Raw genomic sequence first — 43,864 nt, forward strand, 5'->3', positions numbered from 1 at the left:
AAAAAGCGGAAGCAACCGAAGTTGCTTCCGCTTTTCATATCGCTGGTTTCCCGTGCTGCAATTAGTCGGTGACGTAGGGCAGCAGCGCCACGTGACGGGCACGCTTGATGGCCTCGGTCAGCTGACGCTGATGCATAGCGCAGGTGCCGGTGGTGCGGCGGGGCAGGATCTTGGAGCGCTCGGACAGGAAACGCTTGAGCTTGGCAGCGTCCTTGTAGTCGATGTGCTCCACCTTGTCCACGCAGAAGGCGCAGACCTTGCGGCGCTTGCGGTTGCCGCGGGGCTTCACATTATCCATAGCCATAATGGCAGACCTCCTTACTTATGATGGGCCCTATTTAGAAGGGCAGATCGCCGTCGTCATCGGCCAGCTCAGCGAACTGGTCGGCGCCGGCAGGAATCCCGTAATCCACGGGAGCGGGGGCGGCGGGACGGCTGAAGCTGCCGCCGCTCTCGCCGTCCCGCTTGGAGTCGCCGAAATACACGTTGTCGGCAACCACCTCAGCAGAGCGGCGCTTGCCGCCGTCCCGATCCGTCCAATCACGAATCTGAAGGCGGCCCTCCACCACGGCCATACGGCCCTTGGCGAAGTACTTGGATACGAATTCAGCAGTGTTGCGCCAAGCCACGACATCAATGAAGTCGGTGGTCTTTTCGCCACTGTCACGACTCTTGAAATCACGATCCACAGCCAGAGAGAAGGACGCCACTGCGGTGCCGCTCTGGGTGTGTCTCAGCTCAGGGTCACGGGTCAGACGGCCCATGAGGATGATTCGGTTGAGCATGTGCAACCCTCCTCAGGCTTCCTTGCTGACGATGATGGAGCGCATGATGCCGGTGTTGATGCGCATCAGACGGTCCAGCTCAGCGGGGAATGCGGGATCGGCGGTGAAGCTCATCAGGACGTAGTAGCCCTCAGCCAGATCGTCGATCAGGTAAGCCAGCTTGCGCTTGCCCCACTCATCCACCTCAGTCACAGTACCGCGGCTCTCAGCCAGGGTCTTGAACTTAGCCACCAGAGCGGCAGTCTCCTCCTCGCCCAGGTTGGGGTTGATGATGTAGAGCACCTCGTAGTTACCAGTCACTTTTGCCATAACTTTTGCACCTCCTTACGGACATATGGCCCCCGGATTTGCCGGAGGCAAGGATGTTGCCCGTCCTCTTGGACAGACTCATTAATTATATCGTATTTCTTCCGTTTGTCAAGTCTTTTTTCTCCACATTTTCCGGTTTTCTCGCTTCTCTACTCGGTTAGCTCGTTGTTTCGGTGAAGAAATGTACTTTTTTTGGCAAATAAACACGGGTCGATTTTTGTTTTGTTCAGTCGAATTTCCGGGTGAACAATTTGTGAACAAACTTTGAACTCGTTGGGCTGCAACGGATTCACCGTCCTTTTGTTCGGTGAACATTTTTTGTTCACCTATGTTTGTTCACTTTCTATAATTTGAACTTTTTATTCTTGTGTAGTATTTTTTCACAGTTTTCTTTGACGTGTTTTTGTTTTTGTAGTAAAATTTACCCGTTCGTCGGAAAATTTCCTTTCACGAGAATGCGGTTGCCCTGGGTTGGGTCATAATCCAGTGTCAGCAAATCCGAGGCCACTGCGGCAGCGGCCTTGGCCTTGTCCGCATTGGGGGCAGGCAACAGGGTGATCTGGGGTGGGAACAGTCCCGGGTCATCCAGGGAGCAGATAACGGCCAAGTCCTCTGGCGGGAACTGGCCGCACACCTCCACCCCCAGCAGGTCCCCCACCACCACACCTTTCCGGCCCTGGTGGGCCTCCAGGAAGGCAGACAGGGACTGGGTGCCGTCGTGGAAGAACACGTCCTGTGGGGCAAAGCCCTGGGAGAGCAGGGTCATGAGCTGACCGCTGCGCACCGGCTCGGCAACCAGGAACAGGTCTTCCCGGCCCAACCGGGTCTTGGCCTCCCCCATGAGGGACGGATAGTCCGGCAAAATCTTATAATAGAGAGGGTCGTCGTTGTCACAGTCCACGAAGATCATGGGCGTGACACAGGGAGGGTTCACATGGGCCACCGCCCGGCACCCGCCGTCCAGCACAAAGATGACGCTGGGCGACACCGCCAGAATCTTCCGCCAGTCCTCCACCAGGTCCCCCAGGCGTAAAATCACCGAGGGAATGCCCAGCTCCAGCAGTTGGGCCTCCAGCTGCATGGCCAGGTCGGTGAGGTGCAGCCGCCGCCCCACCGATTCCCCGTGGAGACGGGTGACCAAAATCGCCGCCCGGTTCTTCTTTCCCCGGGTGGTGCGGGTGGTGGGATAATTGAGCTGTTTGGCCGTATCAATAATACGCAGCCGGGTGGCACTGCTGATCTTCCCCTGCCCTGTGTGGTTGAGGGCATAGGACACCGTGGCCAGTGAACAGCCGCAGATCTTGGCAATCTGGCGCATGGACACTTTTTTCTCTCCCATAACACTTCCCCCTCCGGTCATATCAATGACCATCATATCAGAAAACCGCTAGGTTGAAAAGCACCATACCTTTCAAAAAGGAGCGAATCTCACCATGGAATTTCAAGCAAGACTCAATGCGATCATCAAGGAGCGTTACCGCAAGCCCCTGGCCAAGTGCACCAAGGGTCAGGTCTACCACGCTCTTCTCCAGCTCACCCAAGAGCTGTCCGCCCAGCGCCCTGCCCCGGACACCGGCCGCAAGCTGTACTACTTCTCGGCTGAGTTCCTCATCGGCAAGCTGCTGAGCAACAACCTGCTGGCCCTGGGTATCTTTGACCAGGTGTCCGCCCTGCTGGAGAAAAACGGCTTTACTTTGGCCGAGATCGAGGAGCAGGAGCCCGAGCCCTCCCTGGGCAACGGCGGTCTGGGCCGTCTGGCCGCTTGCTTTTTGGACTCCCTGGCCGCTCTGGGCCTGCCCGGCGACGGCGTGGGTCTGAACTACCACTACGGCCTGTTCCACCAGTACCTGCGCAATAACAAGCAGGAAGAGCAGCCCGATCCCTGGATTGAGGAGCAGGGCTGGCTCATCCCCACCGACGTCTCCTTCCCCGTCCAGTTCGGCAACCAGACCCTCAACGCTGTGATGTGGGACATCGCCGTGCCCGGCGCCAACACCGAGACTGCCAACCGCCTGCACCTGTTTGACGTGGAGAAGCCCGCCGCCGCTCCCGAGGACGGCATCGACTTTGACAAGGGCGACATCGCCCACCACCTCACCTCCTTCCTCTACCCCGACGACAGCGACGAGGCCGGACGGCTGCTGCGTGTGTATCAGCAGTACTTCATGGTGTCCGCCGGCGCTCAGCTGATTTTGAAGGAGCTGGACGAGAAGGGCATCTCCCCCTGGAACCTGTGCGAGCACGTGGCCATTCAGATCAACGACACCCACCCCTCTATGGTGCTGCCCGAGCTGACCCGCCTGCTGCTGGAGCGTGGCCTGTCCATGAACGACGCCCTTCACCAGGTGGCCCACGCCTGTGCCTACACCAACCACACCATCCTGGCCGAGGCCCTGGAGAAGTGGCCCATGAGCTACATCGAGCGGGTGGCTCCCCAGCTGGTGCCCATCATCCGGGAGATGGACCGCCGGGCCAAGTCCGTGTTCCCCGACCCCCGCATGGCCATCATCGACGACAAAGACGTGGTGCACATGGCCCACATGGACATCCACTACACCTACTCCACCAACGGCGTGGCCGCCCTGCACACCGAGATCCTCAAGACTTCGGAGCTCAAGCCCTTCGCCGACGTGTACAGCTACAAGTTCAACAACAAGACCAACGGCGTCACCTTCCGCCGCTGGCTGGAGGTGTGCAACCCCCGTCTGGCCTCCCTCATTGACGACTGCATCGGCGACGAGTGGCGTCGGGACGCCAGCCAGCTGGAGAACTTCGCCACCTTCGTCCGGGACCCCAAGGTGCTCAGCGCCATGCTGGACATCAAGGACTACAACAAGCAGCAGCTGGCCAAGGTCCTCAAGCAGCGCCAGAACGTGGAGGTGGACCCCCAGTCCATCTTTGACATCCAGGTCAAGCGCCTCCACGAGTACAAGCGCCAGCAGATGAACGCCCTGTACGTCATCAAGAAGTACCTGGACATCAAAAACGGCATCCTGCCCACCCGTCCCATCACCGTGATTTTCGGCGCCAAGGCCGCCCCCGCCTATGTCATGGCCAAGCATATCATCCACCTCATCCTCTGCCTGCGCCAGCTCATTGAGTCCGATCCCCAGGTGCGCCCCTGGCTGCGTGTGGTGATGGTGGAGAACTACAACGTCAGCTGGGCCGAGAAACTCATCCCCGCCTGCGACATCTCCGAGCAGATCTCCCTGGCCTCCAAGGAGGCCTCCGGCACCGGCAACATGAAGTTCATGGCCAACGGCGCTGTCACCCTGGGCACCATGGACGGTGCCAACGTGGAGATCGCCCAGCTGGTGGGCCGGGAGAACATCTACACCTTCGGCGCCTCCAGCGACCGGGTCATCCAGATGTACGCCCAGCACAGCTATCACCCCCAGGAGTTCTACAACCGTCCCTGGGTCAAGGAAGTGGTGGACTTCATCGTCTCCCCCACCCTGGTGGCTCTGGGCGACGAGACCTGCCTGCGGGCTCTGTGGAATGACATAAAGACCAAGGACTGGTTCATGGCCCTGCTGGACGTGGAGGAGTACACCGCTGTGCGCAGCCGCCTGCTCAGCGACTACGAGGACCGCACCGAGTGGTCCAAGAAGATGCTCATCAACACCGCCAAGAGCGGCTTCTTCTCCAGCGACCGTACCATCGCCCAGTACAACCACGACATCTGGCACCTGAACTGAGCTGACGCTCGGCAAAGAAGTCCACGGACTTCTTTGCCAGGGGTTCGCATGACGGATGGGGCTCGATTTCTGACAAAAAAGTCACCCCATCCGCCATGAGAAGTGTCATTTCCCATGCACATGTCCTGGAACATGACGTTATTTCAATTGATTCCGCCACCTGCGGGTGGCGGAACTCTGCGAGGCCCCTGATCAGGCAAGCTTTCTGCATAAAAAATCCCGCTCCAATTCAGGAGCGGGATTTTTTCGGTTTGGGATGTTTTTAGCCCTTGAGGCTCTCGGCCCAGGCGGCGTACCGCTCCACCTTGGCGGCGCAGTCGGCCTGGCTCTCGCCACGGGCCAGGATGTACACCTTCACCTTGGGCTCGGTGCCGGAGGGACGGACGATGACGGAGGTGCCGTCCACCAGCTCGTAGCGCAGCACGTTGGAGCCGGACAGCTCCATGGTGGTGCGGTCGCCGGTGGCGGCGTCCACCACGCTGCCGTCCTTGTAGTCCTTCCACTGGGCCACGGCGGTGCCGCCCACTTCCTTGGGGGGATTGGCACGCAGGTCGGCCATGAGCTGGGCCATCTTCTTCAGGCCGTCCAGACCGGGCATCACCAGGTTCATGGTGCGCTCGCCGAAGTGGCCGTACTTCTCATACAGACCCTGGAGGGCATCGTACAGGGTCATGCCCTGGCCGGCATACCAGGCGGCCATCTCGGTGAGGGCCACGGAGGCGGTGACGGCGTCCTTGTCCCGGACGAAGCTGCCCAGCATGTAGCCGAAGGACTCCTCGTAGGACATGATGACGTTGCCCTCGCCGGAGCTCTCCAGCTGGTCCTTCTTCTCGGCCAGGAACTTGAAGCCGGTGAAGGTATCAAAGCACTTCAGGCCGTTGTCCTCGGCCACCTTGCGGGCCATCTCGGTGGTCACCAGGCTCTTGAGGGCCACGGGGTTGGCGGGCATCTTGCCGGTGCGGGTCTTGGCACCGATGAGGTAGTCCAGCAGCAGCACGCCAGTCTGGTTGCCGCTGATGACCACGAAGTCGTCGTCCTTGGTGCGCACCATGATGCCCACACGGTCGGCGTCGGGGTCAGAGCCCAGAATGAAGTCGGCGCCCTCCCGCTTGGCAATGTCCACGGCCAGGGCGAAGCCCTCGGGATTCTCGGGATTGGGGGAGACCACAGTGGGGAAATCCCCGTCGATGATCATCTGCTGGGGCACGCAGATCACGTGCTTCATACCCAGACGGCGCAGAGCCTCGGGAATCAGCTTGTAGCCGGTGCCGTGGAAGGGGGTGTACACCATCTTGAAGGTGTCGGCCACAGCGTCCACTGCTCGCTGGTCGTTGACCTGCTCCATGACGTTGGCCAGGAACTTCTCGTCGGTCTCGGTGCCCATCAGAGTGATGCGGCCCTCGTCCAGAGCCTTCTTGTAGTCCATGGTCTTGACGCAGTCGAACACGTCCAGCTCCTGCATCTTGGCGGCCACCTTGTCGGCGGGGCCGGGAGGCAGCTGAGCGCCGTCAGACCAGTACACCTTGTAGCCGTTGTACTCCTTGGGGTTGTGGCTGGCGGTGATGTTGATGCCGGCGATGCAGCCGTACTCCCGGATGGCGAAGGACAGCTCGGGGGTGGGGCGCAGGGAGTCGAACAGGCGCACGGGGATGCCATTGGCAGCCATGACGCAGGCGGCCTCATGGGCGAAGAGCTCGGAGTTGTTGCGGCAGTCGTAGCACACGGCCACACCCTTGGCGGCGGCCTCGGGGCCCTCCTCCAAAATCACCTGGGCAAAAGCCTGGGTGGCGTGGCGCACCACATGTACATTCATCCGGTACAGGCCCACACCCATGGTGCCGCGGAGACCGGCGGTGCCAAAGCTGAGCTGGGAGAAAAAGCGGGATTCCATTTCCTTCTCGTCCCCGGCAATGGCGGTCAGCTCCGCCTTCTCCTCCTGGGACAGGGCCGGACTCTCCATCCAGCGCTGATATTGTGCCTTGTAATCCATGGTACAGTTCCTCCTTATATTCTCAATGTTGTTTAGAATGCAAAGTTGCCATCCACAAACACGGGAATCTCCTTCCCGTCCTGAGTGGTGCCCACAATGGACAGATCCTTGGTGCCCACCATGAAGTCCACGTGGTTCATGGACTGGTTGAGGCCCACAGCCTTCTGACCTGCCTCGTCCAGGTCCTCGCCGCCCTTGACGCAGTTGGGATAGGCGGAGCCAAAGGCCAGGTGGCAGGAGGCGTTCTCATCAAACAGGGTGTTGTAGAACAGGATGCCGCTGTTGCGGATGGGGGAGTCATAGGGCACCAGGGCCACCTCACCCAGATAGGAAGAGCCCTCGTCCATGCCCACAGAGTGGCGCAGGTACTCCTCGCCCTCCTCGGCGTGGACATTCACGATCTTGCCGTTTTCAAAGTCCATATAGAAATTCTTCACCAGGTTGCCGTTGAGGGCCAGAGGCATGGCGGCGTATACCCTGCCATTGACGCCGTCCCAGCGTGGGGCGGTGAAAATCTCCTCGGTGGGCATGTTGGCCACGAACTCCACGCCACGGGGGGTGTCCTCGCTGCCGCCCATCCACACGTGGTTGTCGGGGAGGGTGATGGTCAGGTCGGTACCCAGGGAGTTGGTGTAGTGCAAGGTCTTAAAGTTGTACTCGTTGAGCAGCTTGGCTCTCCGGGCCGTGGCGTCCACGTGGTCGCGCCAACGCTCCACGGCCTTGCCGTCCCCCGTGATGCGGCACACCGAGAAGATGGCCTCCCACAGAGCGTCAATGGCCTCCTCCCCCTTCTTGTCGGGGAACACCTTCTCCGCCCAAGCCTTGGTGGGGTGGGCTCCGATGGACCACTGGAACCGGTTGGCGCTGAGGGAGTCGTGCCACACCCGGGTGTTCTCTCCCTGTACCCGCTGCCAGGTCTGGATTCGGGTGGAGTCCACGCCCCGGAGCATCTCGGGGTCAGAGCCGATGATGGACAGAGCAGTGCAGCCCTCCTGCACCAGCCACTCGTACTTCTCCTTGAGGTAGTGGGGGAACTCCTCAAACACCTGGCTGTCCGCCTTCAGGTACCGCTCCCGGACGATGAAGTCGTCCCGCCAGTCCATGATCACGTCCTTGGCCCCACGGTCCAGGGCCACCTGGGCACACAGACGGGCCAGAGGCGCACACTCCACCGGGGCAGCCAGATTGACCATCTGGCCGGGCTGGATATTCAAGCCCACTTCTACCAAAAGATGGGCGTATTCTTCCAATTTTTCCTTAAAATTTGGAACCATAGGATAGGTTCTCCTTTCGCTGTGCATTTCCCCCAGAACGGGGATTTCAAAATACCTTAATATTATAACATCACATCAAAAAAAATACAAATCGGAAATTGCATTTTTTAGCGTGATGAAGTATAATCTTTTCTATCTTAACGTCTGGAGGAGCTGCGCCATGCTGAACACTGTGATTCCCGCAGGGTATTCCCCCTGTTTAAACCTATACGATACCCAAAAGGCCATCGGTCTTTTAAAGCGTCTGTTTGAGGACAATTTAGGCGGCGCCCTCCATCTGCGCCGGGTCTCCGCCCCCCTGTTTGTGGAGGCCTCCACCGGCCTCAACGACGACCTCAACGGCGTAGAGCGGGCGGTGTCCTTTGACATCCCCGACGCAGGCCGGGACGCCCAGGTGGTGCACTCTCTGGCCAAGTGGAAGCGTCTGGCCCTCCACCGCTATCAGTTCTCCGTGGGCGAGGGGCTGTACACCGACATGAACGCCATCCGCCGGGACGAGGACCTGGACAACATCCACTCCGTGTATGTGGACCAGTGGGACTGGGAGAAGGTGCTGGCCCCCCGGGACCGCAACGAGACCTACTTAAAGAACACCGTCACCACCATTGTGGCGGCCCTGGCAGACACCCAGTCCACCCTCCGGGCGGTCTATCCCCAGCTCACCCCCCTGCCCACCATCCAGCGGGAGGTGTCCTTTGTCACCGCCCAGGAGCTGGAGGACCTGTGGCCGGAGCTGTCCCCCAAGGAGCGGGAGAGCGCCTGGGTGAAGGACCACCCCACCACCTTCCTCATGGGCATTGGCGCCCCCCTGAAATCCGGCAAGCCCCATGACGGCCGTGCCCCCGACTACGACGACTGGAACCTAAACGGCGACCTGCTGGTTTGGAACTCGGTGCTGGAAAGCGCCTTTGAGATCTCCTCCATGGGCATCCGGGTCAGCCCCGAGTCCCTGGACCGCCAGCTCACCCTGGCCGGGTGCGACGACCGCCGGGAGCTGCCCTTCCACAAGATGCTCCTGGAGGGCAAGCTGCCCCTGACCATCGGCGGCGGCATCGGCCAGAGCCGGGTGTCCATGTACCTGCTGGGCAAGGCCCACATCGGCGAGGTCCAGGCCTCCGTGTGGGACCAGCAGACCCTGGAGGCCTGCCGGGACGCCGGGGTCATCCTGCTGTAAGAGGGAGGCGCTACCCATGAAAAAACTTGGTTTTGGCTGTATGCGCTTTCCCCTTCTGGATGCCGAGGACAACACCTCCATCGACTTCCCCCAGGTGTGCCAAATGGTGGACCTCTTCTTGGAGCGGGGCTTTACCTACTTTGACACCGCCTACTTCTACCACGGAGGCACCAGTGAGGAGACGGTGAACCGCTGCTTGGTGCAGCGGCACCCCCGGGACTCCTTCACCCTGGCCACCAAGCTGCCCCTGGCCAAGCTGAAAGAGGCCACACCCCAGGAGCAGGCCGACATGTTCCAGCTCCAGCTCAAGCGCTGCGGCGTGGAGTTTTTCGACTACTATTTGCTCCACTGCATTGACGACGAGAACTACGAGATCGCCCAGCGGCTGGACAGCTTCGCCTTTGTCCAGCAGAAGAAGGCGGAGAGGTACATCCGTCAGGCGGGCTTCTCCTTCCACGGCACCCCGGAACTGCTGGAGGAAGTGCTCACCCAGCACCCTGAGGTGGACTTTGTGCAATTGCAAATCAACTATCTGGACTGGGAGAACCCCAAGGTGCAGTCCCGCCGCTGCTACGAGGTAGCAGTGGCCCACCACAAGCCTGTGGTGGTGATGGAGCCGGTGAAGGGGGGCAAGCTGGCCAATCCCTCCCCCGCTGTGCGGGAGAGGTTCGCCGCCCTGGACCCCAACGCCTCCCCCTCCTCCTTTGCCATCCGCTTTGCCGCCTCTCTGGAGCACGTGTTTATGGTGCTCTCCGGCATGTCCTCCCTGGAGCAGGTGGCGGACAACACCGGGTATATGGCGGATTTCCGCCCCGTCACTCCCCAGGAGGTGGCGGTGCTGGAGCAGGCCGCCCAGCAAATTCAGGCAGACGGCACCATCCCCTGCACCGCCTGTTCCTACTGCACCGACGGCTGCCCCCAGCGCATTCCCATCCCCGCCCTGTTTGCCCTGTATAACCGGACTCTGGGCCAGCCCGGGCTTCCCCATAAGAAGGAGTACCGGGAGCTGTGCGCCCAGGGCGCACCCGCCTCGGCCTGTGTGGCCTGCGGCCAGTGCGAGGGAGCCTGTCCCCAGCACCTGGAGGTGGTGAACCAGCTCCAGCGTGTGGCCAACGTATTTGAACATTGACCCCAACGGGCCGCAAGTGCTTCTTGCGGCCCGTTTGTTTTCCACCTGTCCCGAAAAACAGGCCGCCTATTCCCAATTGGTAGACAACACCGCGGATTTTCCGTATACTCAAAGTACCAAGAGAAGGGAGGGAACGACATGAAAGTGGAAGTGCACATCGACCCCCAGCTGACCCAGACCCAGGTGGTCATCCACGCCCCCGCCCGCTCCCCCCAGGTGGAACAGCTGGTGCGCCAGTTGGAAGAGCTGACCGCCCCCTCCACCTTCACCGTCTTCCGGGACGGCGAGGCCCGGCTCCTTCCCCTCTCGGACATCCTCCGCTTTTACGCCGACGGCAAAGGGGTGTCCTGCCAGACCACCACGGGGACCTACACGGTGCGGGAGCGGCTGTATGAGCTGGAGGAAGCCCTGGCCGGGACCCGGCTGGTGCGGGTGTCCCACTCGGAGGTGGTGAACTTAAACCACGTCACCGCCCTGGACCTGTCCCTCACCGGCACCATCAAAATGACCCTGGCGGGCGGGACCATCGTGTATGTATCCCGGCGGTATGTGAAGAAGATCAAGCAAGCGCTGGACCTGTGAAAGGAGGGTGAACCATGCTCTTTGACGACAAAAAACAGGCGTTGTGCCGCATTGCCGTGGGGGCTGTGGCAGGGGTGGCCGTTCATGTCCTGTTGGGCTATGTATTGGGGACCCTGGGTTTCTTTGGGGACCGATTGGCCGCCGTGTTCTCCTCCCCCACCTGCTCTTTCCCCGCCCCCTTTGCAGGCTGGGGAATTCTGCTTTCCTATCTGCTCTTTGCCCTCCTGGGGGCGGAGATCGGGGTGTCCACCCTTCCCTTTGCCGATCATGGCCGCACCTTGGTTCTTCGCACCCTGGCCCACTTTGCCCTCATGGCCGCCACCGTGGCCCTGTGGGGCGGTCTGAACTTTGGCGGGGCGGGGGCTGCCTTCTGCCTGATCCTCCTGGCGTCCATCTATGTGCTGGTGTGGCTAGGCCGCTGGGTGGGCTGGTATGTGGAGGTGGCCGCCATTCGGGCCAAGCTGGGGCTGGCCCCCGGTCCCTCTCTCCTTCATTGGCGAGAAAGTCTTCCCTATCTGGTGTTTGCCTTGGGGCTGTGCTTGGGGCTGCCCGCTCTGCTGCGTCTGGTAGACCCCCAGGACGTGCCCGTCCTCTCCGGGGTGTATTTTCCCTTCCTGCTGCTGCCCATCGGCACCTTCTGCTCGGGGGTGTCCCTGGGGCATCGGCACGGCTTCTCTCCCCTGTATCCGGCGGCCTGCGCCCTGCTGTCTGTGGCGGCGGTGTTTCTGCTGTTCAACGGCTCCGCCCTCTTCCACGGGGGTATCTCCCTGGTGTGCGCCCTGGTGGGAAACGGGGTGGGAACTCTGCTGAAAAAGCGGGCCACACGGGAAAAGAACCCCTAGCTCCCCCCTCTTTTTTCCCTCAGCCCTTGCAAAATCTTCAGAAAATGGTATAATAGCCGCACGGCGGCTGTTATCAATTGCCGTTTTTCTTGCCCCTGACGGGACAACCGAAAAACCTGGCGTTGTACCATCAACGCCTTTGACACAACTCTTTGTGTTCGGATAGATCATTTGAGAATTGAGGGAAGTAGTATGGATCGCATCACCATTGCCTCCGTCTTTGCCGACAGCGAGAAGCTCTCCGGCCAGACGGTCACCGTCATGGGTTGGGCCCGCACCATCCGTGACATGAAAACCTTTGGATTTGTGGAGCTCAACGACGGCTCCTGCTTCAAGAATCTCCAGATCGTGCTGGACGCCAACGTCCTGGACAACTATAAGGAGATCACCGGCCAGAACGTGGGCGCTGCCCTCATCGTCACCGGCACGGTGGTGCTCACCCCCGAGGCCAAGCAGCCCCTGGAGATCAAGGCCGCCTCTGTGGCGGTGGAGGGCGTGTCCGCCCCCGACTACCCCCTGCAAAAGAAGCGCCACACCGTGGAGTATCTGCGCACCATTCAACACCTGCGTCCCCGCACCAACCTGTTTTCTGCGGCCTTCCGGGTGCGCTCTGTGGCTGCCCACGCCATCCACTGCTTCTTCCAGGACCGTGGCTTTGTGTACGTCCACACCCCCATCATCACCGCCTCCGACTGTGAGGGCGCCGGTGAGATGTTCCAGGTGACCACCCTGGACGTGAACAACCCGCCCCGCCTGCCCGACGGCAGCGTGGACTGGTCCCAGGACTTCTTCGGCAAGAAGGCCAACCTCACCGTGTCCGGCCAGCTCAACGCCGAGAACTTCGCCATGGCCTTCGGCTCTGTGTACACCTTCGGCCCCACCTTCCGGGCTGAGAACTCCAACACCCAACGCCACGCCGCCGAGTTCTGGATGATCGAGCCGGAGATCGCCTTTGCCGACCTCAACGACGACATGGACCTGGCCGAGGACATGATTCGCTATATCATCCGCACCGTGTTGGAGAAGTGCCCCGACGAGATCAACTTCTTCAACTCCTTCGTGGACAAGGGCCTGAAGGAGCGTCTGGAGCTGGTGGCGGGCTCCGAGTTTGGCCGTGTGACCTACACCGACGCCATCGAGATTTTGAAGAAGAACAACGACAAGTTCGACTTCAAGGTGGAGTGGGGCTGCGACTTGCAGACCGAGCACGAGCGGTACCTCACCGAGCAGGTGTACAAGAAGCCCGTGTTCGTCACCGACTACCCCAAGGACATCAAGGCCTTCTATATGCGCCTCAACGACGACGGCAAGACTGTGGCCGCTGCCGACTGCCTGGTGCCCGGCATCGGCGAGATCATCGGCGGCTCTCAGCGTGAGGAGCGCATCGAGGTGCTGGAGGAGCGGATGCACCAGCTGGGCTTGGACCCCAAGGACTACTGGTGGTACCTGGACCTGCGCCGTTACGGCTCCTGCCGCCACGCCGGTTTCGGCCTGGGCTTCGAGCGCATGGTGATGTACCTGACCGGCATCAGCAACATCCGGGACGTGGAGTTGCATCCCCGTACCGTGGGCAACGCTGAGTTTTAATTTAGATATGCACAAGGCACCCCCCGGACTGTGGAAGTCCGGGGGGTGCCTTGTTATGTCCTCCAGTTTGCCAAAGGCAATGTACCGTACTGATCTCTAAAATTGTTCAGCAGCCTATGCTCCCTTGCGTCTGCATCTATACAAACCTCATAGGTCAACATCAACCTTTCGGCGTGTTCAACTTGCCAGATTGCTCTGCCGCCTTTGTGGTTGACAGCTTCATCCCATCCATATTTTATGTACTGTCGGAGCCGTTGACGCAGCCCCCTTTTCCCACTGGCTTTTCCAATGTATAACACGGTTTTGTTTCCACACCTTCTGTATTTTTCTTGGAGAATATTCTCCCCATACAATGGTGCGTGCTGGTTAGGCGCAGTGGGTTGGAATTGTATGTCCATTCCCTGGGGAACACATACAAAATAGATGCCCGGTTGATCTGGAATATCTGCACATTCGGTATCGTGGAGCATCTCCAAAGTCCATGTGACCCCCATTGAGACATTTTCTATTTGTTTATTCAATCGTTCTTCCTCCAGCATCCAACTTCATTTTTCTTATTGGGAATTTCCGCTACGCCTACATTCTGTTCTGTTCTTGTCCGGATTCCCACCGTTCTAGGTCATTCGGGTTCCAGGGGCTTCATCAGCGTACAAAAGCCTCCCTCGGGGAGGGAGGTGGCGTCGCCGTAGCGGTGACGGAGGGAGCCTTGGGGTGCACCGCAGTCCATCCGCCTCCCTTGTGTAAAGGGAGGTGGCACGGCGTAGCCGTGACGGAGGGATTGACGGCTCCAGGGTAACGGGTCAACCCCTCAGACTCGTCGGTGCAGACTATGTGTCTCTCGCCTCGCCCCTGAGAGGCGGGGCAAGTCTCGCTCACGCCGTCGCACCTCCTCTCCCCACCGAACCCGCTTGCGCTGGGCTTCGGCGGGGCCCCGTAACGGGCAGACAGCTCCCCTTACACAGGGGAGCCTTTGGGCACGGCGCATCTGCCGTCAACGGGCGTAGGGGCCGTGGCTTGCCCGGCCCGTGGCTCCCCTGGCCTTGCCCTGGGGGATTCGGGAGGGGCAAGCCCCTCCCCTACCCACAGCAACACCGGAAATCCGGCAAAGCCCTCACGGCCTGCATTTTTCATTCTTCATTTATCATTATTCATTGCCCTTCATGTTCCAGTCCGGGATAAATTGCTCCCCCACCGCCTCCAGCTCCTGCACATAGCCCTGAATGCCCAGGGCGTCCATGTAGTTGCGGGCGGCTCTCAGCTCAGAGGGGCGAATGGTGCGCTGCAATTCCGGGAACTGCTCCAGATGCCCACATGGGGTGTACTGGGCCATGAGAGAAAACAGCACCTCCCCGGGGGCAAACTGCTCCGACACCCAGTCCATCACCCGCTTGGCCTCGGCAAGTCGTCCGGGGAGAATCAAATGGCGGATGACCACGCCCTTTTTCAATAGCCCATCCTCCAACTGCACGGGGCCCGTCTGGCGGAACATTTCCACAATGGCGGCCTTTGCGGTGGAAGGATAGTCCGGGGCGGCGGAGTACTTCTCCGCCAACTCCTCCGTCACATATTTCAGGTCGGGCAGGTACACGTCCACCTTCCCCTCCAGGCTTTTGAGAATTTCCACCCGCTCGTAGCCGCCGCAGTTGAACACCACGGGCAGATTACCGGGCATGGGACGGGCAAGCACCTTTTGCAGCACGTGGATGTACTGGGTGGGGGTGACCAGCTCAATGTTGTGGGCCCCCTCCCCCGCCAGCTTTTCAAAGAGGGCGTACAGCTCGTCCTCTGTCACTTCCTTGCCCTGGTTTTCGTGGCTGATGGGCCCGTTCTGGCAGAACACACAGCCCAGGGTGCAGCCGGAGAAGAACACCGTCCCCGCGCCTTGGGTGCCGGAAATACAGGGCTCCTCCCAGTGGTGCAGCTCCGCCCGGGCCACCTTCACCACGCTGGGCAGGCGGCACCAGCCCTTTCCCACCTCCGGGGTACGCTCCGCCCCGCACTGCCGGGGGCACAAATTGCAGATCATCTCGGAATCTCCTCCTTCACCACGTCCATCACCCCGGCAAAGGCGTTGGGCACAGCGTAAATGTCGGCAAGTTCCTGCCAGGTGCACCACACCCAGCCCTTTGGCAGCTGCTCCTCCTCCAGGCGCACCACCTGGGCGGTGAGGTGCCACTCCACATGAGAAAAGATGTGCCGGGCCACCCCGCCAAAGCGGCCCTGGGGCATGTCTCCCGTCCACTCCGGGGGCAGCCGCCCCTCCAGCTCATTGGGGAACTCCCATAGCCCCGCCAACAGCCCCTTGGGGGGACGCTGGCGCAGGGCCACGCGATGCTCGTGCACCAGCAGCCACACCGTCCGCTCCTCGATGCGCCGGGGGCGCTTGGGCGCCTTCACCGGGATGCGGCTCCAGCTGTCCTGGGCACAGGCCACGCAGAAGTCCCGGGCGGGGCACCGCTGGCACTGAGGCGCTCCGTTGGGCAGGCACACCGTGGCCCCCAGCTCCATCATGGCCTGGGTGAACTTGTCCGGGGCGTGGAGGGGGATAATGGGGCTGAGCTGGTCGGCGATGGCACGCTTGGTGGCCTGGGCGGTGATGTCCCGCTCATCTCCGTTGATGCGGGTGACCACCCGGAGGACGTTTCCGTCCACCGCCGGGACGGGCTGTTTGAAGGCGATGGAACAGATGGCCCCGGCGGTGTAGTCCCCCACCCCCTTCAAGGCCCGCACCTGTTCATACTGGGAGGGGAAGACGCCGCCATACTCCTCCATGATCTGCCGGGCGGCGGCCTGGAGGTTGCGGGCTCGGCTGTAGTATCCCAGCCCCTGCCACAGCTTCATGAGCCGCCCCTCTGGTACCTGGGCCAGAGCGGCCACGTCGGGCAGTTCCGCCATAAATCGGGCGTAGTAGTCCAGCACCGCCGCCACACGGGTCTGCTGGAGCATGATTTCCGACACCCACACGTGGTACGGGGTGGGGTCCTCTCTCCAGGGCAGGGTGCGGGCGTTGTCTCGGTACCACTCCAGAAGGGGGATGGGCAGTTGTTCGATGGGCAGCATGGGGTTACCTCCAGGTCAAAAATCTTTTCTAGTATATCACACTTCCCCGTCTCCCCTCAAGCGTCGGCACAGCTGGACAAATTGGGAAAAAATCACCGCTCCCTCCTGCCCCATCCGCTCGGGGTGGAATTGCACCGTCCACAGGGGCAGGGTGCGGTGCTCCATGGCCTCCACCACCTCCCCCTCAGACCAGGCGGTGGCCACCAGTCCCCGGCCCAGCTTGCCCAGGCCCTGGTGGTGATTGGAGTTGACGGTCCCCACCGCCCCATACCATGCGTCCATGCGGGAGCCCTTCCGGGTGCGCACCGGGTGGAGGCAATCCCCCTGGGGCTGTTGGTGGAAGGGGGCCAGGGTCTTGTCCAGGTTTTGTACCAGGTTGCCCCCCGCCCACACGTTGACTACCTGGTGGCCCCGGCAGATGCCCAATACCGGGCGGCGGGCGGCGGTGAAGGCGTCCAGCAGGGCCAGCTCTCGCCGGTCCCGGGGCAGGTCCATGTCCCGGGACCCCCGGTTCAACGAGTGGAAACAAGATGGGTGGATATCGCCGCCCCCGGCCAGAATGAGGCCGTCATAGCGCAGGTCCGGCTGGGGCAGATACACGGCGCTGCCCTGGCCCCCGGCCCGCTCCACCGCCTCCAGATAGTTGGAGGCATCCCCGCCCCCGGTGGAAATCAAAATGGAAACCTTCACGTTTTCTTCCCCCTCCTTGCCCATAACCAACCAAACACTGAAAGCCCCTGCATAAGCAGCACGGCCACATAGAGCAGCGTGCCCACCGCCACGCACACCACGCAGGTGGTGCCCAGCCACACCCCGGCCCCCAGCAGCCATTGAAACAGCAGCCGACACCACAGCCCCACCAGCACCGCCGACAGCACCGGGCGGACAAACCAGGCGTACAGCCGCAGGCGGAGCCCGGTGGCGTGGAGCACCGAGGCCAGGTTCATCCCCATCCCCACCAGGGAGGAGAGGACGAAGCCCACCACAAAGCCCCGCAGCCCCCAGGTGGACACCGTGCCATAGGTAAAAGCCAGCTGCACCACGTCGCTGGCAATGGCGTTTCTGGCCCCCCTGCCCTGAAGTCCCAGGCCGTTGAGGGCGCCCCCCAACACCGACTGCACACAGGTCATCAGGGTGCCCACTGCCAGCGGCAGGATGTACTCCCCCACCCGCTGCTGCTGGAACAAGAGCTGACCCACAGTGGGGCCCATCACCACCAGCAGCGCCATACAGGGGGCCATGAGCAGCATGGTCACTGACATGATGCGGTTTAAAAATCCCGCCGCCACACGGGCGTCCCCGTGGGCGGTGCGCCGGGACAGGTCGGGCACCATGGTCAAGCACAGCGCCCCGATAAACCCAGTGGGCAAGGCCAACAGGGGCATGGTCATGCCGCACAGGACACCGAAGGCGGACATGGCCGCCCCGGACTCCATGCCCCCCTCCACCAGCTTGGCGGGGATGAGCACCGCATTGGCCGAGCCCAAGATGGTGCCCAGCACGGAGGTGAGGCCCACAGGGATGGCGATGGACCACAGGCCCTTTGCCACCGACGGGTCCCGGGCCAGACCCCGGGGGCGTGTGCGCTGAAAGAGCACCACCAGGGACACGGCGGAAAACACCTCGCAGATAACCATACCCAGCACAATGAGGCCCACAGTGCGCTCCTGGTTTTGGGGCAGCAGCCACACCAGCAGGCCCAGCACTGCCCCGGCCCGCACCAGCTGCTCCATGGTCTCCACGGTGGCGGGGATGCGCACCCGCCCGGTACCGTAAAAACAGTGCTTATGCAGGTTCTCCACCCCGGTGAGGAGGACGCAGGGCACCAACAACACAATGCCCAGCCGGGTGCGGGCATCCCCCAGCAGATACACGGAAATGGGGTCCGAGCACCACACGATCACCGCCCCCAGGGGGACGGCCAGGAGGAAGAAGCGGCGCAGGCCCGCCCCCAACACCTGGGTCACCCCCGCCTCGTCTCCCAGGGCGTGGCACCGGGCGGCACGGGTGGACACCGCCACCGTCAGGCCCACCGCCGTCACCGACATAAACATGGAGTACACCGGCATCACCAGCTGATACAGCCCCATGGTCTCCGCCCCAATGAGCCGGGAGAGCATCATCCGGTATAAAAAGCCCACCACCTGGGCAAACAGCCCGGTGGCGGTGAGCAGCAGCGTCCCCGACCACATGGCGCTCAAAACAAATCCCCCCTTCTCATAGCGTTTCCATTCTATGAGAAAGGGGGATTTTTCATGTGAACTTTTTTCCATTTCGCCGCATAGGATAGCGAAAAGGGGGTAGATGCATGGACCAGCCCACCAGACCAGACCGGAGTGCCGATTCCGACTTTTCCTTTCTGATGGCGGTGCTGGTGGCCGCCCTGTTGGCAGTGCACACCCTATACCGGGCCGAAGCAGGACAAACCACCGGGTTTTATCCCTTGCGCTGCGGCGAGACCGCCCTCACCCTGGGCAGCTCCGGGTTCTTTCTCACCCAGACCCTCAAGGCCCTAAACGAGACAGACCCCGCCAACGCCCCAGAGCTATGTGCCGCCCAGTGGGAGGTGATGGCGGCGGGGCTTCTTTTGATTGCCGCCTTCCTTCAGTTTGAGCTGGTGCAATACCGCAGGCGCACCGGGCAGCTGCCTGACATTTTTACAGCTTCTTGAGCCGACCCGCTGCCCGGAGGATGGAGGCCACCGTCTTGCTGTCCTCCAGGCGGCCGTCAATGGCCATCTCCACTGCCTCAGACAGGGGCATCTTCACCCGCTCCAGGAACTCATCCTCGTCAGGGTGCATCTGGCCAAAGGTGAGGCCACGGGCCAGGTACACGTGCTGGAGCTCGTCGCAGAAACCGGGGGTGGGCAGCATCTCACCCATGGGAATCCACTCCCGGGCCTCGGCGCCGATCTCCTCGCTGAGCTCCCGCTTGGCCGCCTCAAAGTGGTCCTCGCCGTACTCCAGCTTGCCGGCGGGCACCTCCAGGAGCACCTTGGCATAGGGGTAGCGGTACTGGCGCACCAGGTAGATGTTGTCCTCATCGTCAATGGGCACCATGACCACGGCGCCGGGGTGGCGGATGACCTCCCGCCAGGAGGTACGGCCGTTGACCAGCTCCACCGTATCGTAGTGGACCTTCAGAAGGCCGCCGTCATACACCAGCTTGCTGGTGAGTGTTTTTTCCATGAGTTCCATACCACAAGACCTCCTTGTCTCATTTCCCTGAGTATAGCACACTTTTCTCCCCATTGCCATAGGAGGAAAAAACTTGTATAATGACTTTATCACACTAGAGAAACGACGAGGTGTTTTCCATGGAACTCTCCCATGTTCATATCTGTCTGTCCACCCTCTCCGTCTACCGGGACCTACTGGACCAGCCGGTGACGGTGGCTCTGTCCAAGCTGTCCCAAGCTCTGGAGGCGGGGGACGGCCTGACCGCCGCCCAGTGCTACAGCCAGCTCTTCTATGAGATGCAGCGCTCCAGCAGTCCCAGCCTGGGCCACTGGCTCTATGAGGCTCTGCGCTGGTCCCAGGGGCCCTACCCCACCGCCATAGCAAAGGGGGAGTGCCCGGAGCACCTGGAATATGCCGCCCAGCTGGACATTGACACGCTGCGGGCCGTCAGCGCCATTCCCAGTCAGCAGTGGCTGGACGCTGTAGCCCAGGCCACTCCGGCCCAACTGCGCCCCTGGCTTTCCAAGCTGCTCCCCTGGCCCGACGAGGCCACCCTCTCCCTGTACCTGGCCCCCCTGCGCCAGGCCTACCTCCAGGAGGGTGTGGGCCCCCTGGCCCGGCACAAGGCCTTTGTGTGGGAGGACGGTACCCTCGTCCCGGTGCCCCACCCGGACTGTCCCACCAGCGAGCAGCTCATGGGCTACGAGCACCACCGCAATCAGGTGGTGCAGAACACCCGGGCGCTGCTGGCGGGAAAGTACGTCAACAACGTGCTGCTCTACGGCGAGAGCGGCACCGGAAAGTCTGCCACCGTCAAGCACCTGCTCACCCTGCCGGGGATGGAGCAGCTGCGCCTCATCGAGGCAGACAAGGAGAACCTGTCCGGCCTGCCCGCCCTCATCCGCTCTCTGGAGGGGCAGCCCTTGAAGTTTATCATCTTCATTGACGACCTCACCTTTGACCGGGACGACCCCACCTACTCGGTGCTGAAAACCATTTTGGAGGGCGGCGTGGAGCGTCGGCCCCAGAACGTGGCCATCTACGCCACCTCCAACCGCCGCCATCTGGTGCGGCAGACCATTTCGGAGCGGGCGGGGGACGAGATGGACCGCAACGAGACCATCCGGGAGAAAACCTCTCTGGCCGACCGCTTCGGCCTGCGCATCCTGTACCAGGGCCTGAGCCGGGGCGAGTTCTTGGACCTGGTAGACCTATTTGCCGCCCAGCACGGGTGCACCCTGCCCCAGGAGCAGCTCCACCAGCAGGCCATCGCCTGGGAGCGGCACCATGGGTCCACCACACCCCGGACGGCACTGCAATTTGTGCTGTCCCTGTGAGGAAAAGACCTCCACAACCGGGAAGCCGGTTGTGGAGGTCTTTTATCATCCGATGGTGTCCCGAATCTGGGCCATCACCTGGTCCGTCTCGTATTTCAGCTCGGCGGCGGACATGCGCTGGGCCCCGTGGCCCAGAATGATCATCTGCTCCAGGCCGTCGGAGGTGGCCACCCGCACCCGGTTGTCCCGGCTGAGCTGGTAGGTAGTACGCTCAATGTACATGTCGGCGGTCTCCGCCTCCTTGGTGTACACCACGTACAGGTCCCCCAGCTGTTCCACCGCTCCTTTGCCGCCCTTGACCTTGTAGGCGTCAAAGACCACGATGACCTGGCAGCCCCGCCAGCTCTGGTAGTTGCGCAGCAGGTCAATGAGCTTGGCTCGTGCCCCGTCCAAATCCTCTCGGGCCAGGGCGGACAGGTCTTCCCAGGCGTGGATGATGTTGTACCCATCCACCAGCAGGTAGTCCTTCCCCGTCCGCTGTTTCAGCCCCTTCCAGGGCCGCTCCTTGGGCTTGGTGGTGGCCTTTACCGAGTGGAAGGCCCGGGGCTTCACCGCCCCATAGGTGCGGGCGAAGATCTCCTCCAGCTCCTTGTCCAGGGCCACCTGGGAGGCGTAGCCCCGCTGGAACTGGGGGGCAGGCTGGGCCTTGCGGGCCCGCTCCTCCTCTGGCAGCCAGCCGCTGTCCACATGCATGTGGGATCGCACCTCATTCCAGGGCACGTGCACCCCCGCCCCGTGGTCACAGAACACCGAGCCCGAGGGGTTGTCCACATCCCGGTCTGGGTCGTAGCCCCGCTCCTCCACCACTTGCTGGGTGTTGTGGCAGGGGCGGTATCCGTCCAGGCGGCAGGAGAACCGGCCTCGGCCCTGGGTATAGGCGGCCACCTGGCTCCAGTAGTCCCCCACCTCGGACACAGGCAGGGACCCGGTGAGCACCGCCGTCTCCCCTCGCATCTGGGGGCCCTCAAACTCGCCGCACATGCGCTGCACGTCGGTCATGGCCCGGCCCACGCTCTCCCCCGGCACCTCCAGGCGGAAGGTGTACCAGGGCTCCAGCAGGATGGTCTCCCCCATCATCAGACCCTGGCGGATGGCCCGGTAGGTGGCCTGGCGAAAGTCGCCTCCCTCGGTGTGCTTCAAGTGGCCCTTGCCCGTCAGCAGGGTCAGCTTCAAATCGGTGATGGGAGACCCGGTGAGCACGCCCACATGCTGACGCTCCACCAGGTGGGTGAGAATGAGCCGCTGCCAGTTGCCGTCCAGCACGTCCTCGGAGCACACGGTGTCAATTTGCAGCCCCGCCCCCCGCTCCAGGGGCTCCAGGAGCAGGTGCACCTCGGCGTAGTGGCGCAGGGGCTCAAAGTGGCCCACACCTTCCACAGGCTTGGCCAAGGTCTCCAGGTAGACGATGCTGCCGGGGCCGAAGGTGACATCCAGCATGAAGCGGCGGCGCAGCTCCCGCTCCAGAACCTCCCGGTGCACCTGGCCCATGAGCTTCACCCGCACCTGCTCTGTGTTTGGCTCCCACTCCACTTGCAGCTGGGGGTCCTCCTCCTCCAGGCGGCGCAGCCGCTCCAGCAAGGTGGAGGCGTCCACCCCCTCCGGGGGAATCACCTGATAGGAGAGCACCGGCTCCAGCCGGGGGCCGGTCCAGTTCTCCTCTGCCCCCAGGCCCTCCCCCGCCGTGGTGTGGGTGAGCCCGGTCACGGCGCACACCGTCCCGGCGGGGGCCACGTCCACCGCGGTGAATTTGGCCCCGGAGTAGAGGCGAATCTGGTTGACCTTCTCCTCCCAGTTGGGTCCGTGGAGCACCTCTCGCACCCGCATCTGGCCTCCGGTGACTTTCAGCCAGGTAAGCCGCTCACCCCGCTCGTCCCGGGTGATTTTAAAGACCCGGGCCCCGAAGTCTTGGGGCCACTCCGGTTCCAGAGTATAGGCCTCAATGCCGTCCAGCAGCTCCTCCACCCCCTCCACTTGGAGGGCGGAGCCGAAGTACACCGGGAACAGCTGCCGCTGCACCACCAGAGCCGCCAGCTCCTCCTGGGTAAATTCCTCCCCGGACAGGTACCGCTCCATGAGCTCCTCGCTGCACAGAGCTGCCCCTTCCCCTCGGGCCTCCGGGTCTGTCATATCCACAAAGCCGTGGCCCAGCCGCCCCTCCAGCTGTTTGAGGATGGCGGCTTTGCCCTGGTTGGGCTGGTCCATCTTGTTGACAAAGAGAAAGACGGGCACCCCCGCCTCCTCCAGCAGCTGCCACAGGGTTTCGGTGTGGCCCTGGACCCCGTCGGCGGCACTGACCACCAGGATGGCGCAGTCCAGCACTTGCAGAGCCCGCTCCGTCTCGGCGGAGAAGTCCACGTGCCCCGGGGTATCCACCAGGGTCAGCTCCAAGTCCCCCCGGCGCAAGATGGCCTGTTTGGCGTAGATGGTGATGCCCCGCTCCCGCTCCAGCTCCTGGGTGTCCAGAAAGGCGTCCCCGTGGTCCACCCGGCCCAGGTGACGTATATTGCCCGTCAAATAGAGCATGGCCTCGGTGAGGGTGGTTTTCCCGGCGTCCACGTGGGCCATGATTCCAGTTGTCAATCGTTTCATGTTGGGTATTCCCCCTGCGTTTGGTTCTCCATTCAGAGTACCCGATTTTTCCCCCTCTTGCAAGGAAAAAATTGCCCTGGGCTTTGCGCCCAGGGCAATTTTTGAGGCTAGGGGGAATTAGGCGTTCTTCTTGCGGAAGATAGCCAGCACAGCCAGACCGGCCGCGCACACCACAGCGGTGAACAGGTAGGCAGCCACATTCATGGTATCACCAGTCTGGGGCACCTTGCCGTCATCGGGCTGGGTGGTGGGAGCGGGAGTCTGAGAGGGCTGCTGGGTGGGCATCTCGCCCTCAGCAGTCAGGTTCTCCATGGCGGTGAGCAGGTTCATCACTGCGGTATCCACCTTGGCCTGATCGTCCTCGGTGAGGCTCTCGTCGGCCATCACGGCCTGAGCAGCAGCCAGAGCGGAGCGGAAGGCGCCCACGCTGGCCTCGTTGTAGCCATTGAGGTCCATGGCCTCGGCCTTGGCAATCAGCTCTTCCAGGATGGACTTGTCAGCCTTGAAGCGCTGGGCCAGGATGGCGTTGAGCAGGTCCTCAGCCACGGGCTGGATGTCCTCGTCCATGGCGTCGCCATCTTCCATGACCTTCTTGGCGGCGTCCAGAGCGTCAACCAGCATCTGCCAGTTGTCAGCCACATACTTGTCCTCGTCGGGCAGCATGCTCTCAGCCTTGGCGATGAGCTGCTCCAGCATGGTCTTGTCGCCCTGGGTGAGACCCAGACCCCAGATGCCTTCCAGCAGAGCGTCCCAAGCGGCGTTGATCTCGTCCTGAGTGGCGTTGGGGTTGTCCAGAACGGTCTTGGCGTTGTCCACAGCGGCCTCAAAGGCGGCCTTGGCGGAGTCGGTGACACCCTCGGTGGACAGGGTCAGAGCGTACTCATAGGTCTTCTGCAGCAGGTCCTTGTTGCCGGGCTGAGCCTCGCCAGCGGGCACCAGAGCGTCCACGGCGGCCTCATAGGCGGCCTTGGCCTCCAGGAACTTCACGGGGTCCACACGCTGGTCGTTGCTGGTAGCGGCCAGATCCTGAGCAACCAGCTCGTCAATGGCCTGCTTGGCAGCGGTGACAGCGGCGTAGCTCTCAGCGGTGTAGTCCTCAGCCACGATGTTCTCGTAGCCAGCCACAGCCAGCTGAGCCAGCTCACGGTTCCGGGTGGAGTACACCAGACCGGCCTGAGCCTCTTCCACAGCGGCCTTCAGCTGGTCGGCCTTCTCCTGGGACAGGTTGCCGGCGTCGGCCAGAGCAGCCTCCAGGTCCTCCATGGCGGAGGAGTAGGTCATGAAGCTAAAGGTGGTGTAGACGTTGTTGTCGTTGGTGACCTTGTTGTCCACCAGACCCTGCAGCTCGTCCACGTTGCTGGCCTTGAGCACAGCATTGTTCACGGCGCTGTTCAGGGAGCCCAGAGCGGAGTCCACCATGGACTGGGTGACGTTGTCGTTTTCATACATGGCCTGAGCCACAGCCTTGGCAGCCTCGTAGGCAGCAACGCTGTCATCGGTCCAGGTGTCGGTGGGCTGAGTGGCATCCAGAGCGGCCTTCAGCTCGTCCTTATTCACCTGACCCACAGCCTGGGTGGAGGTGACGATCTCGGCGATCTCGGGGATGGTGTCGGTCCAAGACACGGTGATGCTCTCCAGAGTCTTGCCGGTGTCCAGCTTGAACTCGTTGATGGCCTGGTTCAGAGTGCCCAGCTCCACAGCAGCGTCCTCGCCCACATACTGAGCGGTGACGGTGGCGTTGGAGATGGCGCCCAGCTGCACCAGACGGATGGAGGTCAGGCCGGTGGGCTCAGAGATGCGGTAGGTGAAGGAGCTGTTGGTAGCGCTGGACTTGTAGGTGGTGGTGTAATCACCGTCCAGAGCGTTGGAGGGGATCATGCCCTTCTGCTCCACGTCAGCGCTGACGATGTCACGGTTGCTCTCGGGGGAGATGTACTCGCCGCCGTTGATCTGAATCTCGCTGAAGCCCAGCCATCTGTGGCTGTAGGTGCTCAGAGGAGTGACACGGATGTAGCGGCCATCCACGTCCAGACCGGTGGCCTCGGCGTACATGTAGCCGGGGTTCTTGCTGTCGTGATACAGGGTCTTGTCCTGCATGTCCTTGGCCACGGAGTTGTCCCACACGTTCTCGAAGTCGCCGTCGCCGATGACCAGGACCTCGGTCCAGTCCTCGCCGTTGGCGGAAACCTCAAACTTCACGTGACGGGGGTAGTTGAGCTGAGTCTCCACGATGTAGTAGCGCAGAGAGGAGAAGTGGATGGTCTGGCCCAGATCGAAGGTGATGGTCTTGCCAACGTCCTGGGTACCAGTGATCATGCCCAGAGTGGACAGGTCGCCGTCGAACACGTTCTTCACGGTACCGTTGTTTCTCATATCGGAGGAAGTGTCCTGAATGGCGAAGTTACTCTCCACGGTCTTCTCGCCCACGAACTCGTAGGAAACCACGAACTCGGTGAGGTTGAGCACCACGCCGTCAGCAGAGGAGACAGCGCGCACATAGCGGGCGTCGGTGGCGGACTTGGCGGTGTAAGCGGTCCAGGTCACACCGTTCATGGAGGTCTCCAGAGTCACGCCCTGGGGCAGCTCGGAGGTGGTCACGCCGGTGACAGCCTTGATGTTGCCCAGGTCCACACCCACGTAATCGCCGGTGTTCAGGGTGGCGGTGCCGCTGGTGAGGTTCACCTGGCCCTCGGAGGCGTTGGAGAGGATGTTGGTCTCCACATTGGTGTACAGGTTCTCGGTGGAACCGGTCTGCTTGATCACCTCAGTGACGGTGAACTCACTGAACTGGCCCCAAGAGCCCTGCTGCACCAGGTTGCGGATGCGGATGTACTGAGCCTGAACGCCGTCCAGGTCGATGTCCAGCACGTCGGTGCCGCTGGCCTTGCCCTCGTAGCGCTCATAGCCAGGCACAGCGGTCCACTCCTGGCCGTCCACGGAGGTCTCGATGGTGTACACCTTCAGCTTGTCGGAGCTGTCGCCGTTGCCCACCACAATGTGAGCGCTGTCCAGCTTGGCAACCTTGCCCAGGTTGTAACCCAGGAAGTCGTCCACCATGAAGTCATCGCCAGTGGTGTTGCCGGACCCATCGGGATCGTACCACACATAGGTGCCGTCGTTGCCGTCGTACAGGTTGGCCTCGTTGCCCTGATAGACAGTCCAGCGCTCGGTGCGCATGATGTTGTACTCAATGGGCTTGCTGGAGGTGTCGGCGGAGAATTCCACGTTGAACTCGCCCACACGCCACCAAATCTTCTTGAAGGCATCGTTCTGCACACGCACAGCGGTGGTGGTGATGTCCTCATCAGAGAAATCGAAGGTCTGGACCTTGTCGCCGTTGACCTCAGCGATGGTCTGCCACTGGCCCTGGTCATCCAGGTACTGGATGGAGCCGTCGGTGATCACGTCGCCGGCAGCGGAGCCGCCCTGAGCGAAGGTGACGCTGGTCAGCTTCATGGGCTCAGTGAGGGTGTACTGGATGTAGGAGCCGGCGGGCAGGCCGTCCTTGTCGGTGCCGCTGGCCACAGACAGCCACACCTCGCTGGCGCTGGCGCCGCCGTTGGCACCATCGTTGAGCACGTCCCAAGCGGTGCCGTTCATCCGATCCCGGTTGGTGGAATAGGTACCCTCAGTGACCTCAGGCTCGCTGTCCTGAGCGTTGATCTGGAACTCTCTGAGATCCAACCAGCAAGCACCGCTGTTGGCCTGAGTGGTGATCAGGCGCACGCCCATAGCCTGGAAATCCTGGGGCAGTGCATCCTCATCCAGGGAGATTTCGAAGGGCTGATTTCTCGGCACATCGAATTGATTCTCTCCCTCACGCAGCTCAATATCAACCCACTCTTTTCCATCGGTGGTATACTGGAGTTTGGAATGCTCAAAGTGATCGGCCTGACCCTGCATGGTAATGCGGATGTTGTTCACATCGATGACCTTGTTATACAGCAGTCCCACATACTCGCCCTCAGCAATGGCATTGGGAGTTTTAAACGTCATGCCGGTACTGTCGCTTCCATCAAAGATATTAGCAACGTCACCAGTGGGGGTGTCGGTACGGTTGGTGATGAAGTTGGCAATCACCTTGCTGGGATCCATGGCGGTCTCCGCAGACTGAGAGACATAGTTGGCCAGGGTCTTGATGAAGGGCACGATGTGCTGCACGCCCACCTCGGCGTACTCATTGTGGTCCAGATACCAGAAGGGGTGGTTCTTGGAGCTGTCAAAAGCGGTCTTACCCTCGGAGTTATACTTGAGGATGTTGCTGGTGTCGCCCGCCAGCACAGCCTTCACACCGTTGAGGTAGGCGATGGCAGCAGCGGTGGTATCGTCCCAGCAGTTGAGCCAGTAGACGATCTGGTCCTTCACATCGGTGTTGCCAGCCTTGGCCCGGTAGGTCTGAGCAGCCTGCTGGAGCTTGACAAACTCAGCCATCACGGTGTTCACATCGTCCACAGTGACGGTACCGGCAGCCAGCTTCTCCTTGAAGGAGTTGAGAATGGGCTTGAGTTCCACAGACTCCTGCAGCACGCGCACACGGCTGTCCATGTTCTGGTTGATCATGTGCTTGGACAGCTCCCGCAGAGCATTGGAGGCGTCATTGGGAATGACAGTGTTGTGGTCCACGCAGGCGAAGGAAGCGTCCCAAGCCTTGTCAGCCTCCTCCTGAGTCTCCCAGATGTTCCAGGAATAGCAGGCATTGCCGAAAATGGCCACCTTACTGGGCTCAGACTGCTGCATGGGGTTGAGTACGATGCCCTGGATGTTATCCGGGTCGACACCGATCTGGAGGAAGTCAGAGTAACCACCCATGATCAGGTGCTTCTTGGAGTTGTCAGTGCAGGGCCAGTTGATCCACATGTAGGGACCACGGCCAACGCCATCCTTGAAGCCCTGGGTAAAGCTGGGAGAAACCTCACCCCACACCTTACCGCCGGTGACAACCAGAGGCACGGTCTCGGGCATGTTCTGGCCCAGATATTTCAGCTGAGCGCTGTTACCATTACCCATGTAGTCGTTGGGACAGAAGGGAATGACCACCTTCAGGCCCTCGTACTTCTCCTGCATCTCCTCAGAAGAAACCCAGTCAGTCAAATCCTTCATCAGACGGGTGTAAACGTCCCAACCAGCCTCATTGTTGCCGCCGGGAACACCAGCGTCATCGGCCAGAACGGCAATCTGACGCACACCATACTCCACGGTCTGCTCAAATTTCTTCTTCAGGACTTCCAGAGAGTCATCATAGTTGCTGGCATTGATGCCGTTGTACATAAAGGGGTGCAGAGCAAACACAAACTGGCACTTAGAGGCATTGCCTGCATCTGCCAAGGGCTTGATCTTGTCGTTCAGCTCTTCCTCGGTGTACAGCTCACGCCACTTGGCGTTGTGCTTGGGGTCATCCTTGGGAGCGTAGAAGTAAGAGTTGAGCTTGTAATAGCCTGCCCAAGTCATCAGGTTGGCACGGTCGTCCGTACTCCAGGGGTTGCCGTAGTAACCCTCGATGAAGCCACGGCTGGCCACATCGGCCCAGTCCTCCACGTGGAACTCCTGGATGGTGTAGCTGTCCATCTGGGTGAACACGTGGTACAGGCTGGTCAGGCCGTAGAACGCAGCGTCGGTGTCACGGCCCAGCACGGTGATCACGCCGTTCTGGTTGTCCAGGACATAGGAATCCATCTCGTCAAACAGCCCATCGGTGGTTACCTCCAGGTTCTCCTTGGCGTAGCTGTCCACGTAGCCGCCGGAGCCGTTGATACCCACCAGAATGTTGGTCTTACCGTTGACCATCTCGTCCGAGGTGGTGTAGGTGATGTCCCCCTTCAGGTCCAGCACCTCGTCCAGGCGGTCCTTGGTGTACTGGTCGATGCCGTCCTCGAACACCACGTTGACTTCATTTTTAACAATGTAGTCTCCACCTGTATAGGTCATCACATGGGGATTGGGGTAAATCTCATACCCGGTACTCCCCGTGTCCTCGGCCTGGGCCTGGAAGGGGGTCATTGCCACACAACCCGCGCCCATGACCGCGGCCAAGGCGGCCGCAGTGAGTCTGCGTCCCATATGGGCCTGACTCGCTTGTCTTGTTTGCCGTCTCATTTCGCTTCCTCCTTATCTTATTTTGGATGCTGGAGCTTCCCACAAAAAACAAAAAAAGCCAGACCGCCAGGAGCAACTACTACATGGTCTTCATAGTCTTCTGGTCAATCCGGTTTTGCCCTTGCGGTAACAATCCATTCTATCCAATTATGAGTGAATCTTACCATATTAAGTTAGACAAAGTAAACAGTGTGTTTCGAAATTTTTAAATTTTTTACAGTTCTCTTTTCTTTCCCAATTTAACTCGCAGAAGTAGTGGGTGAAATTTCATATTTTTGCGGAAATTCGTGTATTTATTCAGTAAAAAATAAATTCCATTTGGTTCCATATTAAAAACTTTTGTGTCTCGTTCGTCATTTTGCACAATATAAATAAAAATTGCCGTGGGGAAGCACATGTCTTTCCCACGGCGGCAGGGCAATTTTCTCACCGGAGCAGCTGATAGATGCACCCGTATATCACACTGGCAAACACCCCATAGGCCAGCACGGGCCCGGCCACGGTGAACAGCTTGGCCCCGGTTCCGGTGATGCGCCCCTCACTTTGAAACTCCAGGGCCGGGGACACCATGGCGTTGGAAAATCCGGTGATGGGCACCAGGGTTCCGGCCCCCGCTTTCCGGGCGATGTCGTCAAACACGCCCAGACCTGTGAGCAGGGCGGCCACGAACACCAGGGTCAGAGACACCAGTGGCAGGGCGTTCTCCCCCGCTCCCCACCTCTCATATAAGGTACTCAGCCCCTGGCCCAACGCACAGATGCCGCCCCCCACGCAAAAGGCCCACACCAGATTTTTGGCGGTGGGGGAGGATTTGGCCATGGCCATCACATACTTTTGATATTCCTCATTGCTCATGTTCATGGGTTCTCACCTCACAGAGAGTATACCCATTTTTTATGAATTCATCATAGCAGTGGGGCAGAAAGCGGCATTCGGCGCTCCCTGCCCCATGGATTTCTCAGGATTCTTTTGATTCTTTGTTCTCTTTCTGAGCCTCTCGGTTGCGGCGCACCCGCTCCAGCATCCCACCCAGGGAGGCATTTTCCTGTAGTTCCAACAGCTGCCCAATGAGCTGATTGGATAAGAGGAACCCCTCTGGGGTAAACTGCCATCGGCGTCCACGTCGGCGGGCCCAGCCGCGCTGCTCAAACTCCGCCAGCTTGGCGGCGATGGGCTCGAAGTTCATCATATACTCCCGCCGGTACTCCCACTCCTCAATGCCGTGGACGGTGCGCATGCGGAGCATCAGGTATTCGCTGCCCCGCTCGCGCCGGGTGATCTGCTCCGACTCATCCACCACCGCGTCCCCCTGGAGCATGTGGTCAATGTACTGGTCCAGATCGGAGAGGAAGGAATACCGCCGCCCGCCGAAATCCGAGTGGGCCGCAGCGCCCAACCCCATATAGGGGTGTCCCATCCAGTATTTCATATTGTGCCGGGACTGATAGCCCCGCTTGGCAAAGTTGGAGATCTCATACTGTTCGTACCCGGCCTCGGCCAGGCGCTTCACCGTCCACAGGTACAGGGCCGCCTGTTGATCCTCGTCGGGCAGCTGCTCGCCTCGAGCCACACGCTGGGCCAGAGGAGTCCCCTCCTCCACCGTCAATCCGTAGCAAGACAGGTGCTCCGGGTTGAGAATCAGCGCCTTTTCCACCGTCTTGTGCCAGCTCTCCTCGGTCTGCCCCGGCAGGCCGTAGATCAAATCCAGGTTCAGGTTCGTGATTTTGGCCCGGCGCACCGCCGTCACCGCGTCCACCACCTGGCGATAGGTGTGGGGACGGTGCACGGCCTGCAGCTCCTGGTCACAGCCGGACTGCATCCCCATGGAAATGCGGTTCACGCCCGCTCGGCGCAGGTGGCGCAGCATCTTCTCATCCACGCTGTCCGGGTTGGCCTCGATGGTGATTTCCACATCCTTGGACAGGGTGAAGCGGCGTTTGATGGTGTGCAGCAGCTCCACCAAGCGCTTTTCTCCGTACCAGGTGGGGGTGCCCCCTCCGATGTAGATGCTGTTGACGGAAAAACTGCGGGCCGCCTCCGCACTCTCCACAATGTGGCGCAGGAGCGCTTTTTGGTAGTCGTCCATCCGGTCTTCCCGCCCTGCCAGCGAGTAAAAATCACAGTAATCACACTTGCTGCGGCAAAATGGAATGTGTAAATACAGTCCCAGGCACTCTCCCATACGCTCTCCTCCTGCGGGTGTTCATCTAATTTTATGATTATAGCACACACCAGGTATAGATTCAATGTCACTTCTTTCAATCTAGTTTTTATTATTATATTTAGTCATATTGACCTTGATATCACAAAGCGAATATGTTATAATGAGCTCTCAGAAAGGATGGTGTCACTATGGAAGACGCACTCACACCTGACCCCTTTGACGCCCTGCCCCGTCCCCGGAGACGTCCCCAGGAGCATGGCCGCACGCCCTTCGACGGACTGCGCCCCTGGTCGGCCATCACCCACGGAATTGGTGCGGCGCTGGCCATCCTGGGCACGGTTCTGCTGCTGGTAAAGGCAGTGATCACCGGTGCTGACGCCTGGAAATTGGTCTCGTTCTCCATTTATGGAGCGTCCATGATCGGACTATATACCGCCTCCACCCTCTACCACTCGGTGCACACCACCGCCGCCAAGCGCATTGCGCTGCGGAAGTACGACCACGCCTCCATCTACTTCCTCATTGCGGGCACCTACACCCCGGTGTGTCTCACCGCCCTGCGGGGGCCCTGGGGCTGGTCCATGTTCGGCATCATCTGGGTTCTGGCCATTGCTGGGCTGGTGATGACCTTGGCCTGGATCAACTGCCCCCGTTGGCTCACCTCCACCATCTACATTGCCATGGGCTGGCTGGCATTGGTGGCCATCTATCCCCTCTACCTCACCTTGGGAATGTCCGGCGTGCTGTGGCTGCTGTCCGGCGGCATCCTCTACACCATCGGCGGCGTGCTCTACGCCCTGAAGTGGCCCGCCCGGGACAATCCCCGGTTTGGCTGTCACGAGATTTTCCACGTATTCATTGTGCTGGGCTCCGTGGCCCACTTTATGATGATCTATCACGTGTTGCTCCCCCTCTAAGATGCAAGAAACTGGTCTTTCCCTCAAGAAAGACCAGTTTCTTGTTTGCGTGTCGAAGCAATTCGACACACTTCTCAAAAATGCCAGCATTTTTTCGAGGGGATGCAGCCCGCTGCATGCATAATCGGGTCAAAGGACGACCCGATTCCACACTGGCGGGCTGAGAAGTGTTTTTTCCGATGCGCATGTCCCCGAAAAAAACGGATTTCGATTTATTTTCCCGCCCCCGGGCGGGAAAACTCTGCCGAGGGCTTTTAGACCATGCAAGATGATTGTTCCTTCTTGCGTTGCTATGTGGGTTCTTGGCTTTATTCGTGTTCGGCCAGCTGTTCCATAATCCAAACGGCGCTGCCTCCCCGGACCTCGCCGTCCCGCAGGTCCTGGAAGCCCATGGCCAGCCAAAAGTCGTGGCCCTTGGTGTTGCCTTTCAGGCAGCCCAGGCGGATGCTGTCCATTCCGGCGTCGGCAGCTGCTCCGGGCAGAGCCTGGGCCACAGCCCGTCCCACGCCCTGGCGGTGCAGGCTGGCGTCCACCATAAAGAAGCCCACCCACAGGGTGCGCTCCCGGGGATAGCCCTCCACCAGGTCCAGAATTCCCACCAGCTTGCCCTCCTGCCACAGGCCCAAATCATGCTTTTGCTCCTGGATGCACCGGGGCGGCAGGGTGGCCATATCCTCCCGGATGCTGTGGATGGTGGGCTGGCCCTGGTTCTGAATCTCATAATAGGCGGCGTTCCCCTCCATCAGGGCCAGAACGGCGGGCAGGTCTTCCTCCTCCCACCGGCGAATCTCAAACTGAGGCAGGCGCTGGCTCAGGGCATCCACCACCGGCATATCAGGCAGGGCTACCTTGGTGCCCACACAGCGGTTGATGGGGGTGCCCAGGTTGTGGAACTTCTCCTCGTAGTCGGTCATGACACCGCAAATGCCGTGCTCGTGGAGGTTGCGGGTGACCTGAGACAGCTCAAACCCGGCCTTGGGGAACTGGAACAGGGACCACTCAAACAGGTCCCGGTTGTCCGACTTGAAGTGGATCTCGCCCCCGTCCCGCAGCACCTGGCGATACCCACGCAGGAAATTCTCGTGGGTGAGACGGCGGCGGGAGTGCTTCACGGAGGGCCAGGGGTCACAGAAGTTGATGTACAGCAGGTCCACCTCGTCGGGGGCGAAGTAATCGCTGAGGCAGGCGGCATCGCCGTCAATAAAAAAGACGTTGTGCAGCCCCTTCTCCCGGCACCGCTCCATGGCGATGACCATGGCGTCGGGCACCCGCTCCACCGCCACATACAGGTCCTGGGGGTTGGCCGCCGCTGTCTCGGCGGTGAATCGTCCCTTGCCGCAGCCCAGCTCCAGACGTACCCCCTGGGCCTGGGGCATCAGCTCCCGCCACTTGCCCCGCTGGGCGGCGGGATTTTTAATCCACAAATCGGCACAGTTCTCCATGCGCCGGTCCAAGTTCTTCTTTTTCCGCATTCTCATTGGCTTCACCTCGTAGCATTCAAAGAAAGTCGAGAAAATCATATCATAAACTCTTGCCAAGGGCAAGGAAATCCGCTATAATATAAGCCCGTAAGCTGAAATATCCGGGTGTAGCGCAGTTGGTAGCGCGCCTGCTTTGGGAGCAGGATGTCGGGAGTTCGAGTCTCTCCACTCGGACCATTTGGTCAGAAAAACCGCCTATCGAGGCGGTTTTTCTGCGTTTTTAAATAATTTTTGCATTTTCGCGATAGCTGCTTATGGGTGCTTCAAGGGACAAGAAAGCGACGGGCGCATGAGCGATGATAGCCGCCGAAACTGCCAAATCCCTAACCAATCCCTAACGGCAAAGGAGAGCGATGATTTACCTGGTGGCATAGGACTTACTGTTATTCGTCCGTCCCAGGATATAAGGCGACTCCCTGGAAGACAACGAATGCTTTCATCGGATTGAAGAAATTGTCCGTGTGTTTGAGGAGCTTGGTTCCGGCTGCGGCAACCGGCATGATTTTGCCTGACTCCACAGACGAGCAACCTCCCTGTCTGTTTCTTTATCAAAGCTGCTGTGCCCGATGGTAAAGTTAGGTGAAGTCAGAGCAACAGATAGTTGCTTTGCTTTTTGTTTCCATCGTGGTACAATTCCGGTAAGGTGGTGATCGATATGCAACCAAAAGAAATTCTTCTGGAACTGCGCACCAAGCATGGGCTCTCACAGGAACAGTTGGCTGAAAAGGTGCATGTAACTCGGCAGGCGGTATCCCGCTGGGAGACGGGCGAAACGGTGCCCAATACGGAGACTTTGAAGCTACTTTCCAAACTGTTTGATGTTTCCATCAATACCCTGCTGGGCTCGCCCCGGCAGCTGATCTGTCAGTGCTGTGGCATGCCCTTGGAGGATGCCAATATCAGCAGAGAGACAGATGGCTCTTTTAACGAAGAGTACTGCAAGTGGTGCTACGCTGACGAAAAATTCGTTTATACAAGTCTTGAGGAATTGCTGTGTTTCCTGGAGAATCATATGTCCAATGAAACCTGGCCTCCCGAACAGGTCAGAGCCTACTTCGAAACTCAGCTTTCAAAACTAAACCACTGGAAATAGGACAAAGCATCAATACCTCCCTCTGAAACTTGAGATTTTCAGGAGGAGGTATTTTTATGTGTGACGGGTGCAGTTGAGTTCCTTTTCAGCAGCCGACATGATTTTGGCCGGGCCTATTGTTTGACAGAAAAAATGGAGCGATACGCCGGAAAACATATCGCCCCATTTTGAATCGCTGCTCTTACGGTATCCGCCCACGGTGCTGCCGCTCCATCTGCTCTGGTTCTCGCAAAACCAGCGGTCGCACCACTGGCCTACGGTATAGCTGTTTCCTTTCTGCATATCGTCGCCTCCTTTTGGCAACCGAACAATACCACAGAAAGAGGGAAATAGCTACTGCTTTCTTCAGTCTATTTCAGCACAGTAGTGAGACCAGCTACAATCCGCATAGCATTACAACAACGTCACTCTTCTGCCAATTTTGACTTTACAATTTCCAAACTTTTTTTCTTCGTCTCATTTATCGCAAATCCCTTTACAACCTCTTGCATCGTTTCGGAACTCCAGTAAATCTTCAAATTTGTCTTAGCTCGAGTAATTGCCGTATAGAAGACACCATGAGTTATTTTTTCGGCATTATTGCTTGGAATAATCACCTTAACCGAGTCGTATTCCAAACCTTGCGCTTTGTGAATCGAAACAGCGTAGGCAAGTTGGAACGGGACAACAGATTTGAGCCGTAAGTCTTCATTCTCTTCCTTTAGCCTCTCGTCGTATTCATATACCTCAAAACGAATCCGCGTGCCATTTTCTACAGTCTCTACAAACTCAATGCCATCTCTCCTACATGCTACTTCAGTTAATGGAATATCAACATCAACAGTAAATGAAATAGAGTTTGAAGACCTTTCGATATTAACGATGCGTCCTTTCAAATTGTTGTATAGAAGATCAAATCTTTTTGAGTCATTAAAGAGAATGGGATCGCCGATTTTGTAAGTCCATTCGGCCCAAGAAACAGCCTCGCTTTTGGTATTTGCAGCTTGAAAATAATTGTTCATATTATTCAGCCCAAACTTTCCATCGTAATTCAGGCAAAGAATGACCTCATCCTCATATTCTCTTTTAAAGACATTGGGGCCAATATCTTCGGAATATGGTCCATTGATAACCAGTTTTTCGGTTATCATATCTGATCTGGTTCGAACTTCATTCCATAGACTAATAAGAGCTTGATCCTGAGTTCTCCAAGTACTCAGCAGTTCAACATTGGATCCCTGAGTTTTGATAATATCTTTTGCATAGAAAAACCAGTTTCCAAACTCAATAGATTCAATCTGATGAATATCTCCAGCCAACACCAGAAAACTATCAGGGCTCATCCTGTTCAAAAATCTCTCCATGGTTCGGTTGTCAATAGTACTACATTCATCCATGAATATGATATCGTAGTCTGGAAGATTTACTTGTTTGGTGAAACTGTCTATACTGATAAAATCAGAATCTGTTCCTGGATTATCAATACGCCTCTTCAAATTTTGAAGTGCTGTGTGCGTTTTAGTTAAGAAAAGTTTACGTTGATTTGACATCAAGTTTGAAATGTAATTAATCAACGTTGTCTTTCCTGTCCCTGCCGCTCCATAAATCAGGAGAAGCCGAGAATTCACAAACACATTTTGGATGGCCTGCTTCTTTAAATCGTCAGCAAAATCCAAGGGACTTTCTTGGAGAAATTTTTGGTTATACTCTCGCTGTCCTTTATTTCCGTTGTTGGAGAATTCCAGCAGCCTCCTCAATATGAACAAGGTTGTTCGTTCGTAAGATTGGATGCATGCAAAGCCATCAGAAAGAATAATTTGATATCCTTGGCTCCGTTCCCACGAGTCTAACTGATCATTATATTTTTGTATCTCTGCTACACTGGATTCGGAAGTGGTTTCAAAATAAATTTCTCCAGTTTGCTTGATCGCGTTTCTAATCGATAAATATGGGCGAACCACATCAATCTTTTCGATACCGGCAACACTAATAAGTTTTTTGACTTGGCTGCCCACACTTGTTTTACTTCCTGTCAAATTGGAAATAAACGGATTTCTTTCAAAGGGATAGCAACTGCTTGGGAGGTACAGTTTAGCAGAAAGCATTTTACGGGTGAATTGCGTCGGCATTACGCTCTCCAAAGTTTCTTCCCGAAGATTCAAAAGCAAATATCTTACAACATTGCGGCCAAACTCATTTGAAGCTTTAGAATAGTGCTCCCTGAGAGTGAGGAGAACCTCCTTGTACACTGATGTGTTTGTGGTTCTATAAATAGAGTCGATAACCCTCGAAAATTCAACTTCCTGAAAATCAATCAAATCAAGGAAGCTAAGACCTGTTCGAGTAAGAAAGCGCATTAATTCCTCGTACTCTCCATACTGAGAAGATATGCGAGTTGGAATCTTTAGCACTTTCCCCAGCTTATTCAGACACACGGGATCTATGGACACACGCCAATTCGTAATAACTTTAATTGAAGAGTCAATTCCCCACAAATTCATTGGGGCGTCTACATAGCCGACCTGAACAGAGTAGCTTGTGGAGATATTTTCTTTTGAGTATGCTGTGATTCGATTATATTTCGAAGCGTATGCACCAGCCAACTGAAGTGTGATTTCATAATAACGCTCTCGCCCAATAAAAAATGGGATCTTTTTCTGGACATAATACCTTGATGTACGCAGAGCACACCGGGTAGAGCCAACCGTGTTTACCGCTATTGCTACCATCTCATAATATTGCTGGTCAATTTGGTCAATATGGAGTGGAAATTTTTCCAGGTTGCCTAAAATGTTTATTCCGTATTTTTCATCCAATGATTTTCTTATTTGCCACAAAAAATCATAATACTTCAGCATCAAACGTTCTGATTGACCTTCATCTGGGACGCGTTTACCAATGTACTGCAGTCCTCTGAGGAATGTACCAAGGTACTTGGTTTCAATAGTCAACATGGAACGTTCCCATGCTAACGGAAGCGTTGGGGTATCGATTCCATCAGCTATGGCGTTGAGCAGAAGAGCAGCTGTGCACAGATCATCGAGTCTTTTGAGAATTCTTCTCGACACGCCATCACGAGTATCATTGAAAATATCGAGCCTATCAATGCTTTCCATGATTTCTGTATCGCACGCTGAGATTATTTTCTCAACATCGTGGCGGGTATAGCTCTTGCTATCCAGCTGATTTAGAAATGAGTGATGATTTGTAATGTATTCCAGTTTTTCACAAAACGCAGCAACGCTTTCATCTGTATTCAGAATTTCCTCGTCAGCAGAAAAGGCGATGGTCATACTATCATTATCAAAATTAATCGAATTCAGGAAATCTACGGACATATACTTCCAAAACACTCGCTGGGTGCCACGCTGATCTGGATTAAGCACAACAAACAATATCCCAGGATCTAAGGAGACATGATCACATATATAAGCAGGAAAAGCCAAACTTTTTAGCGAATACTTAACAATACCATCTTTTTCTCTATACAAATGGGTTCCTTTAATTTGAACCATGAAGTTCTGCGTTGGGCGTCTGGACACATTTGGATTTGAAACAAACTCAAATGTACCATCATGATTTGGCCAAGTATCGTTTGCCTCAAAAGAAGTATTAATTCGCCCTCCAGGATTTAAAAATGCTCCCAGAAGTGCGATGGCAGAACGGTCCTCAACAGAACGTTCAGAATGTGTTTTAATGTGTCGTTTAACCTTTTCCCTTACCTGCTCAATCATCGCTTACTCCTCCGGGCGCATCAAATAGTCATCTTATAAACCGCATTTTGCGATTCTTATGCAATGATTATAACTCTTGGCCCATAGGCAGTCAACGAAGCGTCTATCAGCATTAAGGTACAATATGGGTTTTTGGCCCCTTCGCTTATATCCTCCAACTGTATGACCCAAAATCTAACTTTGATGCTTTTTGATTTCTTTTGGTAGCTGTCGTTGTTGAAATGGTATGCTTTTTTGTCGAACATCTGCAACGTCAGATCCGAAGTGGCACTGAATCTGCAGGATAATACGATAGAATTTCTCGTATCAAGGTGTACTCCAGCTTTATTCTTTGTTTATGCGGCGCATTTCCTGCGCCCCCCTCTGTGGTGTCCTGGCTTGCCATCGCCGCTCACCCCGGACGGAACTTCTTTTAATACACAGAATCCAATCCCACACCCATCCCAAAAGGAGAAAGTTTTGTTTGAAACACGCAGGGCAAAAGAGTGTCAAAGATAAACTGCCGGAGCAGAGGAAAGGGCCAAAGAGGGCGGTAGAGTGCCGGCTGAAGGTTCAGACACACGTTTGGGAGCAGGATGTCGGGAGTTCGAGCCTCTCCACTCGGACCATTTGGTTAGAAAAACCGCCTATTCAGGCGGTTTTTCTTTTTTTACCGAACTTTTTAATTGAAATGTTCTATTTCACATCATACGGCTTGCTGTTGTTGGTTCGTCCCAGAATATAATCGGTAGACACCTTGTAGTAGTCCGCCAATTTCAGAAGATGAATCACCGGAATCGTCTGGAACCCACGCTCGTAGCGGGAATACACCGTCTGGCTGATCCCTAAAATTTCCGCCACATCCTCCTGCCGCAGATCCCTGTCCTCCCGCAAATCTCTCAGTCGTTGAAATAACATACCGCCCACCGCCTTTAGTACTGATTGATACTATTGACGATACCGCAAATTTTCATTACAATGTTGTTTGTAGAACTAATAAGTACTAAGGTGGCGGTTGCATGGAGCTGTATCAAGAAATCCTTTGTCATGTCTTTGCAAACGAAAAAATTCAGGTTTCCTTCCCTAATCTCATCAACACAGACGTAACAAAGATTGTGGAGTTGGAATGCTATAAGGCCCTGGCTAAAATCAAAGCCATCCTGGAGGACGACGCATTGGCAGACAGCGAATGCTTTCAGCAAATCGAGGAAATTGTCTGTACCTTTGAAGATCTGGGTGCCGGTGGCGGCAGCCGGCATGATTTTGGATGACCCCACAGACGAGTCACCGCCCGCTGAATATCCTCGGAATTCAGCGGGCGGTTATCTTTGATTATAGCGTGTGAAAAACTGCTATGCCTGATACAAAAGTTCTGCGGGGAGAAAGCACAGTGCCCACAGGCGCTCCGCTTTTCATAGCCCTCTTTTCAGATACACCATGTCTACCAGCTGTACCCCGCACTCGCAGATGGGGTGGTCGTAGAGGGAATTAATCCCGCACTTTGCATTCTATCTCAAACAATCACATAGCTTCATTTTGCTACTGGGCTGTCTAAGATGCAATGCTGCTTCTATAAAACTCCAAAAAGTCCGCAAACAATTCTTCATTCAATTCAAATGCCTGCTGCTTATCCATGTTCTCCCGGATGTATTCCACTCTTGTCTCTACTGTCAGCTCATGGGTCTCAAAGTACTCCGAAAACGCCTCATTGAACCGTGCCACATACTCTCGTGCCTTATCCGAATAATACACAAAACTGTGCCCACTATTCTCAAACAGACAGAACTGGAAACGAAGATCATTGGCATATTTCTGTTCGTACAGTTCATAGCCGTATTCCGGTGACACTGTGGTATCATCTTGGCTGTGAACAACGTAAACCGCTGCATCGGAATGTTCAAATCCTTCTATGGCTGTGGTATCGGCGTATTCTCCGAATTTAATTTTTTCATACAGTCTGACATATGGAAGAAGTATGTCTATAACGCTGCCAACCATTTCTCGACCCTGTGCTTCGATTAAATCCGAAGATCGATTAAACCCAGAGCAAGAAACCACCGCCTTGATTTCCGGGCAGAAATTTAGTACATTTGCCACCGAATATCCGCCCCAGCTATGACCAAACAGGCAAATGGGATACTCCTTCAACCTGGCATCTGTTTTGACATATGCAATGGCTTGCTCCAGATCTTCCACGCCTTGGGGAATTCCCCTCACCGACTTGCCTTCGCTGTTATCATTTCCAGTTGCATCATATGCAAAGACCAAAAAACCATTGGACGTAAAATAATGAGCCACATTCATATACGAGTTTTGTCCTCCGCCACCCAGACCATGTGCCAAAACTATGATCCCCTCATATGACTGGCTGCCTTGGTGTGTATATAAGTAACCCGCCAACTGATTTCCCTCTTTAGATTGGAAAGAAACCTGCTCAACTTCCAATCCATCAAACTCTGAGATATCTCTGATATACGGTTCTTCTGTTTCGTAACGTCCAAATGTCGTTTCATACAGAACTGCTGATATAGAAAACGGAATTACCATCAACAGCAGCACAACTACGACACATATCACTCCAACAACTCTCTTTTTCCCTTTGATCTTCATTTCATATCTTCCTTTTTCTTCTTTCAATTCAGCTGGACTCAGTCTTTACAACCTCCTTTGCAGATACACCATATCCACCAACTGTACCCCGCACTCATAGATGGGGTGGTCGTAGTGGTCGGTAAAAAAGTTCTTGACGAGATGGTTCCTACGAAAGCCGCAGGATTCATAAAATGGGATGGTGGACGGGCTGTCTCCGGTGCCAACCTGCAGCACCGTATACTGCTCCTTGTAAGTTCGGACAAGGAAGTCCACCATATTCTTTCCGTATCCCCTGCCCTGAAACTCCAGCTCCACGGCAATGTTTTTCAGTTCCAGAACACCGTCTCCCTCATCGGTGACGACACATTCCGCTTTTACCCCGTTGTCCTCCAGCACATACATAGTGCCACGCTCCAGATAGCGGTCGATCATGTCCTCCTGCTCGTCGGCCAGCAGCAGCAAATCCAGGTATCTCTTTTTGTCGGTTTCCACTTTTCTGATTTTCATGGCGTGATCCATCCTCTGCCTGACGGTCTTAGTGGGACTATGATACCATACGATATGAGCCGCTGCAATTCTTTGAGAAACATGACACACAGTTGTCGTGTTCTTGTGCTATAATGCAGTCAGAATCAGGAAAGGCGGTGCACCTCATGAAAATGGAGCGTCTCATCGGCATCCTATCCATTCTGCTCCAGCGGGAAAAGGTCACCGCTCCGGAACTGGCGGAGCAGTTCGAGGTGTCCCGCCGGACCATCCAGCGTGACATTGAGTCCCTGTGCCGGGCAGGCATCCCCATCGCTACTACTCAGGGTTCTGGGGGCGGCATCTCCATCATGGAGGGCTACCGGGTGGACCGCACGGTACTCACTGCCCCGGAAATGCAGGCCATTCTGGTGGGCCTGCGGAGTTTGGACAGCGTCAGTGGCACCCGGCGTTACGCCCAGCTAATGGAAAAGCTGTCCGCCGGAACAGGTGGACTGGTCCCCGGTGGAGCACATATGCTCATTGACCTGGCTTCCTGGTACAAGTCCAGTCTGCCGCCGAAAATCGAGCGAATCCAATGGGCCATGGAGCAGCACTGCACCATCCGTTTCACCTACTTCTCTCCCAAAGAGGAATCGGTGCGCATCGTGGAGCCCTATTATCTGGTGTTTCACTGGTCCACCTGGTATGTGTGGGGCTGGTGCCAAATGCGGGAGGATTTCCGCCTGTTTAAGCTCAACCGTATGACGGAGCTTACCAGCGGTGAAGCCTTTGCTCCTCGCTGCGCCCCCCTGCCCAACCTGGAACCGGAACAGGTCTTTCCGGTAAAATACCAGGTCACCGTTCTCTTTGATCCATCCTGCCGCTGGCGGCTGGTGGAGGAATACGGGGCGGACTGTTTCATCGTGGAACCGGACGGACGGCTGCGCTTCACCGGCGGCTTTCCTGATGGGGACAGCGTACTCAGCTGGGTTTTGACCTTTGGAGACAAGGCGGAGCTGCTGGAGCCGGCAGAATTACGAGAGCAGCTACGGGAACTGACCGAAACACTGGCCCATCGTTACCGAAAGGGGGATCATCATGGCCTCTCATAAGAATTTTGTGGACTATGTGGCCGAGCAGCTACGGGAAGCCGGAGGCATCCGCAGCCGGAAGATGTTCGGGGAATACGGTCTCTACTGCGACGAGGTGTTCTTCGCCGTCATCTGTGACGACCAGCTTTTTGTCAAGGTCACCCCGGCGGGGGAAGCGGCATTTCCCCATCTGCCCAAGGCTCCACCCTATGAGGGGGCTAATGACTACATCTGGGTGGAGGATGTGGACGACCGGGACACCATGACCGCTCTTACCCACCTCACCTGTCTGGCCCTTCAGGCCCAGCCAAAGAAGAGGAGGAAATAGCCGTGGCCTTTGACTACAAGAAAGAGTACAAGGAATTTTATCTGCCCCCCAGGACACCGAGCATCGTCACGGTACCGGCCATGAAGTTCCTGGCCGTGCGTGGCCAGGGCGATCCAAATGAGAAGGACGGTGCCTACAAATAGGCCCTGGAATTACTCTATGCCGTGGCCTACACCATCAAAATGAGCAGGATGGGCAAGCACCATCTGGAGGGTTACTTCGACTATGTGGTGCCGCCCCTGGAGGGCCTATGGTGGCAAGAGGGTGTCCAGGGGGTGGACTACACCCGCAAGGCGGATTTTCGGTGGATCTCCCTGATTCGCCTACCGGAGTTTGTGACAGAAGAGGCCTTCCGCTGGGCCGTCCGGGATGCCTCGGAGAAAAAGCAACGGGACTTCTCTAAAGTGGAA

General features: G+C 57.7%; 35 protein-coding genes, 1 tRNA gene and 1 pseudogene. 15 read left to right on the top strand and 22 right to left on the bottom strand.

Going from position 1 to position 43,864, the window contains the following annotated elements; translation table 11 throughout:
• Positions 1-61 precede the first annotated feature (61 nt).
• The 4 genes from rpsR to E0L15_RS05765 all read right to left on the bottom strand — a co-directional run bounded on the left by rpsR (position 62) and on the right by E0L15_RS05765 (position 2,433).
• Positions 62-304, bottom strand: coding sequence for a 30S ribosomal protein S18 (gene rpsR, locus E0L15_RS05750; protein ID WP_087231883.1), 243 nt, complete (start codon positions 302-304; stop codon positions 62-64).
• Positions 305-338: 34 nt separating this feature from the next.
• Entirely contained in the window at positions 339-785 is a 447-nt protein-coding gene (gene ssb / locus E0L15_RS05755; protein WP_087231880.1) for a single-stranded DNA-binding protein, read from the bottom strand.
• A gap of 12 nt (positions 786-797) precedes the next feature.
• A complete protein-coding gene (gene rpsF, locus E0L15_RS05760; RefSeq protein WP_087231877.1) occupies positions 798-1,094 on the bottom strand; it encodes a 30S ribosomal protein S6 in 297 nt (98 codons plus the stop codon).
• Between the two features lie 421 nt (positions 1,095-1,515).
• The gene (locus E0L15_RS05765; RefSeq protein WP_168124876.1) at positions 1,516-2,433 is read right to left on the bottom strand and encodes a LacI family DNA-binding transcriptional regulator; all 918 of its coding nucleotides are present in this window, start codon (positions 2,431-2,433) and stop codon (positions 1,516-1,518) included.
• 94 nt (positions 2,434-2,527) lie between these two features.
• On the opposite strand from E0L15_RS05765, the gene E0L15_RS05770 reads away from it, so the two are divergent.
• Positions 2,528-4,792, top strand: a complete 2,265-nt coding sequence (locus E0L15_RS05770; protein WP_168124877.1) for a glycogen/starch/alpha-glucan phosphorylase — start codon at positions 2,528-2,530, stop codon at positions 4,790-4,792.
• 262 nt (positions 4,793-5,054) lie between these two features.
• Here E0L15_RS05770 and E0L15_RS05775 read toward each other — a convergent pair whose 3' ends face one another.
• Together E0L15_RS05775 and E0L15_RS05780 are read right to left on the bottom strand one after the other, a co-directional pair.
• Positions 5,055-6,782, bottom strand: coding sequence for a phospho-sugar mutase (locus E0L15_RS05775; RefSeq protein ID WP_087391496.1), 1,728 nt, complete (start codon positions 6,780-6,782; stop codon positions 5,055-5,057).
• A 32-nt stretch (positions 6,783-6,814) separates the two neighbouring features.
• A complete protein-coding gene (locus E0L15_RS05780; protein WP_168124878.1) occupies positions 6,815-8,056 on the bottom strand; it encodes an aminopeptidase in 1,242 nt (413 codons plus the stop codon).
• A gap of 160 nt (positions 8,057-8,216) precedes the next feature.
• On the opposite strand from E0L15_RS05780, the gene asnA reads away from it, so the two are divergent.
• From asnA to asnS, 5 genes are all read left to right on the top strand, one after another.
• Positions 8,217-9,230 (top strand): aspartate--ammonia ligase, encoded by a 1,014-nt coding sequence (gene asnA, locus E0L15_RS05785; RefSeq protein ID WP_087231862.1) that lies wholly within the window; start codon positions 8,217-8,219, stop codon positions 9,228-9,230.
• A gap of 16 nt (positions 9,231-9,246) precedes the next feature.
• A complete protein-coding gene (locus tag E0L15_RS05790) occupies positions 9,247-10,359 on the top strand; it encodes an aldo/keto reductase (protein ID WP_168124879.1) in 1,113 nt (370 codons plus the stop codon).
• A gap of 138 nt (positions 10,360-10,497) precedes the next feature.
• Complete coding sequence (locus E0L15_RS05795; protein ID WP_168124880.1) at positions 10,498-10,941, top strand: LytTR family DNA-binding domain-containing protein; 444 nt, start codon at positions 10,498-10,500, stop codon at positions 10,939-10,941.
• 14 nt (positions 10,942-10,955) lie between these two features.
• Positions 10,956-11,783: a DUF3021 family protein gene (locus E0L15_RS05800; RefSeq protein ID WP_168124881.1), complete on the top strand. Its 828-nt coding sequence runs from the start codon at positions 10,956-10,958 to the stop codon at positions 11,781-11,783.
• A 192-nt stretch (positions 11,784-11,975) separates the two neighbouring features.
• On the top strand, positions 11,976-13,370 hold the full coding sequence (gene asnS / locus E0L15_RS05805) for an asparagine--tRNA ligase (RefSeq protein ID WP_087391508.1): 1,395 nt from the start codon (positions 11,976-11,978) through the stop codon (positions 13,368-13,370).
• 53 nt (positions 13,371-13,423) lie between these two features.
• On the opposite strand, the gene E0L15_RS05810 is transcribed toward asnS, so the two are convergent.
• The 5 genes from E0L15_RS05810 to E0L15_RS05830 form a co-directional block, all read right to left on the bottom strand.
• A complete protein-coding gene (locus tag E0L15_RS05810) occupies positions 13,424-13,891 on the bottom strand; it encodes a hypothetical protein (protein WP_168124882.1) in 468 nt (155 codons plus the stop codon).
• A 623-nt stretch (positions 13,892-14,514) separates the two neighbouring features.
• The gene (locus tag E0L15_RS05815) at positions 14,515-15,396 is read right to left on the bottom strand and encodes a radical SAM protein (protein WP_168124883.1); all 882 of its coding nucleotides are present in this window, start codon (positions 15,394-15,396) and stop codon (positions 14,515-14,517) included.
• On the bottom strand, positions 15,393-16,430 hold the full coding sequence (mutY, locus tag E0L15_RS05820; protein WP_168124884.1) for an A/G-specific adenine glycosylase: 1,038 nt from the start codon (positions 16,428-16,430) through the stop codon (positions 15,393-15,395). Before mutY ends, E0L15_RS05815 begins: the two co-directional genes overlap by 4 nt.
• 36 nt (positions 16,431-16,466) lie before the next feature.
• Positions 16,467-17,120: a gamma-glutamyl-gamma-aminobutyrate hydrolase family protein gene (locus tag E0L15_RS05825; RefSeq protein ID WP_168124885.1), complete on the bottom strand. Its 654-nt coding sequence runs from the start codon at positions 17,118-17,120 to the stop codon at positions 16,467-16,469.
• Positions 17,117-18,622: an oligosaccharide flippase family protein gene (locus tag E0L15_RS05830; protein ID WP_168124899.1), complete on the bottom strand. Its 1,506-nt coding sequence runs from the start codon at positions 18,620-18,622 to the stop codon at positions 17,117-17,119. The genes E0L15_RS05825 and E0L15_RS05830 overlap by 4 nt, the downstream gene beginning before the upstream one ends.
• A 116-nt stretch (positions 18,623-18,738) precedes the next feature.
• On the opposite strand from E0L15_RS05830, the gene E0L15_RS05835 reads away from it, so the two are divergent.
• Complete coding sequence (locus E0L15_RS05835) at positions 18,739-19,101, top strand: hypothetical protein (protein WP_168124886.1); 363 nt, start codon at positions 18,739-18,741, stop codon at positions 19,099-19,101.
• On the opposite strand, the gene E0L15_RS05840 is transcribed toward E0L15_RS05835, so the two are convergent.
• Positions 19,088-19,627 (bottom strand): NUDIX hydrolase, encoded by a 540-nt coding sequence (locus E0L15_RS05840; RefSeq protein ID WP_168124887.1) that lies wholly within the window; start codon positions 19,625-19,627, stop codon positions 19,088-19,090. The genes E0L15_RS05835 and E0L15_RS05840 overlap by 14 nt on opposite strands.
• A gap of 119 nt (positions 19,628-19,746) precedes the next feature.
• Between E0L15_RS05840 and E0L15_RS05845 the strand changes: the two genes are divergently transcribed.
• A complete protein-coding gene (locus E0L15_RS05845) occupies positions 19,747-20,946 on the top strand; it encodes an ATP-binding protein (RefSeq protein ID WP_168124888.1) in 1,200 nt (399 codons plus the stop codon).
• 45 nt (positions 20,947-20,991) lie between these two features.
• Here the strand turns inward: E0L15_RS05845 and E0L15_RS05850 are convergent, their stop codons facing one another.
• The 4 genes from E0L15_RS05850 to hemW form a co-directional block, all read right to left on the bottom strand.
• Positions 20,992-23,535, bottom strand: a complete 2,544-nt coding sequence (locus E0L15_RS05850; protein WP_168124889.1) for a TetM/TetW/TetO/TetS family tetracycline resistance ribosomal protection protein — start codon at positions 23,533-23,535, stop codon at positions 20,992-20,994.
• Positions 23,536-23,652: 117 nt separating this feature from the next.
• Complete coding sequence (locus tag E0L15_RS05855; protein ID WP_168124890.1) at positions 23,653-29,628, bottom strand: beta-N-acetylglucosaminidase domain-containing protein; 5,976 nt, start codon at positions 29,626-29,628, stop codon at positions 23,653-23,655.
• A gap of 426 nt (positions 29,629-30,054) precedes the next feature.
• Positions 30,055-30,489: a SpoVA/SpoVAEb family sporulation membrane protein gene (locus E0L15_RS05860; RefSeq protein ID WP_168124891.1), complete on the bottom strand. Its 435-nt coding sequence runs from the start codon at positions 30,487-30,489 to the stop codon at positions 30,055-30,057.
• A gap of 97 nt (positions 30,490-30,586) precedes the next feature.
• Positions 30,587-31,810: a radical SAM family heme chaperone HemW gene (hemW, locus tag E0L15_RS05865; protein ID WP_087233315.1), complete on the bottom strand. Its 1,224-nt coding sequence runs from the start codon at positions 31,808-31,810 to the stop codon at positions 30,587-30,589.
• 170 nt (positions 31,811-31,980) lie between these two features.
• Here hemW and E0L15_RS05870 point away from each other — a divergent pair, with 170 nt between their 5' ends.
• Positions 31,981-32,709, top strand: a complete 729-nt coding sequence (locus E0L15_RS05870; RefSeq protein ID WP_087370256.1) for a hemolysin III family protein — start codon at positions 31,981-31,983, stop codon at positions 32,707-32,709.
• 308 nt (positions 32,710-33,017) lie between these two features.
• Here E0L15_RS05870 and trmB read toward each other — a convergent pair whose 3' ends face one another.
• Positions 33,018-34,187: a tRNA (guanosine(46)-N7)-methyltransferase TrmB gene (trmB, locus tag E0L15_RS05875; RefSeq protein WP_158096797.1), complete on the bottom strand. Its 1,170-nt coding sequence runs from the start codon at positions 34,185-34,187 to the stop codon at positions 33,018-33,020.
• A gap of 104 nt (positions 34,188-34,291) precedes the next feature.
• Between trmB and E0L15_RS05880 the strand changes: the two genes are divergently transcribed.
• Both E0L15_RS05880 and E0L15_RS05885 read left to right on the top strand, forming a co-directional pair.
• Positions 34,292-34,367 (top strand) — tRNA-Pro (locus E0L15_RS05880).
• A gap of 478 nt (positions 34,368-34,845) precedes the next feature.
• Positions 34,846-35,283, top strand: coding sequence for a zinc ribbon domain-containing protein (locus E0L15_RS05885; protein ID WP_168124892.1), 438 nt, complete (start codon positions 34,846-34,848; stop codon positions 35,281-35,283).
• A 54-nt stretch (positions 35,284-35,337) separates the two neighbouring features.
• Here the strand turns inward: E0L15_RS05885 and E0L15_RS12340 are convergent, their stop codons facing one another.
• From E0L15_RS12340 to E0L15_RS05900, 3 genes are all read right to left on the bottom strand, one after another.
• Positions 35,338-35,565 (bottom strand): hypothetical protein, encoded by a 228-nt coding sequence (locus tag E0L15_RS12340; protein ID WP_243155405.1) that lies wholly within the window; start codon positions 35,563-35,565, stop codon positions 35,338-35,340.
• Positions 35,566-35,687: 122 nt separating this feature from the next.
• Positions 35,688-38,996 carry an ATP-dependent RecD-like DNA helicase gene (locus E0L15_RS05895; protein ID WP_168124893.1) on the bottom strand — a complete coding sequence of 1,103 codons (3,309 nt, stop codon included), beginning with the start codon at positions 38,994-38,996 and terminating at the stop codon, positions 35,688-35,690.
• Positions 38,997-39,671: 675 nt separating this feature from the next.
• Entirely contained in the window at positions 39,672-39,893 is a 222-nt protein-coding gene (locus E0L15_RS05900) for a helix-turn-helix transcriptional regulator (protein WP_087242506.1), read from the bottom strand.
• Between the two features lie 101 nt (positions 39,894-39,994).
• On the opposite strand from E0L15_RS05900, the gene E0L15_RS05905 reads away from it, so the two are divergent.
• Positions 39,995-40,246, top strand: coding sequence for a hypothetical protein (locus E0L15_RS05905; RefSeq protein ID WP_168124894.1), 252 nt, complete (start codon positions 39,995-39,997; stop codon positions 40,244-40,246).
• Positions 40,247-40,526: 280 nt separating this feature from the next.
• Here E0L15_RS05905 and E0L15_RS05910 read toward each other — a convergent pair whose 3' ends face one another.
• Positions 40,527-41,585, bottom strand: coding sequence for an alpha/beta fold hydrolase (locus E0L15_RS05910; RefSeq protein ID WP_168124895.1), 1,059 nt, complete (start codon positions 41,583-41,585; stop codon positions 40,527-40,529).
• Positions 41,586-41,630: 45 nt separating this feature from the next.
• On the bottom strand, positions 41,631-42,074 hold the full coding sequence (locus tag E0L15_RS05915; RefSeq protein ID WP_168124896.1) for a GNAT family N-acetyltransferase: 444 nt from the start codon (positions 42,072-42,074) through the stop codon (positions 41,631-41,633).
• 146 nt (positions 42,075-42,220) lie between these two features.
• On the opposite strand from E0L15_RS05915, the gene E0L15_RS05920 reads away from it, so the two are divergent.
• The 3 genes and pseudogenes from E0L15_RS05920 to E0L15_RS05930 form a co-directional block, all read left to right on the top strand.
• The gene (locus E0L15_RS05920) at positions 42,221-43,147 is read left to right on the top strand and encodes a YafY family protein (RefSeq protein WP_168124897.1); all 927 of its coding nucleotides are present in this window, start codon (positions 42,221-42,223) and stop codon (positions 43,145-43,147) included.
• Positions 43,134-43,454, top strand: coding sequence for a TfoX/Sxy family protein (locus E0L15_RS05925; RefSeq protein WP_168124898.1), 321 nt, complete (start codon positions 43,134-43,136; stop codon positions 43,452-43,454). Before E0L15_RS05920 ends, E0L15_RS05925 begins: the two co-directional genes overlap by 14 nt.
• Positions 43,455-43,456: 2 nt before the next feature.
• A pseudogene (locus E0L15_RS05930) lies at positions 43,457-43,864 on the top strand (GyrI-like domain-containing protein); the annotation flags it as partial.

The sequence above is a fragment of the Pseudoflavonifractor sp. SW1122 genome, from assembly GCF_012027765.1.
GTDB lineage: Bacteria > Bacillota > Clostridia > Oscillospirales > Oscillospiraceae > Enterenecus > Enterenecus faecium.

Bases quoted from the DNA above. Each gene is read 5' to 3' on its own strand.
- E0L15_RS05775 (WP_087391496.1), bottom strand. From the start codon at position 6,782: ATGGATTACAAGGCACAATATCAGCGCTGGATGGAGAGTCCGGCCCTG.
- E0L15_RS05830 (WP_168124899.1), bottom strand. From the start codon at position 18,622: ATGTGGTCGGGGACGCTGCTGCTCACCGCCACCGGGCTGTTTGCCCAG.
- E0L15_RS05925 (WP_168124898.1), top strand. From the start codon at position 43,134: ATGGCCTCTCATAAGAATTTTGTGGACTATGTGGCCGAGCAGCTACGG.
- E0L15_RS05885 (WP_168124892.1), top strand. From the start codon at position 34,846: ATGCAACCAAAAGAAATTCTTCTGGAACTGCGCACCAAGCATGGGCTC.
- E0L15_RS05870 (WP_087370256.1), top strand. From the start codon at position 31,981: ATGGAAGACGCACTCACACCTGACCCCTTTGACGCCCTGCCCCGTCCC.
- rpsR (WP_087231883.1), bottom strand. From the start codon at position 304: ATGGCTATGGATAATGTGAAGCCCCGCGGCAACCGCAAGCGCCGCAAG.
- mutY (WP_168124884.1), bottom strand. From the start codon at position 16,430: ATGCTGCCCATCGAACAACTGCCCATCCCCCTTCTGGAGTGGTACCGA.
- E0L15_RS05765 (WP_168124876.1), bottom strand. From the start codon at position 2,433: ATGGGAGAGAAAAAAGTGTCCATGCGCCAGATTGCCAAGATCTGCGGC.
- E0L15_RS05895 (WP_168124893.1), bottom strand. From the start codon at position 38,996: ATGATTGAGCAGGTAAGGGAAAAGGTTAAACGACACATTAAAACACAT.
- hemW (WP_087233315.1), bottom strand. From the start codon at position 31,810: ATGGGAGAGTGCCTGGGACTGTATTTACACATTCCATTTTGCCGCAGC.
- E0L15_RS05840 (WP_168124887.1), bottom strand. From the start codon at position 19,627: ATGGAACTCATGGAAAAAACACTCACCAGCAAGCTGGTGTATGACGGC.
- E0L15_RS05850 (WP_168124889.1), bottom strand. From the start codon at position 23,535: ATGAAACGATTGACAACTGGAATCATGGCCCACGTGGACGCCGGGAAA.
- E0L15_RS05860 (WP_168124891.1), bottom strand. From the start codon at position 30,489: ATGAACATGAGCAATGAGGAATATCAAAAGTATGTGATGGCCATGGCC.
- asnS (WP_087391508.1), top strand. From the start codon at position 11,976: ATGGATCGCATCACCATTGCCTCCGTCTTTGCCGACAGCGAGAAGCTC.
- ssb (WP_087231880.1), bottom strand. From the start codon at position 785: ATGCTCAACCGAATCATCCTCATGGGCCGTCTGACCCGTGACCCTGAG.
- E0L15_RS05855 (WP_168124890.1), bottom strand. From the start codon at position 29,628: ATGAGACGGCAAACAAGACAAGCGAGTCAGGCCCATATGGGACGCAGA.
- E0L15_RS12340 (WP_243155405.1), bottom strand. From the start codon at position 35,565: ATGCAGAAAGGAAACAGCTATACCGTAGGCCAGTGGTGCGACCGCTGG.
- E0L15_RS05900 (WP_087242506.1), bottom strand. From the start codon at position 39,893: ATGTTATTTCAACGACTGAGAGATTTGCGGGAGGACAGGGATCTGCGG.
- E0L15_RS05800 (WP_168124881.1), top strand. From the start codon at position 10,956: ATGCTCTTTGACGACAAAAAACAGGCGTTGTGCCGCATTGCCGTGGGG.
- asnA (WP_087231862.1), top strand. From the start codon at position 8,217: ATGCTGAACACTGTGATTCCCGCAGGGTATTCCCCCTGTTTAAACCTA.
- trmB (WP_158096797.1), bottom strand. From the start codon at position 34,187: ATGAGAATGCGGAAAAAGAAGAACTTGGACCGGCGCATGGAGAACTGT.
- E0L15_RS05835 (WP_168124886.1), top strand. From the start codon at position 18,739: ATGGACCAGCCCACCAGACCAGACCGGAGTGCCGATTCCGACTTTTCC.
- E0L15_RS05915 (WP_168124896.1), bottom strand. From the start codon at position 42,074: ATGAAAATCAGAAAAGTGGAAACCGACAAAAAGAGATACCTGGATTTG.
- E0L15_RS05770 (WP_168124877.1), top strand. From the start codon at position 2,528: ATGGAATTTCAAGCAAGACTCAATGCGATCATCAAGGAGCGTTACCGC.
- rpsF (WP_087231877.1), bottom strand. From the start codon at position 1,094: ATGGCAAAAGTGACTGGTAACTACGAGGTGCTCTACATCATCAACCCC.
- E0L15_RS05815 (WP_168124883.1), bottom strand. From the start codon at position 15,396: ATGATCTGCAATTTGTGCCCCCGGCAGTGCGGGGCGGAGCGTACCCCG.
- E0L15_RS05845 (WP_168124888.1), top strand. From the start codon at position 19,747: ATGGAACTCTCCCATGTTCATATCTGTCTGTCCACCCTCTCCGTCTAC.
- E0L15_RS05795 (WP_168124880.1), top strand. From the start codon at position 10,498: ATGAAAGTGGAAGTGCACATCGACCCCCAGCTGACCCAGACCCAGGTG.
- E0L15_RS05920 (WP_168124897.1), top strand. From the start codon at position 42,221: ATGAAAATGGAGCGTCTCATCGGCATCCTATCCATTCTGCTCCAGCGG.
- E0L15_RS05910 (WP_168124895.1), bottom strand. From the start codon at position 41,585: ATGAAGATCAAAGGGAAAAAGAGAGTTGTTGGAGTGATATGTGTCGTA.
- E0L15_RS05790 (WP_168124879.1), top strand. From the start codon at position 9,247: ATGAAAAAACTTGGTTTTGGCTGTATGCGCTTTCCCCTTCTGGATGCC.
- E0L15_RS05780 (WP_168124878.1), bottom strand. From the start codon at position 8,056: ATGGTTCCAAATTTTAAGGAAAAATTGGAAGAATACGCCCATCTTTTG.
- E0L15_RS05905 (WP_168124894.1), top strand. From the start codon at position 39,995: ATGGAGCTGTATCAAGAAATCCTTTGTCATGTCTTTGCAAACGAAAAA.